The organism is Geodermatophilus sp. CPCC 206100, assembly GCF_048569675.1.
GTDB lineage: Bacteria > Actinomycetota > Actinomycetes > Mycobacteriales > Geodermatophilaceae > Geodermatophilus.
In genome coordinates this window covers 1-45,831 of record NZ_JAQISV010000050.1, presented here as the reverse complement: position 1 = coordinate 45,831, position 45,831 = coordinate 1, and the positions used below count along the sequence as shown (strand labels likewise).

Below are 45,831 nucleotides of genomic sequence, written 5' to 3'. Positions count from 1 at the left end.
CGCCCGCTCCGGCCGCGTCCCCCCGGCCGGGGTCGGCCGGTGGCCGGCGGCCCGTCGCGGCTTCGGGGCCGCGGCCCGGGGGGCGACCGTCGTCCACCCGTCCGGTCACCCGTCCGGTCCGCGGTGGGTGCAGCGACGCGGACCGGACCCCGCCGGGGCTGCGGCTGACCCGTCGGGCCCGTCGGCTCGGTGCCGTCCTCGTGCTCGGCGCCGGGATCGCCGTGGGGTCCTGGATCGGGTCCCTCCTGGGCGGGGACTCGGGTCAGCTCCAGCTGGTGGGGGAGCAGGCCGTCGTCGTCCAGGCCGGGGACACCGTGTGGTCGATCGCCGCGGAGGTCGCCGGTCCCGACCGTGACGTGCGCGCGGTGGTGGACGCGATCGAGGAGCTCAACGCCCTCGACGGTGCCGCCGTGATCCCCGGCCAGTTGCTCCGGCTGCCCTGACCGACCTCGTGGCGGCGGGCGCGAGGACGACTGGCGACAAGGCTGACCCGCCAGGTTCGTCAACTGTCCGTGCCGAGTTGTTGACGGAGTGTGCCCACGGGACGACATACGGTCGTCCCGTGTCAGTCACCTCGGAACGCCGCTCGGCCGCCTTCACCCAGCACTCGCCGGACGTCGAGGTCCACGCGGACGGCTCCTGGTGGCCCGGCGCGATCCTCGGCTGGCGGCACGACCAGGACGGCTCCTGCGAGGTGTCGGTCCGGGTCGCCGTCGCGGGGGTGGAGCGCGAGACGTGGGTCGACCTGGGCGACCTCCGGCTGACTCGGCCGCCGCTCGCCGAGCCGACCGGGACCGGGGAGCCAGGTGCCGGTGCGCCGGCCGGGGTCGAGCCGACCGTCGTCCTCGACCGTGCGGCCGCCCGCAGGCAGCTGGTGGCCGACGTGCTCACCTCTCCCGAGCTCCCCGCGGTCAGTGCGGGCGCCACGCTCCGGGGTGGCCGGTCGCGCCGCCGCCATGGTGGCGACGTCACCGCCGAGCTCCCGGCCGTCGGGCGGGAGTCCTCCGCCGGCCGGCACCGGGCGCCGGCGGCGGTGGCCGGCCGCCACCGTGCCACCGACCAGGCGCCCGTGGGCCCCCCGGTGGCCGCCGCCGCGGCGCGGCCCGAGCTGGACTGCCTGACCCGCCCCCTCCGGCTCACCGACCGCGTCACCCGTCCGCGCCTCCCGCGACCGGACGGCGCCACCCCTCGCTGACGACGCCGGCCGAGCCGCCCTCCTCCGGTCGCCGGTGCTCCGCGCCGCCCCTCGTGTCGGGCGGCCCGTCGGGTGCGCGCGTCCCGGCGCCCTCCGGCGACGGGGCGGACGACGACACGCGTTACACCCGCCGAGCGGGGTTGACGAGCCTGTAGCGGCGTGTCGCCGTGACGGGTGGGGGAGTTGAGCGAAGCTGGTCACGGCCGTGTCTCGACGGAACAGAGTGCGCGTGTCTCGGCTTGCACATCTAGTAGAGGCGCGCCTAGGGTTCCCCTACATCTAGTAGTTGCACCGCTGTAAGTCCGTCCACAGGCCAGCCACAGGTCATCCCCGGGACGTCCACCGGATGTCCCCAGGGGGGTCCACAGCCGGCCGCTGGAATCGGGTACCACCGGGCCGCCGCAGCGGCCCGGCGCCCGTGTCGGACAGGTACCACCGGAGGAGGGGAGAGAGCGTGCGCTGCCCCTTCTGCCACAACGCCGACAGTCGGGTCATCGACTCGCGCGAGGCCGACGAGGGGGCCACCACGCGCCGCCGGCGGTCGTGTCCCGCGTGTGGCCGGCGGTTCACCACGGTCGAGGAGGCCGTGCTCGCCGTGGTGAAGCGCAGCGGGGTGAGCGAGCCGTTCAACCGCACCAAGGTCGTCGCGGGGGTTCGGCGCGCCTGCCAGGGGCGACCGGTCGACGAGGACCAGTTGCAGAAGCTCGCCCAGCAGGTGGAGGACGCCATCCGGGCCTCCGGGGCGGCCGAGGTGCCCAGCCACGAGGTCGGGCTGGCCATCCTCCGGCCGCTGCGGGAGCTGGACGAGGTGGCCTACCTGCGCTTCGCCAGCGTCTACCGCGCGTTCACCTCGCTCGAGGACTTCGAGAAGGAGATCACCGAGTTGCGGGCCCGGTACCTCGCGGCCGGGACCCTGCCGCTCCCTGGCATGCAGAACGACCCGCCGGTCGTCCGCCGGCGAGGTGGGGGGCGGGGCCAGGCCGCCTCCGACGGCAGCGCCGCCGGCACCTGAGAACTGTCAGCACCACCCGATACAACCGTGTGCGGCTCTCTTCCCCAGCCGCCGCAGCCCACAACAGAGGGAGAGCTCCGTGACCGAGACCGAGGATCGCTTGTCGGGCCGCACGCGTCGCGCCGCCAAGGCGCCGACCAGGGGGAAGGGCCTGAAGATCAAGCGCGTCTTCACCACCGCCGGGGTGCACCCGTACGACGAGGTGACCTGGGAGCGTCGTGACGTCGTCATGACCAACTGGCGGGACGGCTCGATCAACTTCGAGCAGCGCGGCGTGGAGTTCCCCGCCGAGTGGAGCATCAACGCCACCAACATCGTCACGACGAAGTACTTCCGCGGCGCCGTCGGCACCCCGCAGCGCGAGAACAGCCTGCGCCAGCTGATCGACCGGGTGGTGCTCACCTACGGTCAGGCCGGCCGCGACCACGGCTACTTCGCCTCCGAGGGCGACGCCGAGATCTTCGAGCACGAGCTGACCTGGATGCTGATGCACCAGTACTTCAGCTTCAACAGCCCCGTGTGGTTCAACGTCGGCACGAGCGCGCCCCAGCAGGTCAGCGCCTGCTTCATCCTCGCCGTCGACGACGAGATGGACTCGATCCTCAACTGGTACCGGGAGGAGGGGCTGATCTTCAAGGGCGGCTCCGGAGCCGGCCTGAACCTCTCCCGCATCCGCTCCTCCAAGGAGCTGCTCTCCTCCGGTGGCACCGCCTCCGGGCCGGTCTCCTTCATGCGCGGCGCGGACGCCTCCGCCGGCACCATCAAGTCCGGTGGCGCGACCCGTCGCGCGGCGAAGATGGTCGTCCTCGACATCGACCACCCCGACATCGAGGAGTTCATCGAGACCAAGGCGCGCGAGGAGGACAAGATCCGCGCGCTGCGGGACGCCGGCTACGACATGGACCTGGGCGGCAAGGACATCACCAGCGTCCAGTACCAGAACGCCAACAACTCCGTCCGCGTCTCCGACGAGTTCATGCGCGCGGTGGAGGACGGCGACGAGTTCGGCCTGCGCGCCCGCCTCGACGGCTCGGTGATCGAGACCGTCGACGCCAAGACCCTGTTCCGCAAGGTCACCCAGGCCGCCTGGGAGTGCGCCGACCCCGGCATCCAGTACGACGACACGATCAACGACTGGCACACCAACCCCGAGACCGGGCGGATCAACGCGTCCAACCCGTGCTCGGAGTACATGAGCCTGGACAACAGCTCGTGCAACCTGGCGTCGCTGAACCTCATGAAGTTCCTCAAGGACGACGGCACGTTCGACTCGAAGAACTTCGTCAAGGCCGTCGAGCTGGTCATCACGGCGATGGACATCTCCATCTGCTTCGCCGACTTCCCGACCGAGCCGATCGGTGAGACGACCCGCGCCTACCGGCAGCTGGGCATCGGCTACGCCAACCTCGGCGCGCTGCTCATGGCCACCGGTCACGCCTACGACTCCCGCGGCGGCCAGACGCTCGCGGCGGCGATCACCTCGCTGATGACCGGCACCGCCTACCGCCGCTCGGCCGAGCTGGCCGGCATCGTCGGGGCGTACGAGGGCTACGCCCGCAACGCCGACGCCCACGCCCGGGTCATGCGCAAGCACGCCGCGGCCAACGACGCCATCCGCCCGGTCGGTGCCGACGACGCCGACGTGCTCCGGGCCGCCACCGCCCAGTGGCAGGAGTGCCTGGACATCGGCGGGGACTTCGGCTGGCGCAACGCCCAGGCCTCGGTGCTCGCGCCCACCGGCACCATCGGCTTCATGATGGACTGCGACACGACCGGCATCGAGCCGGACTTCTCGCTGGTCAAGTTCAAGAAGCTGGTCGGCGGCGGCTCCATGCAGATCGTCAACCAGACGGTTCCGCGGGCGCTGAAGAGCCTGGGCTACCAGGACGAGCAGATCGAGGCGATCGTCGAGTACATCGCCGAGCACGGCCACGTCGTCGACGCGCCGAGCCTGCGCCCGGAGCACTACGAGGTCTTCGACTGCGCGATGGGCGAGCGGGCCATCTCGCCGATGGGCCACGTCCGGATGATGGCGGCGGTCCAGCCGTTCATCTCCGGCGCCATCAGCAAGACGGTCAACATGCCGGAGACGGCGACCATCGAGGACGTCGAGAACATCTACTTCCAGGGCTGGAAGCTCGGCCTCAAGGCGCTGGCGATCTACCGCGACAACTGCAAGGTCGGCCAGCCGCTGTCCGGTGGCAAGGGCAAGAACGACGGCACCAAGGCCGAGGCGAAGGTCGAGGCCGCGGAGCCCGCCGTGCTCGCGCACCCGGTCCGCAAGCGGCTGCCGAAGAAGCGGACGAGCGTCACCACCTCGTTCAGCGTCGCCGGTGCCGAGGGCTACATGACCGCCGGCATGTACGAGGACGGCAGCCTCGGGGAGGTCTTCCTCAAGCTGGGCAAGCAGGGCTCGACCCTCGCCGGTGTGATGGACGCCTTCTCCATCTCGCTGTCGATCGCGCTGCAGCACGGTGTGCCGCTGGAGACCTACATCCAGAAGTTCACCAACATGCGGTTCGAGCCGGCCGGCATGACCGACGACCCGGACATCCGGATCGCCCAGTCGGTGATGGACTACATCTTCCGGCGCCTGGCCCTCGACCACCTGCCGGTCGAGGCGCGGGCGAGCCTGGGCATCTTCAGCGCCGAGGAGCGCGCCGCCCAGGTCTCGGGCTACGGCACCTCGGCCTCGGCCGGCACCGTGGTCGAGGAGGAGGAGGTCGACCTCGAGGCGCTGCGAGGCTCGGCGCCGACCGAGGCCCCGACCAAGCCGGAGCCCAAGGCCGAGCAGTCGGTCAAGGAGGCCCACTCCTCGGCCGAGCTGCTCGAGCTGGTCACCGGCACCGCGACCGACGCGCCGCTGTGCATGACCTGCGGCACGAAGATGCGGCCGGCCGGCAGCTGCTACGTGTGCGAGGGCTGCGGCTCCACCAGCGGCTGCAGCTGACTCCGACGCTCGCCGGGACGTCCCGCGGATCCTCGCGGGAGGTCCTGGCGGGCTGGCCGAGATGTCAGCGGGATTGCCACTGACATCTCGTGCCAAGGTCGGCAGCGATGGCGAACTCGGCAAACAGCCTGAGCCGCCCCGGCCCTCTCCGGAGGGCCGGGGCGGTTCTGCTTGCACCGGCGAGAACAGGTGCGTGTGTTGCAGACCTCGTCAGTGCCGTGATGTCCCGGCCGGTCGCCGGAGCGAGCGCCGCCGCCGACGACCGGGCTCACACCGGCGGTTCTCCTCCGCCACGGGCCAGGGCGACCGGGGCGGGGACGGCCGTGAGGGCCGGGTCGACGACGCCCGCCGGCTCGTCCGCACCGGCGAGGTCCTCATCCCTGGCCGCCGCGTACGCCGCGCTCAGCCGCCGGTAGGCGGGACTGGCGAACGCCGCCAGGACGGCGACGACCCCGATCAGCCCGGTGACGACGAAGACCAGCGCGATGCCGCGGTCGGGGCCCGTCCCGAACCAGCCGCCGATCGCCCGCGCGCCCGCCCCGTCGGTCATGAACGGGATGACGAGGAACTCCGTGAGCGGGGCCATGAGGAAGGCGGTCAGCGGGGACGCGGCCTGCTCGACGCTCTGCGCGAAGCCGAACACCCGGCCTTGCCGCTCGTAGGGCACCACCCGCTGCAGCACCGTCTGCTCGGCGGCCTCGGCGAAGGGCGTCACGGTCATGAACACGGCCATCGCCACGGTCAGCGTGAGCACCGAGGAGGCCAGCGGGAACAGCATCGTCCCGGTCCACATGGCCACGTTGACCAGCAGCAACACCCGGATGGGGCGGCTGCCGAGACCGATCCGGGCCACCAGCAGCCCGCCGATGATCAGTAACGCCGACAGCCCGCCCCACAGCAGCCCCCACGCCTGCACCGACATCAGCGACAGGCCGTAGGGGTCCATGAGCGCCATGAAGGCGCCACCGAGGAAGTTGTTGAAGCAGCTGAACAGGATCAGCGGCAGCAGCCCGGGCACGCTGCGGACCAGGCGGAGCGTTCCGCGCAGGTCGACGCCGGAGCCGGCCGCCGCGCCGTCCTCGTCCTCGGCGAGGGACGCCACCCCGTCCCCGGGCACGTGGACGCGGGTCAGGTGGACCACCGACAGCACCAGGACGGTCAGGGCCAGCGCGAGGACGGCGGTCATGCCGCCGAAGGCGATCAGCAGCCCGCTGATCACCGAGGTGACCAGCATGGACAGGCCGGTCGCCGATCCGACGAGCCCGTTGGCCCGGTCCCGCCGGTCCGCCGGGACCAGGAGCGTGACCAGCGTCGGCAGCGCGATCATGCGCGGGTTGCCCGCGATCACGCCGAGCATGAGCAGCACGACGAAGCACCACAGCGGCAGGCTGGCCGCCGTCCGGAACGACTCCTCCGGGGTCAGCGAGTACACCGCCAGCGCCAGCGCGTACAGGATGGTCGACACACCCGCCGAGGCCTGGAGGACGGCGTGCTTGCGGTGGTGGTCGACCAGGCTGCCGAACCAGATGCCGGTCCCGGCCGTCGCGACCAGGAAGATGCCGGCGATCATCCCGGTGGCGAACACCGAGCCCGTCTCGAGGAACACCCAGAATGTGACCGCGAACCAGACGGTGTAGTTGACGACCGACACCAGCAGGTTGTTGACCAGCAGGTGCGCGAAGACCCGCTCGGGCCCCGAGCGCAGGTCCAGTGCGGGAGCCCGGTCGGCCACGGTGTCCTCCTCCGTCGGCACCGGGTCCGCGGGCGGGTGCCCGGCGCCGGTGCGGTCGATGAGGAGACCGCGCGGCGGGGGCGCGCTCATCGGTGCGCGCCGATCCTGCCTGCCGTGCGCCGTCCGGTCAGCCGGGTTTCCCGGGCAGGACCGGAGGAGATCCACGTCCGGTATCCGGTGACTCGTCGACGTCCTGCGGTGGATCCGGGTGCCCGGAGTCGTCGTGCAGCGACGCGGGCGGGAGCGCCTGGCACCGTCCACGTTCCGCGCCCGGCGGGGCCGGGTTCAGGCGGAGAGCGCGGTCCCGTCGCCCGGGCCGGCGAGCTCGGCGGCCAGTTCGTCGAGCGGCAGGTCGAGGGCCTGGGCGAGGGCGGCCACCGTGAAGAACGCTGGAGTCGGCACCCGGCCGGACTCGATCTTGCGCAGCGCCTCCAGACTCACCCCGGAGGCCGCGGCGACCTCCGCGGGCGGGCGTCCACCGCGTGCGGCGCGGAGCAGCGCGCCCAGCCGACGGCCGCGTTCGCGCTCCTCGGGGCTCAGCGGGGGGCGCACCATGGCCGTGATACTAATACCGGGATAGCTGTACCGGCCCGAGGAGGGATCGTCGTGATCGAGCTGCGCACCCCCGGGGAGCTGGACGCCATGCGCGCCGCGGGAGCGGTCGTGGCCGACATGCTCGCCGCCGTCCGGGCCGCGGCGGCACCCGGCGTCCGGCTCAGCCAGCTCGACCAGGTGGCCCGCGACGTCCTCGCCGACGCCGGCGCGACCTCGCCGTTCCTCGGGTACGCGCCGCTGGCCACCACGCCGCCGTTCCCCGGGGTGGTCTGCCTGTCGGTCAACGACGTCGCGCTGCACGGCATCCCGACGCCGCAGGAGCTCGAGGACGGCGACCTGCTCAGCGTGGACGCCGGCGCGACGCTCGACGGCTGGGTCGGGGACTCGGCGATCACCTTCCCGGTCGGCACCCCGCACCGCGAGGACCTCGCCCTCGTCGCCACCGCCGAGCGGGCGCTGGCCGCGGGGATCGCCGCGGCCGTGGTCGGCAACCGGGTCGGCGACGTCTCGGCGGCGATCGGCGCGGTCGGCCGGGCGGGTGGCTGCGGCATCAACACCGACCAGGGCGGCCACGGGGTGGGCCGCACGATGCACGAGGCGCCGCACGTCCCCAACGAGGGCCGGGCCGGCCGGGGGGTGCCGCTGCGGGCGGGGCTGGTCATCGCGATCGAGCCGTGGTTCCTCGCCGGCGGCACCGACGACTACCGGGTGGACGCCGACGGCTGGACACTCCGCAGCGCCGACGGCAGCCGGGCCGCACACGTCGAGCACACCGTCGCGGTCACCGAGGACGGCCCGCGCATCCTCACCGCCCCGCGCTGACCGAGGGCTCGCTCCGCAGCGCGAGCCCGCGGGTCGGCGGCGGCCGGCCGGGGCTGCGCACGGTCGGACCCGCGCTGCGTGCGTCACAGTCGGCTGCCGCCCACGGACCTGACCAGCGGACCCGGACGGAGAGCGGCCGGTGTGACGGGCGTCATGGCGACAGTGCACATAACGAAACGTAATGTTTTGGCTGCGCTCAGCGAATCGGAGCGCGGCGCCGGTCCGCCAAACCCTGCCCACCGGTCGTCCACCAGAGCACTCAGGGCAGGGGTGGGGGACCCACGTACACGGCGCGCAGCTGCGCGCCTCGGGGTGAAGCCGCGAACCGCGGCCGGGCACCGATCGCCCGAACCCGACAGCTGACCTCGCCGGCGGTGATCGGAGATCACCCATGTCCAAGCACCGCGCGCCCCGTTACGTCCGCACCAAGAAGGCACTCGCCCGTGTCCCCGTCGCGACGGGCGCCACCGTCGTCGGGCTGGGCGTCCTCACCTCTCCCGCACAGGCCTCCACCACGCACGACTGGACCGGCGTCGCCGCCTGCGAGTCCGGCGGGGACTGGAGCATCAACACCGGCAACGGCTACTTCGGTGGCCTGCAGTTCAGTCAGTCGACCTGGGCCGCGTTCGGCGGTACCGCCTTCGCGCCCCGCGCCGACCTGGCCACCCCCGCCCAGCAGGTCGAGACGGCGGAGAAGGTGCTCGCCGGTCAGGGCGTCGGCGCCTGGCCGACCTGCGGCAAGCGCCTGACCGACGGCACCACCCCGGCCGCGCTGGCGTCGACCCCCGCGCCGGCGCCGGAGCAGCCGGCTGCCGAGCAGCCGGCTCCGGCGCAGCCCGCCGCCGAGACCGCCGAGACCGCCGAGACCTACGGTCGCCACGCCGCGGGGGGCGGCGACTACACCGTCCGCCGCGGCGACACGGTGGCCAAGATCGCGGCCGCGCACGGTGAGCGGTGGCGCGAGCTGTACCAGCGCAACCTCGACGTCATCGGGAGCAACCCCAACCGGATCCTCCCGGGCCAGGTGCTCGAGGTCGCCGGCGACGAGCAGGTCGCCCCGGCCCCCGCCCCGGCCTCCGCTCCGGCTCCGGCTCCCGAGTCGGGCACGGTCGGCAACTCGGCGCCGGCTCCGCAGGCGGCGACCGCCCCCGCTCCCGAGGCCGCCCCCGCTCCGGTGGCCGCCGCGGCTCCCGTGGCCGCCCCGGCTACGGCAGTCGCCAAGATCACCAACAGCGCCGGCGCGGTCAAGCCGCAGGCTCAGGCCGCCGCCGACGCGGTCGTCAGCAACGTCCCCGGTGCCGCCGGCATCACCATCGGCGGCACCCGCGCCAGCGCCGTCGACCCGCACGGTCACCCGTCGGGCCTGGCGCTGGACTACATGGTCGCCGACGCCGGCCTCGGCGACGCGATCGCGCAGTACCAGATCGAGCACTGGGACGAGCTCGGCGTGGAGTACGTCATCTGGCAGCAGCGGATCCTGACCTCGCCGACCGGTTCGTGGAAGGCGATGGAGGACCGCGGCAGCGCCACGGCCAACCACTTCGACCACGTCCACGTGAACTACCGGGCGGCCTGAGCACGCCGCACGGCTGGTCCGCAGCGCCGACGGCCCCGTCCCTCCGCGAGGAGGGGCGGGGCCGTCGTGCTGCCCGGGCCGCGCCGCCTCGCGGAGGAGCCCGGGTCAGACCCGGGTGCCCCGCTTGTGCCACCCGAGCGCGGCGGTGACCAGGAAGAACAGCAGCCCGACGACGGCCAGCCAGAACAGGCCCTTCACGACGGCCCCGATGACGGTGATCGCGAGCCAGACGACCAGCAGGAGTCCGAGGAGGCGGAGCACGGTGATCTCCCGTCGACGAGCCCGACATCCAACGGCTCGACCCTAGGGGGTGCCCTCGTCCCTGACGACACCCCGCGGGCCGGCCGCAGCCGTTCCCGAGGCCGCGAGGCGAGGGCGCTGGTTGGATCGGGCGCATGGGCTTCCGAGCGTCCGACGACCGCTACGACTCCATGACCTACCGGCGCACCGGCCGCAGCGGCCTGGACCTGCCGGCGGTCAGCCTCGGGCTGTGGCACAACTTCGGGGACGACGTCCCGTTCGAGCGGCAGCGCGCGATCCTGCGCCGGGCCTTCGACCTGGGCATCACCCACTTCGACCTGGCCAACAACTACGGACCGCCCTACGGGTCGGCGGAGACCAACTTCGGCCGGCACCTCGCCGACGACTTCCGGCCGTACCGCGACGAGCTGGTGATCTCCACCAAGGCCGGCTACGACATGTGGCCCGGCCCCTACGGCCAGGGCGGCGGCTCCCGCAAGTACGTGACCGCGAGCCTGGACCAGTCGCTGCGCCGCATGGGCCTGGAGTACGTCGACATCTTCTACTCGCACCGGCCGGACCCGACCACGCCGCTCGAGGAGACGATGGGCGCGCTGCACTCCGCCGTCCGGGCCGGGAAGGCCCTCTACGCCGGCATCTCCAGCTACGGGCCGCAGGACACCGCGCGGGCCGCGGCGATCCTCGCCGACCTCGGGACGCCGCTGCTGATCCACCAGCCCTCCTACTCGATGCTCAACCGCTGGATCGAGACCGAGGGCCTGCTCGACGTGCTGGCCGACGTCGGCGCCGGCTGCATCGCCTTCTCGCCGCTGGCCCAGGGGATGCTCACGACCAAGTACCTCGACGGCATCCCCGAGGGGTCGCGCGCCAGCCAGGGCAAGTCGCTGTCGACCGACCTGCTCACCGAGGAGGCGCTGACCCACGTGCGGGCGCTCGACGGCATCGCCCGGGAGCGCGGGCAGGGCCTGGCACAGATGGCGCTGGCCTGGGCGCTGCGCGACCCGCGGGTGACCACGGTGCTCATCGGCGCGAGCAGCGTCGAGCAGCTCGAGCTGAACGTCGGCGCCCTGGCGCATCCGGCCTTCAGCGACGAGGAGCTGGCCGCCATCGACCAGCACGCCGTCGACGCCGGCATCGACATCTGGCAGGCGCCGCGCACCGGAGGAGCCTGACGACGGATCAGCCGCGGCCCTCCACGAGTGCGGCGAGGCGGTCCAGGGCCGACGTCCAGCCGGCCTCGTTGTCGGCCGCGGAGACCCCGCGGGGCAGCCCCTCGTGCACGGCCACCAGCAGGGTGCCGTCCTCGGTGTCGGCGAGCGTGACCGTCATCGTCATCTCGCCGCGCAGGTCGGGGTCGTCGGTCTCGAACTCGTCGACCTCGACCACCGTCTCGTCGGGGACCAGCCGCACGAAGCGGCCGGTGTAAGTGTCGGTGGAGGCTGTCGTCTTGCCCGTCTGCCCGGTCGTCTCGTAGGTCAGGGAGACCCGCACCGTCCCGCCCTCGCGCGCCTCCCACCGGTGCACCCGGCTGGCCATCCCGTGCGGAACGCGCCAGCGGGCCACCGCCCCGGGGTCCAGGAGGGCGCGGTACACCGCCGACCGCGGTGCCCGCAGACGGCGTTCCAGCCGGGTGGTGTCCATGACCCGGCATGGTGGGGCGCGGACGGGCTGCCTGTCACGCGCCGTCGGGCGGGCGACGCGTGGAGGATGACCGGCGGGTGCGCAGGTCCGGACCGCGAGGAGGGGTGCCGTGGACCTCGAGGAGGTGGCCGAGGAGCTCTACGAGGTGCCGCCCGAGGAGTTCACCGCCCTGCGCAAGCAGCGCGCCGACGAGGCGCGGGCCGACGGCGACCGCGGGCTGGCCAAGGAGATCGGCGGCCTGCCCAAGCCGTCCACCGCCGCGTGGGTGTGCAACCTGCTGGTGCGCGCGCACCGCGCGGAGATCGAGGGGCTGGTGGAGCTCGGTGACCTGCTGCGCCAGGCCCAGGAGGACCTCGCCGGCGACCAGCTCAAGGCGCTCAACCGCCAGCGCTCGCAGCTGCTCACCGCCCTCACCCGGCAGGCGGCGGCGCTCGCCCGCGAGCACGGGCAGCGGGTGAGCAGCTCGGTGCAGGCCCAGGTCGAGGACACGCTGCGGGCAGGGATGACCGACCCGGAGGCGGGGGAGGCGCTGCTGTCCGGGCGCCTGGTCTCGCCGATGTCCTACAGCGGCCTGGGAACGACGGGCACCCGGCCGGCGCTGCACCTGGTGCCGCCGCGCCCGGAGCGCCCGCCGAAGGAGCCGCGGCCACGGGGCGGCGACGCGGCCGAGCGCCGCCGGCAGCGCGAGGAGAAGGCCCGCCGTCGCGAGGAGGAGGCCCGGCGGGCGGAGCAGGAGCGCCGGCGCCGCGCGCTGGAGGAGGCCCGGCAGGCGGCGGAGGAGGCGGAGACCGTCGCCGCGGAGGCCCGGGCCGCGGCCGAGGAGGAGCAGCGACGGGTCGACGACCTCGACGCCCGGCGGGCCGACCTGCAGGCGCGGGTCGCGGAGCTGGCCGATGAGCTGGCCCGCGCCGAGCGCGAGGCCGCGGAGACCGCCGAGGAGCTCAAGCGCGCCGAGCGGCACCGCCGGACGGCGGAGCGGCAGGCCACCGACGCCGCGGGCGCCCGGGACCGGGCGGTGGCCGCTCTGCGGGCGCTCGAGGAGGGCTGACCGGCCTCCGCGCCGCCGCCCGGCGGGGCCGCGGGGGTCAGCCCATCGTCTTCTGGCCGTCGAGGGACTCCCGCAGGATGTCGGCGTGCCCGGCGTGCTGGGCGGTCTCGGCGACGATGTGCACGAACACCCGGCGGGCCGAGCGGACGGCGCCCTTCGGGAACCACGGCGCCTCGGGCAGCGGGTGCGACGCGTCGAGGTCGGGCAGCGTGCGCACCAGGTCGTCGGTGCGCCGGGCCACCTCCTCGTAGCGGGCGAGGATCGCCTCGAGCGTCTCGTCCGGGCCCATCCGGAACTCCTCGGCCCACTTCGCCATCTGCTCGGCGTCGTCCGGGCCGGGCATGGACGACGGGCCCTCCAGGACGAACCGGACCCAGGCCGCCTCCTGCGCGGCGACGTGCTTGAGCAGCCCGCCCAGCGTCAGCTCGCTGACGGTCGTCCGCTGCCGCGCCTGCTCGTCGGTCAGCCCCTGGACGGTGTGGCGCAGGAAGTACCGGTGGGCGGCGAGGGTCTCCAGGAGGTCGGCCCGCTCGCCGGTCAGGGTGGTCGTCGCGTTCGTCATCGTGCTCGCCTTCCGTCGGAGGATCCGTCGAGGACGACGCTAGATCCCATTGGTGCCAGTTCCTGACCGCAATCAGAGAGAATCTGGCGTCATGGCCGACACGAGCAACCGGACGCTGCGACTGCTGTCGCTGATGCAGGGCCGGCGGCACTGGGCCGGCGCCGACCTGGCCGAGCGGCTCGGCGTCTCGCTGCGGACCCTGCGGCGCGACGTCGAGCGCCTGCGCGAGCTGGGCTACCCGGTGGAGGCCCAGCCCGGTGTCGACGGCGGCTACCGGCTGGCCCCCGGTGCGGCGCTGCCGCCGCTGGTCCTCGACGACGAGGAGGCCGTCGCGCTCGTCGTCGGCCTGCAGGCCGCCACGCAGAGCGCGATCGCCGGGACGGCGGAGTCGTCGGTGCGGGCCCTGACCAAGGTCGTGCAGGTGCTGCCCCCGCGGCTGCGTCGCCGGGCGGACGCGCTGCGCGCGGTCACCGAACCGGCCGGGTGGCGCGACGGCGGGACCCCGATCGACCCGGAGGTGCTGACCGCGGTGGCCCAGGCCTGCCGGGACACCGAGCGCCTGGTGTTCGCCTACACCGCCGGCGACGGCGCCGAGACCGAGCGGGAGGTCGAGCCCGCGCGGCTCGTGGCCTCGGGGCGCCGCTGGTACCTGGTCGCCTACGACCTGCTGCGCGGCGACTGGCGCAGCTTCCGGCTGGACCGGCTGACCCGGCCGCGGCCCACCGGCGCCCGCTTCGCCCCGCGCCGGCTGCCCGCCGAGGACGCCGCGGCCTTCGTGCGCGCGGGGATGGGGCCGGGGGCGACCGCGGTCGCCGTCGAGGCGGTGGTCGCGGCGCCGGCCGATCGGGTGCGCGACCGCATCGGCCGCTGGGCGCGGGTGGTCGAGGACGGGCCCGGCCGCACGCGGGTGCACATGGAGACCGACAACCTGGACTGGCCCGCGTTCGCCCTCGGGTCGCTGGGTGCCGAGTTCACCGTCGTCACCCCGCCCGAGCTGCGGGATCTCCTGCGCGAGTGGTCGGACCGGTTCCGGCGCTCCCTGCTCGGTATCGATTCGGTCTCGGCTGGCGCCTCGGTCGGGAGCCGGGCAACCCCGGGCTGACAGGCTCGCGGCTCCGACCCCGAGATCCGAGGATGTGGCGTCCATGCCCCCGGCCCGTGTGTTCCTCCGAACCGCCGCGATGTGCTCCGCGCTGCTGCTCACGGCGACGGCCTGCGGCGGCAGCGACGACGGCGGCGGCGGGGGCGGTGGCACCGGCGGCGGGGACGGGGAGGCGCCCCGCATCGCCGCGGTCTTCTCCGGCACCACCACCGACGCGGACTACACCTTCCTGGGCCTCGAGGCGCTCGAGGCGGCGGAGGCCGAGTACGGCGCCGAGACCACCTTCTCCGAGAGCGTCGCGGTGCCCGACGCCCAGCGGGTCCTGCGGGAGTACGTCGCCGACGGCTACACCGTCATCTGGACCCACGGCAGCCAGTTCTACGACGCGACCGTCGCGGTGGCCGAGGAGGCGCCGGACGTCGTCTTCATCGCCGAGCAGGACACCGAGCCCGAGGACGTCCCGGACAACGTCTGGGTGCTCGACCGGAACTTCCACCTGGCCTTCTACCCGCTGGGCGTCCTGGCCGCGGCGACCACGCAGAGCCAGCAGATCGCCTACCTCGGCGGGGCCACGCTGCCGTTCAGCTACTCCGAGGTGCACGCCGTGGAGCAGGCCCTGGCCGACGTCGGCTCCTCGGCGACCCTCACCCCGGTGTGGACCGGTGACCTCAACGACCCGACCCGCGGCCAGCAGTTCACCAGCCAGCTCGTGGCCGGTGGCGCCGACGTCGTCCTCGGCTCGCTGAACCTGGGCATGGTGGGCGCGTTCGAGGCGGTCAAGGCCGAGCCGGCCGGCTCGGTCCGGATCACCGCCAAGTACACCGACAAGTCCGACCTGGCGCCTGACCACTACCTGACCTCGGTGCTCTACGACTTCTCGGTCATGCTCGACGAGATCCTCGGGCAGGTGCAGGACGGCGAGACCGGCGGCTACCTCGGGATGAGCTTCGAGCAGGGCATCTCGCTGCAGCCCCCGGCCGGGGTCGACCAGGCCGTCGTGGACCAGGTCAACGAGGTGATCGACGGGCTCACCAGCGGCGAAATCGAGGTCGAGCGCGACGTCACCCCGGTCGAGTGACGGCGTCGGGTCACCCGCGGGCGGGGGCGCCGGAGTCCCCGCCCGCGGAGCGCGTGCCGCTGCGGATGAGCGGCGTGACCAAGTCGTTCGGGCCGGTGAAGGCGCTGGTGGACGCCGACTTCGAGCTGGCGGCCGGTGAGGTCCACGGCCTGGTCGGTGGCAACGGCGCGGGCAAGACCACGCTGATGAACGTCCTGTACGGGCTCTACCGGCCCGACTCCGGGACCGTCCTGGTCGACGGCCGCGAGGTCACCGTCCGGTCGCCGCGCGACGCCATCGGGCTGGGCATCGGGATGGTCCACCAGCACCTGCTCCAGGTCCCGGCCTACTCGGTCGTGGAGAACGTCGTCGTCGGCACCAGCGGCCGCTCCGGCGGGCTGCGGAAGGCCGGCCGCCGGATCGCCGAGCTCTCCGACCGGTTCGGCCTCGCGGTCGACCCGCGGGCGCGCACCGACCGGCTGTCGGTCGGTGCCCGCCAGCGGGTGGAGATCCTCAAGGTGCTCTACCGCGGCGCGCGGATCCTGGTGCTCGACGAGCCGACGACCAACCTCACGCCGCAGGAGGTCGACGCGCTGTTCGCCTCGCTGCGGGAGATCGTCGCCGAGGGGACCAGCGTCGTGTTCATCTCGCACAAGGTGCGCGAGGTGCTGGCCATCTGCGACCGGATCTCGGTCATGCGCGACGGCCGCCGGCTCACCACGGTCCGCCGCGCCGAGACCGACGCCGAGCGGGTCGCCGGCCTGATGGTCGGCGAGCTGGCCGACGAGTCCTCCTCCGAGGTGGCCGCCGCGCTCGGCCTGGCGCCGGTCGGCGAGGCGGCGCCCGACACCCCCGAGCACGCGGTCGCCGAGGCGCCCGTGCGGCTCGCGGTCTCCGGGCTCGGCGTCGACAACGACCAGGGCGTGCCGGCCCTGACCGGCCTGGACCTCGCCGTCCGGGCGGGGGAGGTCCTCGGCGTGGCCGGCGTCGCCGGGAACGGGCAGGTCGAGCTGGCCGAGGCCCTGGCCGGCGCCCGGCCGGTGCGCAGCGGCAGCGTGCACGTGGACGGCGCCGAGCTGGCCGGCCGGCCCACCCGGCAGTGGCTGGACGCCGGCATCGCCTACGTCCCGGAGGACCGCCACCGCGACGGCATCCTCGGCGCGGCGACGGTGACGGACAACCTGCTGCTGGGCGCCCAGCGCAGCGGGAGCTACCGGCGGGCCGGGCTGATCGACTGGCGCCGGGTCCGGGAGCACAGCCGCACCACCATCGAGCGCTACTCGATCCGGACGCCGGGCCCCGACGCCCCGGCCGGCAACCTCTCCGGGGGCAACATCCAGCGACTCATCCTGGCCCGCGCCTTCGAGCGTCAGCCGTCGGTCCTCGTGCTGCAGAACCCCACCCGCGGGCTGGACCTGCGCTCCACCCGCTTCGTCTACGACCGCGTCGAGGAGGCCCGCGACCGGGGCTGCGCCGTCGTCCTCATCTCCGAGGACCTCGACGAGCTGAGCCTCCTGGCCGACCGCATGGTGGTGCTCTACTCCGGCGAGGTGGTCGGCGAGCGCGCCCGCGGGGACTTCGACGCCTACGCACTCGGCCGGCTGATGGCCGGCGTCCGGGAGGACGCATGAGCGCCCCGACCGCACCGACGCAGACCGAGGCGCCGGAGGTCCCGCTGCACGGCGGCCTGCGGCTGGTGCGGAACCTGCTGCCCTACGTGCTCGCCCTGGTGCTGGCCTTCCTCGTCTCCGGCGTGGTCATGGCGGTGCTCGGCTACGACGCCGTCGGCGCCTTCACCACGATCCTGTCCACGTCGTTCAAGACGACGTTCGGCTTCACCGAGACCCTCACCAAGTGGGTCACCGTCGTGCTGCTGGCGCTGGCCTTCACCATCCCGCTGGCGGTGAACCGCTTCAACATCGGCGGCGAGGGCCAGCTGCTGGTCGGCGGCACGGCCGCGGCCGGCGTCGGGATCGTCTACGGCGACCTGCCCACGGTGCTGCTGCTGCCGCTGGTGCTGCTGGCCGGCGTGCTCGCCGGCGCGGTCTGGGCCGGCATCGCCGCGCTGCTCATGGGCCGGTTCGGCGTGAACGAGATCCTCAGCACGGTGCTGCTGAACTTCGTCTCGTTCCAGGTGCTCGACTACGCCGCCACGGAGGTGTGGGCCGACCCGGCGGCCGGGGTCGCGGCCACCCAGACGGTCGGCGAGGCGGCCGAGCTGCCCGTCCTCGGCGGCCCGCCGGGGGTGCACGCCGGCATCCTGCTCGCGGTGCTGGTCAGCCTGGCCAGCATCGTGGTCACCCGGCGGACGGCGGCCGGCTTCGAGCTGCGCGCGGCCGGCACCAACCCACGCGCCGCGGCGATCAACGGCATCCGGGTCGGCCGGATCGCCGTCGTCGCCCTCGTCGTCGGCGGCGCGCTGGCCGGGCTGGCCGGGGCGATCGAGGTCTCCGGGGTCCACGGCCGCGCCATCGAGGGCATGCAGGCCAACTACCTGCTGCTCGGCATCATCGTCGGGCTCATCGCCCGCGGGAACGCGCTGTGGGTGCCGGTGGTCGCCTTCGGCATCTCGATCCTCGAGGTGGGGGCGAGTTCCATGCAGCGCACGGTCGGGGTGCCGGCCGAGATGGTCCTCATCATCGAGGCCCTCATCCTCATCTTCCTGCTCCTGTCCGACGTGATCGCCGGGCGCCTCGCGCGGAGGGCCGCGGCATGACGGAGTTCGAGACCCTGGCCCAGCTCACCGTGATCGCGACGGTGCCCTACCTGCTGGCCTCGCTCGGCACGATGCTGGGCGGCCTGGCCGGCGTCTTCAGCGTCTCGCAGGAGGGCGTCATGGTCCTCGGCGCCTCGGTGGGCTTCCTGGTCAGCTACGGCGTCGGCAGCAACACCGTCGGCATCCTCACGGCGGCCGCGGTGGGGGCGCTGTTCGGGCTGGTGCTGGGCTGGGCGACGACGTCCCTGCGGCTGGACCAGTTCGTCATCGGCCTGGCGCTGTTCTTCGCCGCCACCGGGCTGGCCGGGCTGCTGTTCCGCGTGGTCGTGGGGGAGACCGGGTCGCAGCCGCTCATCGAGACGCTGCCCCGGCTGGAGATCCCGCTGCTCAGCGACATCCCGGTGGTGGGCCCCGTGCTGTTCTCGCACAACCTGCTCGTCTACCTGACGGCCCTGGTCGCCGTCGGCCTGTACCTGTTCCTGTACCGCACCCGCGCCGGCCTGGACCTGCGCGCGGTGGGGGAGAACCCGAAGGCCGCCGACAGCCTCGGCATCGCGGTGGCCCGCACCCGCATCTGGACGGCGACCGCCGGGGGGGCGCTCATGGCGGTCGCCGGCGCCTACCTGCCGATGGTCTACACCGGCACGTTCACCGAGGGGATCATCGGCGGCCGCGGCTGGCTGGCGATCGCGCTGACCTTCTTCGGCGGCTGGCGCCCGCAGTTCATCGCGGCCGGGGCGCTGTTCTTCGCGGCGATGGACGTCATCGCGCTGCGGGCGGAGGTCGGGGACGTCGGGATCCCCAGCCAGGTGCTGCTGGTGGTTCCCTACGTGGCCACGCTGCTGGTGATGATCTTCGCGTTCCGCTGGGCGCGGGTGCCGGCGTTCCTCGGCCGCAACTACGACCGGGAGAGCCGGACGGCGTGAGGTCCCGGGGGCCGGTCGGGACACCTGGCCGGCCCCGGGAACTGTCGTACCCCCGGCCTAGCGTGCGGGTCATCGAGAGACAGGACACGCACCCGCGGAGGTCATCGTGACCCGCACCGTCACCAGCATCGACGACCTCGACCTGCAGATCGCGGTCGCCTTCATCGCCCTCGGGGTCGCCCGCAGCGCCGAGGCGCACAGCCCGTCGGCCGCGAACACCCGGCTGGTCGAGGAGGCCCGGGCGTCGGTGGACGCCCTCCTCGACGAGCGCCTCGTCGCCGCCGCGGCCTGACGAAGGACCCCGTCCTCCCCACCCCTCGAAGGCTCGGGGCGGGACCCGGGACGGGGCCGACCTGCGGTTGGTCCGCGCTGTCCATAGCGTCGGGGCATGAGCCAGACAGTGCCCCGAGTCGCGATCATCACCGGCTCGGAGTCGGGCATCGGCCGAGCGACCGCCGTCGCCCTCGCCGAGGCCGGCTGCGACATCGGCATCACCTGGTACCGGGAGCAGGCGGCGGCCGAGGCCACCGCGGAGGAGGTGCAGGCGCGGGGCCGCCGCGCGGAGGTCCGGCACGCCGACCTCACCCGCCTGCCGGACGCGGCCGACGTCATCGACGACCTGGCCGAGGCGCTCGGCGGGGTGGACGTGCTGGTCAACGACGCCGGTACCGGCCACACGAGTTCCGTCCTCGACACCGACCTCGCCACCTGGCGGGAGGTCATCGCCACCGACCTGGACGCCGCGTTCCTCTGCCTGCAGCGCGCGGCCCGGCGCATGGTGGCGGCCGGCCGCGGTGGGCGGATCGTCAACATCACCAGCGTCCACGAGCACCAGCCACGGGTCGGCGCCGCCGCCTACTGCGCGGCCAAGGGGGGCCTCGGGCTGCTCACCCGGGTCGCTGCGCTGGAGCTCGCCGAGCACGGGATCACCGTGAACGCCGTCGCGCCCGGTGAGATCGCCACCGCGATGACCGGCCAGGAGGACGAGGACCCCACCGCACCCGGGCACGAGCGCCCCGGCGTCCCGTTGCGCCGCCCCGGAGACGCGCGGGAGGTCGCGGCGGTGGTCGCCTTCCTCGCCTCGCCGGGGGCGTCCTACGTCACCGGCGCGTCGTGGGCCGTGGACGGCGGGATGCTCCAGATGGGCCCGATGGCCGGCTCGCACCTGAGGACCGACGACTGGCGGCGTCCCTGACTCAGCCCACGAGCAGGTCCAGCAGCTCCCGCCGGTCGGGGCCGGGCGCGACCGGCGGGAGCTGGCCGGCGTGGTCGTCCAGCCGCTCCCGCATCCCGGGCCGGGCGAACACCTCCTCCGGCAGCGCCACGCAGGTGATGATCTCCAGCAGCCCGCGGAACGCGTCGGCGTCGTGCGCCGCGGCGGCCAGCAGCTGCGCCCGCCGCGGGTCCAGTGGCGGGGGCTCGCGGCCCTCCCGCAGTGCGTCCATCTCGGCGATCCGCGCCTGGTCGGCGGAGACCTGGTTGCGGTAGAAGGGCGTCACCGCGCGTTCCGTGGCCTCGTCGTAGGCGCGGGCGAACGTGGCCGGGTCGGCCAGGTGCTCCCGGGCCGTGGCCCGCAGCTGCTGGGCCTGCACCATGCCGACCGACACGCCGCGCCCCGCGGAGGGGTTGGTGCACGCCCACGCGTCGCCGACCGGCGCGTAGCCGGTCACCACGGGGGCGTCGTCGACGACCAGCCGGTGGTAGCAGTCCAGGACGCCGGCCATCGCCAGCACGTCGGAGATGGGCTCGCCGTCCAGCCAGTGCGCCTGGCGCGGGCAGGCCGACACCACGCGGGTGAAGGCCGCGGGGTCGCGCACGGCCTTGAGCGGGGCGTCGCGGGTCGGCCCGAAGACCGTCACCGACCAGGTGGAGTTGTCACCGACCAGCGTGATGATCGAGATGCTGCCGAGCGGGGTCAGTTGGGGGCCGATCCGCTGCGGCATCTCCGGGCCGCGGTAGTAGCGGGTGTAGTACACGAAGCCGCCGGTCTGGCTCTCCACGTGCGGCGGTCGGGCGCCGAGCTCGGCCAGCCAGTCGGCCCCGGTCGTCTTGCGGCCGGTCGCGTCCACCACCAGGTCGGCGGGCAGCTCGGCGCCGTCTCTGGTGCGGACCCCGGCGACGTGCGGCACCCCGCGCAGGGGCGGTGGCCCGGACACCAGACCGGCGGCGCGCGTCCCGCGGCGCACGGTGACCCCCGGGTGCTCCTCGGCCGCGGCGGCGACGGCCGCCTCGGCGACCGGCCGCCGGCCGGTCACGAAGCGCAGCCGGTCGTCCCCGGGCCGCGGGCTCCGGTCGGTGATCGACGGGGGGAGGGGAGAGGTGTAGTCGCCCCAGGTGCAGCCGGCGGCCGTCAGCCGGTCGACGAGGCCGGGCAGCTCCTCCTCCGCGACCTGGCGGAACCGGGGGAAGAGGGAGTGCGGCTGCCGGAACTGGGCGACGCCGGCGCGCTGCCAGTCGTCCCACGCCGCCACCGGGGTGTCGGGCGGGTCGCGGGGATCGGCCTCCAGCACGGTCACCTCGTGCCCGTCGTCGGCCATCATCAGCGCCGCGCACAGCCCGATGACCCCGCCACCGCAGACCACGATGGTCGCCATGCCGGCCTCCTCAGGGGACCGGGCCACCCTGCACCGCAGGGGGCGGTGCGCACAGGGTCGGACGGCCCCCGGGGCAGGACGGGGCGGGGTCCGCGCTCAGGCCGGGCGGCGGCTGCGGCGCTTCTGCCGGTAGAGCTCGGCGTCGGCGCGCAGCAGCAGGCCGCTCACCGAGTCGCCGGGGGCGGCGGTCGCGGTGCCGGCCGACCAGGACGCCGGGTGGCCGGCCCGCAGGCGGCCCAGCAGCTCGGTGGCGGCCGGCGCGTCGGTGGCCGGCAGGCAGAGGACGAACTCGTCGCCCCCGTAGCGGCCGAGCAGGTCGGCGGTGCGCAGCTCGCTGCTCCACGCGCGGGCCAGCGACCGCAGCAGCACGTCCCCGGCGTGGTGGCCGTCCTCGTCGTTGATGGCCTTGAAGCCGTCCAGGTCCAGGACGGCGACGGTCAGCGGCTCACCGCTGCGCAGGGCGTGGGCGAGGCTGCGCTCGGCGCCGGCCTCCCAGGCTCGCCGGTTCGCCAGGCCGGTCAGCGGGTCGGTCGCGGCGGCCTGGTGCAGCCGGCCGGAGAGGCGCGACTGCGCCTCGGCGACGACCACGACGGTGACGGTCATCGTCAGCCACGGCACGGCGAACCCCGACGGCGCGGCGGCGAGGGCGCCGGCGGTCGTCGCGGTGACCAGGAAGGCCAGGTGCAGCCGCGTGGCCGGGGCGGTCAGCTGGTGGCCGCAGAACAGGCCCACGGCCACCATCGCCGGGCCCAGGCCGACGATCCCCACCGCGGTGGCCGAGCGCCAGGCCAGCACCCCGATGAGCACCGACATCAGGGCGACGGCGAGGTGCACCGCACGGTCGCCCAGGCGGTCCCGCCGCCACCACAGCAGCGCGGCGCCGAGCGCGCCGACGGCGGCCAGGCCCCAGGCGAGGCGCACGGGGGTGTCCGGCGACATCGGGAACAGCGCACCCGCGACGCACAGGGCGGCGCTGATCGCGTACAGCAACGCGAGCAGCGCGACGCCTGTCGGCCGGTTCCCGTCCACGTCTGTCCTCCCCTGGGTGGTCGCGGTCAGGATCGACCGGACCGGTGACGCTCTGCAGCGCGGCGCCGGGGGAGGCCCCCGATCGGGGGAGGACGGGTCACCCGCCGGTGAGCTCGGTGGGGACCGTGATCACGTCGACCATCGCACCGCGCCGGGACACCGTCACCGGCAGCGGCCGGCCGATGGCGTCCTCGAACAGCAGGCGCTGCAGGCTCTGCGCCTCGGCGACCGGCTGCCGCGCGGCCTCGAGCACCAGGTCCCCGGCCTTGAGGCCGGCCCGGTCGGCGGGCGACCCGGCGACGACGTCGACGACCCGCAGCCCCCGCCGGCGCCCGGTGCGCTCGGCCAGCGGAGCCGGCAGCGGCGCGGGCGTGCTGACCAGCCCGAGGTAGGCCCGCCGCACGCGGCCGTCGCGGACCAGGGCGGCCACGATCCGCCGGGTCGTGGTGTTCACCGGCACGGCCAGGCCCAGGCCCCAGCCCGCGACGGCGGTGTTGATCCCGACCACCCGGCCGGCGGAGTCGGCCAGCGCGCCGCCGGAGTTGCCCGGGTTGAGCGCGGCGTCGGTCTGGATGACGTCCTCGACCACCCGTGCGGTGCGCCCGTTCCGCGTGGGCAGCGACCGGCCCAGGCCGCTCACCACCCCGGCGGTCACCGAGCCGGCGAGCCCCAGCGGGTTGCCGACCGCGACGACGAGCTGGCCCACCCGCAGCTCGGCGGCGTCGCCCAGCTCGGCCGGCGGCGGGGTCGCCTCGCGGGCGCGGACCACCGCGAGGTCGGAGAGCGGATCGGCGCCCACGACCTCGACGTCGCTCTCGCTGCCGTCGCTGAACACCGCCCGGCCGGCCCGCGCGGCGCCCACCACGTGGGCGTTGGTCACGAGCAGGCCGTCCCCGGGGACGACGACGGCCGACCCGGCGCCGCCCCGGCCGTCGGGCCCGGTCACCTGCAGTGCGGCCACGTGCGGGGTCAGCTCGGCCGCGACCGCGGTCACGATGCGGGAGTACGCGTCCAGCGCGTCGGTCTCCGGTCCCGGTGCCAGGCTCATGGCGCCTCCTGATTACTCGATTACAGGAACCAGTGAACTCCTCCGGGCAGCGGTGTGGCGGCGGTCATGCCGTGGGCGAACAGCCCCCCGATACTGAGCCGGTGACGGTCGCAGCGGCCGCGCGCCGGGAGGCCGCGGAACGGGCGTGGGCGCGGCTGCGTCCCCGCGTGCAGGAGGCCGCGGTCGCGGCGCTCGGGGAGGCCGAGGCCGACGCCTTCGTCGCCCGCGCCGACCTCGCGCTGCACGACGTCCACGAGCCGCTCGCGGTGCTCTACGGCGCGGCCGCCGACGAGCTGTTCGAGCGGGCGCTGTCCGTCGTCCTGTCCGCCGCCGCCGAGCGGCCGGAGCCGCTGCGCCGGCTGGACCGCCGCCGCGAGATCGACCCCGCGTGGTTCCAGGACCCGCGGGTGCAGGGCTACGTCTGCTACGTCGACCGCTTCTGCGGCACCCTCGACCGGCTGCCCGGCCACCTGGACCACCTCGCCGAGCTGGGCACCACCTACCTGCACCTCATGCCGCTGCTGCGGCCGCGCCCCGGCGAGAACGACGGCGGCTACGCGGTGGCCGACTACCGGGCGGTCGATCCGCGGCTGGGCTCGATGGCCGACCTCGAGCGGGTGGCCGCGGCGCTGCACGAGCGCGACATGAGTCTGTGCATCGACCTCGTGCTCAACCACACCGCCCGCGAGCACCCCTGGGCGCAGGGCTGGCTGGCCGGCGACCCCGCCCACGCAGACTTCTACACGGCCTTCCCGGACCGGACGATGCCCGACGCGTACGACGCGACCATCCCGGAGGTCTTCCCCGACCGGGCGCCCGGCTCGTTCAGCTGGGTGCCGGAGGCCTGCGGCGGCGCCGGCGGCTGGGTGTGGACGACGTTCTGGCCCTACCAGTGGGACCTGGACTACACCAACCCCGAGGTCACGCTGGCGATGCTCGGCGAGATCGGGTGGCTGGCCAACCGCGGGGTCGACGTCTTCCGCATGGACGCCGTCCCGTTCATGTGGAAGCGGCTGGGCACCAGCTGCCAGAACCAGCCGGAGGGGCACAGCCTGCTCCAGCTGCTGCACGCGCTGACCCGCCTGGCCGCGCCCGGCGTGGTGTTCAAGGCGGAGGCGATCGTGTCGCCCGACGACCTCGTGCCCTACCTCGGCGGGCACGAGCGCTTCCGCCCCGAGTGCGAGCTGGCCTACCACAACCAGCTCATGGTGCTGCTGTGGAGCAGCCTGGCCACCCAGGACGTCCGGCTGGCCCGTACCGCGCTGCGCCGGATGAAGCCGATCCCGCCCAGCTCCACCTGGGTCACCTACGTCCGCGGGCACGACGACATCGGCTGGGCGGTCGCCGACGAGGACGCCGCGGCGACCGGCGTCGACGGCTCCGGCCACCGGCGCTTCCTCAACGACTTCTACGCCGGCCGCTTCCCGGGGTCGTTCGCCCGCGGCGCGCTGTTCCAGGAGAACGCGGTCACCGGCGACGCGCGGATCTCCGGCTCCGCGGCGTCGCTGTGCGGCATCGAGGCGGCGCTGGCCGAGGGGGACGACGAGGCGCTGGAGCGGGGGATCCGCCGGTTGCTGCTGCTCCACTCGGTCACCTACGCCTTCGGCGGCATCCCGCTGCTCTACATGGGCGACGAGCTGGCCCTGCGCAACGACACCGGGTACCTGGCCGACCCCGAGCGCGCGCCGGACAACCGCTGGATGCACCGCCCGCCGATGGACTGGGCCGCCGCCGCCCGCCGCTCCCACCGCGCCGCACTGGAGGGCCGGGTGTTCGGGCAGCTGCGCCGGCTGGGGGAGGTCCGGCGGTCGCTGCTGGCCCTGCGCGGCGGCGTCGAGTCGGTCGTGCTGGACGCCGGCGACGACGCGGTGCTGGCCTGGTCGCGCCGGCACCCGCGCAGCGGCACCTTCGTCGGCCTGGCGAACGTCGCACCCGAGCCGCGGACGGTGGACGCCGACACGGTCACCGGCTTCGGCACCTTCGAGCAGGTCCACGGCAGCGACGGGCTGCTGCCGGTGACCGGCGGCCGGCTGGTCGTCCCCGGGCTCGGCTTCGCCTGGTTCGCCCAGCCGTGACCGGTCCGCCGGCCGGCGGCACCGTCGGCGTGGAGGAGGAGTTCCACCTGGTCGACCCGGTCACCTTCGCGCTGACCCCGGCGCCGGAGGTGGCGGCCGCCGCGCTGGCGGGCACGGCCGGGGCGCACGTGCTCGCCGAGATCACGACCACCCAGCTGGAGACGGCGACCGCGGTCTGCACCACCCTCGCCGAGCTGCGCGCGCAGTTGGTCACCACGCGCACCGAGGCCGCGGCCGCCGCCGCGCGTGCCGGGCTGGTGCTCCTGGCCGCCTCCACCCACCCGTTCGGCTCCTGGCGCGACCAGCCGATGACCCCCGACGCGCGCTACGACGACATGGTGACCCGGTGGGCGGCCCTCGCCCGTCAGCAGGACATCTGCGGCTGCCACGTGCACGTCGGTGTCCCGGACCTGGCGACAGCGGTCGCGGTGATGGACCGGGCGCGGCCGTACCTGCCCGTGCTGCTGGCCATGACGGGCAGCTCGCCGTTCCACGACGGCGTCGACACCGGCTACGAGAGCTGGCGCACCCAGTGGTGGGGGCGCTGGCCCAACGCCGGGCCACCCGAGCACCTGGGCAGCGTGCAGCGCTACCGGGAGCTGGTCGCCGCACTGGTGCGCGGTGGCGCGATCGGCGACGCCCGGCACCTGTACTGGGACCTGCGCCCGTCGGCCCGCTACCCGACGGTGGAGTTCCGCCTGGCCGACGTCTGCACCGACCTCGACGCCGCCGTCCTGCACGCGGCGCTGGCCCGCTCGCTGGTGCGGATCCTCGCCGGCCGGACCGCGGTCGGCGAGCCGGTCCCCGACCCCCGCCCCGAGCTGCTGCGCGCCGCGCGCTGGCGGGCGGCGAAGGACGGCCTGGACGGGGAGCTGTTCGACCCCGTGCGCGGCGAGCCGGTGCCGGCGCGGGCCGCCGTCGACGCGCTCCTGGCCGAGCTCGCCGACGACCTGCGCGCCGCCGGCGAGGAGGACGAGGTGGCCGCCCTGGTGTCCAGGCTGTGGACCCGGGGCACCTCCGCGGCCCGGCAGCGCCGCACCTGGGCGGCCACCGGGGACGCGCGGGCGGTCGCCGCCCAGGTGGTGCGGGACGGCGCGGTCGAGGCCGGCTGAGGTTGGCCCCGGAGCCGCGGGGTAGGGGGAGCGCCATGACCGAACCCCGCCCCCTCGCCCTCGTCACCGGAGCCTCCAGCGGGATCGGCTTCGAGCTGGCCCGGCAGTTCGCCGAGGCCGGCTTCGACCTGATCGTCAACGCCGAGGACCCGACCATCGACACCGCGGCGGCGAAGCTGCGCAGCTCCGGCACCGCGGTCTCCGGGTTCCAGGCCGACCTGCGCTCGGCCACCGGGGTCGAGGCGCTGTGGGCCGCCGTCGAGGCCACCGGCCGGCCGCTGGCCGCCGCGGCCCTCAACGCCGGCGTCGGGCAGGGGGGCGCGTTCGTCGAGGTCCCCGTCGAGCGGGACCTCGAGATCATCGAGCTCAACGTCACCTCGACCGTCCGGCTGGCCAAGCTGGTGCTGCGGGACATGGCGGCGCGCGACGAGGGACGGCTGCTGATCACCTCGTCGATCGCGTCGACGATGCCGGGGCCCTACCAGGCGATCTACAACGCCTCGAAGTCCTTCGTCCAGTCCTTCGCCGAGGCCCTGGCGGCCGAGCTGCGCGACACCGGGGTGACGGTGACGTCGCTGATGCCCGGGCCCACCGACACCGACTTCTTCGACCGCGCGGAGCTCGAGGACACCAAGCTCGGCGCCGGCCCCAAGGACGACCCGGCCCAGGTGGCGGAGCAGGGCTTCCAGGCGCTCATGGCCGGCAAGGACAAGGTGGTGGCCGGCTCGCTGCTGACGAAGGCGCAGGCGGCGGGCAACGCGGTGCTGCCCGACCGGCTCAAGGCGGCCGGGCACGCCAAGCTGGCCGAGCCCGGGAGCGCGGAGTAGGCCCGTGGCCCAGCGCCTGCGGGAGCTCGCCCGCCCGCTGCGGGACCCCGCCGACCTCGACCCGCTGCTCGAGCGGGTGGGCGACGCACGGGTCGTGGCCATCGGCGAGGCCAGTCACGGCACGCACGAGTACTACGCCTGGCGGGCGGCGCTCACCCGCCGGCTGGTCACCGAACGCGGCTTCCGGTTCGTCGCGGTCGAGGGCGACTGGCCGGACTGCTACCGGGTCAACCGCAGCGTGCGGCTGCGCGAGGGGGCCGACGCCGACCCGTACGACGCGCTGGACGCCTTCTCCCGCTGGCCCACCTGGATGTGGGCCAACGACGAGGTGGTCGAGTTCTGCCGCTGGCTGCGCGAGCTGAACGCCGGGCGGCCCGAGCCCGAGCGGGTCGGCTTCTACGGGCTCGACGTCTACAGCCTCTGGGACTCCATCCACGAGCTCGTCGCCTGGCTGAGGGAGCACGAGCCTGAGCACGTGGACCAGGCGGTCCGGGCGCTGCAGTGCTTCGAGCCCTTCGGGGAGGACGGCGCCGAGTACGCCTTCGCCAGCCGGTTCGCCCCGACCACGTGCGAGCAGGCGGTGGTCGACCTGCTGCACCGCCTGTGCGGGGACCGGGGCCGGGAGGAGGCGCAGACCGACCCGGAGGCCCGGTTCTCCGCCGAGCAGAACGCCGCCGTGGTCGTCGACGCCGAGCGCTACTACCGGGCGATGGTGCAGAGCTCGGCGGAGTCGTGGAACGTCCGGGACGTCCACATGGCCGACGTCCTGGACCGGCTGCTGGCCCACGCCGGGGGCAAGGTCGTGGTCTGGGAGCACAACACGCACATCGGCGACGCCCGCGCCACCGACATGGCCGACGCCGGGATGGTCAACGTGGGGCAGCTGCTGCGCGAGCGCCACGGCGCGTCGGACGTCGTCCTCGTCGGCTTCGGCGGATACCGCGGCGGGGTGGTCGCGGGGGAGGAGTGGGGCGCCCAGATGGAGCGGATGCCGGTGCCCCCGGCTCGGCCGGGCAGCCTCGAGGCGCTGCTGCACGAGCAGGTCGGGGCCGACGCGCTGCTGGTGTGGGAGCCCGGCGCGGCCCGCCCCCCGGAGCTGGACCGGCGGCTGGACCACCGCGCCATCGGGGTCGTCTACCGTCCCTCCCGCGAGCGGTGGGGGAACTACGTGCCGACCGTGCTGGCCGAGCGCTACGACGCCTTCCTGTACCTCGACGACACCCGGCCCCTGCAGCCGCTGCACCTGGAGCGTCCCGGGGAGCACGTGCCGCCCATCGCGCACGCGGTCTGAGCGGGGGACCCGTGCGACCGGCGGCGGAGGGCCGGCTGGACAGCAGACCCTCCGCCGGGCCCGCTGCGCTGCCCTACCCCGAGGGCGTGCACACGCTGGACCTGGGGCCGCACGCGGAGGTGCGACTGGTCGTCCCCGGCGGGGACGCCCGCCCGCGGCCCCTGCTGGTCTTCTTCCACGGCGCCGGCGGCACCGCCGCGCAGAGCCTGGCGACGGTCGGGGAGCCGGCCGCCGCCCGGGGGGCGCTGGTGCTGGCCCCGTCCTCGGTCGCGGCCACCTGGGACCTCATCGCCGGGGGTCCGGGCCGGGACGTCGCGGTGCTCGACGCCGCTCTCGAGCAGGTGTTCGCCCGGCACCCGGTTCCCCGGGTGGCAGTGGGCGGCTTCTCCGACGGCGCCTCCTACGCGCTCTCCCTCGGGGTGGCCAACGGCGACCTCGTCGACGCGGTGCTCGCGTTCTCGCCGGGGTTCGTCGCCGCCCCCGCGTCCCACGGCCGCCCGCGCGTGTGGATCTCCCACGGCGCCGGCGACCGGGTGCTGAACGTCGACCGCTGCGGCCGGCGGGTGTCCCGGGAGCTGGCCGCCGCCGGGTACGACGTCACCTACGAGGAGTTCGACGGCGGCCACGTCGTGCCGCCGGACCTCGTGACCGCCGCTCTCGACAGCTGGCTGGGAAGGCCGGCGGCCGCTAGGCGGAACGGCGCTCGGTGACGTCCTCCGAGGGCGCGCTGTCGTCCTTGGGGCCGCCGCTCTTGGAGACCGAGAAGCCCGGCCCCAGGTGCTCGAGGGCCAGCCGGCCGTACACCTGCTGCTGGGTGGCGACCCGCTGGGAGCGCCCGCGGCCGAGGAAGCTGACCATCCAGTGCAGCACCGTGGTGATCCGGCTCTTGAACCCGACGATGTACATCAGGTGGACGACCAGCCACAGCACCCAGGCGATGAAGCCCTGGAACTTGAACCGGGAGATGTCGGCGACCGCGGAGAACCGGGAGATGGTCGCCATCGAGCCCTTGTCGACGTAGTGGAAGGGCTTCTGCGGGGGCCGGCCGGCCAGCCGCCGCTTGATGGCCTCGGCGGCGTACTTGCCCCCCTGGATGGCCACCTGCGCGACGCCGGGCAGCTTGTCCAGGCTCATCATGTCGCCGACGACGTGGACCTCGGGGTGGCCGGGCAGGGTGAGGTCGGGCTGCACCGACACCCGGCCGGCGCGGTCCACCTCGGCGCCGGACTGCGCGCCGAGCACCCGGCCGAGCCCGGAGGCCTGGACGCCGGCGGCCCAGATCTTGGTGGCGGCCTGGATGCGGCGGGTCTGCCCGTCGGCGTCCTTGACCACCAGGCCGTCGGCGTCGACGTCGGTGACCATCGCCCCCAGCTGCACCTCCACGCCGATCTGGTTGAGCTGGCGGCGGGCGGCGTCGCCGAGCTTCTCGCCGAACGAGGGCAGGACGGCGGGGGCGGCGTCGAGCAGGATGACCCGGGCCTGGGTGGGGTCGATGGTGCGGAAGTCCCGGCGCAGGGTGCGGTGGGCCAGCTCGGCGATCTGCCCGGCCATCTCCACGCCGGTGGGACCGGCGCCCACCACCACGAAGGTCAGCAGCCGGTCGATCTCCGCGGGGTCGGTGGCCAGCTCCGCCAGCTCGAACGCGCCGAAGATCCGCCCGCGCAGCTCCAGGGCGTCGTCGATGCTCTTCATGCCGGGGGCGAACTCGGCGAACCGGTCGTTGCCGAAGTAGGACTGCCCGGCGCCGGCGGCCACGATCAGCTCGTCGTAGGGGTGCACCGTCGTGCGGCCCAGGATGGTCGAGGTGACCGTCTTCGCGGTCAGGTCGATGTCGGTGACCTCGCCGAGGACCACCCGGGTGTTGCGGTTGCGGCGCAGCACCTCGCGGGTGGGCGGGGCGATCTCGCCCTCGCTGAGGATGCCGGTGGCCACCTGGTAGAGCAGCGGTTGGAACAGGTGGTGGCCGGTCTTGGCGATCAGCGTGACGTCGACGGGGGCCTTCTTGAGCGCCTGCGCGGCGAACAGCCCACCGAAGCCCGAGCCGACGACGACGACCCGGGGCCGGCCGGAGGGGGAGGTGCCGGTGGACGCGGTCTCAGGTGATGTCGTCATGATGAATCAGTCTCCCACTCCGGCTTCTCCCGACCGTGCGCGGCTCCGTGTTCCGCAGGCCACAGTCTGGCGCACTCCCCGCCGGGCGGCGCGTTCCCCGGGCGAGCGGTAGACCGTTCCGGTGCCGATCCCCCCGCCGCGCCTGGTGCTGGTCCCCGGCCTCGGCCTCGACGCCCGATCCTCCCGGCGGCTGCGGGACCGGCTGCCCGGCGAGGTCGTCTGCCTGCCCGGCATGGGGGAGCGCGGCGCGGTCCCGCCGCTCGCGGAGCTGGCCGCTCGCCTGCGGGACCGGCTGGGCACGGGGCCGGTGGTCCTGGTGGGGCACTCCCAGAGCTGCCAGGTCGTCGCCGCCGCCGCGGCCGACCCGCGGGTCGTCGCGGTGGTGCTGCTCGGCCCGACCACCGATCCGCGGCTGCGGACGGTCCGGGGGCTGGTGGGGCGCTGGCTGCGGACGGCGGTGCGCGAGCCGTGGTGGCAGGTGCCGCTGGTCCTCGCGCAGTGGCTGCACACCGGTCCGCGGGCGATGGCGGCGCTGTGGCGACGGGCGGCACCCGACCGGATCGACGTCCGGCTGCGGGCGGTCGGCGTCCCGGTGACCGTCGTCCGGGGCACCCGTGACCGGCTCTGCCCGGAGGACTGGGCCGCCGCCGTGGCGGCGGCCGCGCCGCGGGGTCGGCTGGTCCAGATCGCGGGCGCCGCGCACATGACCGTGCAGACCCACCCGGGGGAGGTCGCCGCCGTCCTGGCCGTGGCGGAGGGTCCGGCCGTGTCACGATGAGTGCGTGGCCACCACCTCTGCCTCGGCCGGCGCGCTCCTGCGCCACGTGCGCACCGGGCGTGCGCGCAGCCGGGCGGACCTCGTGGCGCTCACCGGCGCCTCGCGGAACACGGTGAGCGCGCGGGTCGACCAGCTGATCGCGGCCAACCTCCTGGAGGAGGGCGGTCGCGGGGGGAGCACCGGCGGGCGCCCGCCCACGCTGCTGCAGTTCAACAGCCGCGCCGGCTGCGTCCTCGCCGTCGACCTCGGGGTGACCAGCGTCGACGTCGCGGTCACCGACCTGTCCGCGGAGATCCTCGCCTCGGCCGGCCACCCGATCGACATCGCCGAGGGCCCGGAGCCGGTGCTGGCCGAGGTGGACCGGCTGGCGCAGAAGGTGCTGGCCGAGGCCGGCCTGTCGCCCGAGCAGGTGTGCGCGGTCGGGGTCGGGGTGCCCGGCCCGGTCGAGTTCTCCAGCGGGCGGCCCTCCCACCCGCCGATCATGCCGGGCTGGCACGACCACCCGATCCCGGAGGCCTTCGCCCGCTACGGCTGTCCCGTCCTCGTCGACAACGACGTCAACGTCATGGCGATCGGGGAGATGGGCGTCGCCGGGTCGGAGCAGGACGTGCTCGTGGTCAAGGTCGGCACCGGCATCGGCTGCGGCGTCATCGTCGACGGCCGCGTCTACCGCGGCGCGCAGGGCAGCGCCGGCGACATCGGGCACATCCACGTCGCCCAGCCCGACGGGCGGACGGTCATCTGCCGGTGCGGCCAGGAGAACTGCCTCGAGGCGATCGCCGGCGGCGGCGCGCTGGTCCGGGACGCCCGAGCCGCCGGGCTGCCGGTCAGCAGCACCCGGGAGGTCGTCGAGCGGGCGGCGCAGGGCGACGGGGTCGCCCTGGAACTGGTCCGGGACGCCGGCCGCACGATCGGCACGGTGCTGGCCGCGCTGGTCAACTTCTTCAACCCGCACCGGATCGTCATGACCGGTGGGGTCGCGCAGGCCGGGGCCCCGCTGCTGGCCGGCATCCGCGAGGCCGTCTACCGCCGGTCGATGCCGCTGGCCGCGCGGAACCTGGAGATCACCGTCAGCGACGCCCCCGACCTGTCCGGTCGCCTGGGTGCCGCGCTCATGGCGATCGAGGGCTTCCTCGACGAGGACGCCGTCCACCAGGTCCTCGCCCAGTAGGTCCGCCCCGGCGGACCGCGCGGGCGCGGCCGGCCGCCACCCGCGCCCGGTTTCGACCAGCAGGCGGCTGTGTTGCGGTTCGGTAACCCGCCCTTGACCGGATGGTGACCGCGCTCATAGGTTCTGCGCTCAACCGACTAATGGTCAACGGTGAGCAAAAGTCCTGGGGGTGTCCGTGCTGGTCCGTCCGTCGTCCCCCGCCGCCGTTGCCGTTGCCGCAGCACCGAGTGCCGGAGGCCGCTGGTGACCGCACCCCTGCTGGAGATGCACGGCATCGTCAAGACCTTCCCGGGCGTGCGTGCGCTCGACGGCGTCGACCTCGACGTCCGCGCCGGTGAGGTGCACTGCCTGCTGGGCCAGAACGGGGCCGGCAAGTCGACGCTGATCAAGGTGCTGGCCGGGGCCCACCAGCCCGACGCCGGGCAGATCACCTGGCGCGGCCAGCCGGTCTCCCTGACCACACCGCAGGCGGCGATGTCGCTCGGCATCGCGACGATCTACCAGGAGCTCGATCTGGTCGCCGGCCTCACCGTCGCCGACAACATCTTCCTCGGCCGGGAGTTCTCGCGGCTGGGCATCACCCGGCCCGCGGAGGGCAACCGGCGGGCCACCGCGCTGCTCACCCGGCTCGGTCACCCGGAGATCCGGCCCACCGCCGAGGTCGGGTCGCTGTCGGCCGCCTCGCAGCAGATGGTCAGCATGGCCCGGGCGCTGTCCCAGGACGCGCAGCTGATCGTGATGGACGAGCCGTCGGCCGTCCTGGACAACGAGGAGGTCGAGCGGCTGTTCGCGGTCATCCGCGACCTCACCGCGCACGACGTCGCGGTCGTCTACATCTCCCACCGGCTGGAGGAGATCCGCGCGATCGGTGACCGGATCACGGTCCTCAAGGACGGCCGCACGGTGGCCACCGGCCTGCCGGCGCGGGACACCCCGACCCGCGACGTCATCACGCTCATGACCGGCCGGACCATCGAGTACGTCTTCCCGGAGCGCCGCACCCAGCCGCACCTCGACGAGGCCCCGGTCCTCGAGGTGGAGGGGCTGGGTCTGGCCGGCAGCTTCGCCGACGTCTCCTTCGCCGTCCGGCCGGGGGAGGTCGTCGGGCTCGCCGGCCTCGTCGGCTCCGGGCGGTCGGAGATCCTCGAGACCGTCTTCGGCGCCCGGCACGCGACCGCCGGGACCGTCCGCGTCCGCGGCCGCCGGCTGCGGTCGGGGGACGTCGGCGGCGCGGTCGCCGCGGGCGTGGGCCTCGCGCCCGAGGAGCGCAAGAGCCAGGCGCTGCTGCTGGGTGAGTCGGTCTACCGGAACATCAGCATCTCGAGCCTGGCCCGCTTCGCCCGGGGCGGCTTCCTCGCCGGCACCGCGGAGAAGGCGGCCGCGCAGGAGCAGGTCCAGGCGCTGGACGTGCGCCCCGCCGACGTCGACCGCGAGGTCCGCACGCTGTCCGGCGGGAACCAGCAGAAGGTCGTCCTGGCCCGCTGGCTGCTGCGTGACTGCCGGGTGCTGCTGCTCGACGAGCCCACCCGCGGCGTCGACGTCGGGGCCCGGGCGGAGATCTACGCGCTGATCCGGGAGCTGGCCGACCGCGGGGTCGCCGTCGTCGTGGTGTCCAGCGAGATCCCCGAGGTCCTGGGCCTGGCCGACCGCGTGCTGGTGATCGCCGACGGCGCGGTCGTCACCGAGCAGCCGGCCGACGCACTCGACGAGCACCGGGTGCTCGACCTGATCATGGAGGGCACGGGCCACACCGGCCTGCCCGTGCCCGCTGGAGCGCAGTCCGAAGGGGACGTGGCATGAGCGGAAGCACGACCGCGACGACCGGTGGAGTGGACAGCACGGCCCCCGGGCCCGCTGGCGCGGCACCGGGTGGCCAGGCCGGGAAGGGCCCGGGCTTCATGTCCGGGCCGGTCGGCCGCAACCTCGGCCTGGTGGTCGCCCTGGCGATCCTCTGCATCGTCGGGGTGGTCACCGCCGGCGACCGCTTCGCCGACGTCGACAACGTGCTGACCATCCTGCGGCTGGCCGCCGTCATCGGCGTGGTCAGCATCGGGATGACGTTCGTGATCATCGGCGGCGGCATCGACCTGTCGGTCGGCGCGCTGGCGGCGCTGGCCTCGGTCTGGGCCACCACCCTGGCCACCCAGCAGATGGCCGAGGACACCCACTGGATCGTCATGGTGTTCACGGCGATCGTCGTCGGCACCGTCGCCGGGCTGGTCAACGGCGTGGTCATCGCCTACGGCAAGCTCGCCGCCTTCATCGCCACCCTGGCCATGCTGGCCGCGGCCCGCGGGCTGGCCGAGATCATCGCCAACCGGCGCACGCAGATCATCCAGGACCGCGACTTCCTCGCGTTCTTCTCCGGCGACGTCCTCGGCATCCCGACGCTGGTGATCATCTTCGCGCTCGTCGCCGTGGCCGGCTGGGTGCTGCTCAACCGGACGACCTTCGGCCGCCGCACCTTCGCCGTCGGCGGCAACGCCGAGGCCGCCCGACTGGCCGGCATCCGCGTGCAGCGGCACACCGTCAAGCTGTACGTCCTGTCCGGCATCACCTGCGGCATCGCCGCGGTCATGATCATGGCCCGGACGACGACGGGCAGCTCCACCCACGGCACCCTCTGGGAGCTGGACGCGATCGCCGCCGTCGTCATCGGCGGAACGCTGCTGATCGGGGGCCGCGGCACCATCGTCGGCACCGTCCTCGGCGTCCTGATCTTCACGACGCTCGGCAACGTCTTCACCCTCAACAACCTGTCGAGCTCGGCGCAGGCGGTGGCTCGCGGCGTGATCATCGTCGCCGCCGTCCTGCTGCAGCAGCGCCTGGCCACCGGCGGCTTCAGCTTCCGCCGGCCGACGGCGGGCAGGTCCCCGGGCGCACCCGTCGCCGCCGGGTCCCCGGCCGGCGCCGTGTCGGGCGGGACCACCGCGGACGGCGGGCCGGGCGGAGCACGCCCCGGGGACCCCGGCACGCACCCGTGAGACCCCCGGCGCGCGCCGCGCGCCGGCCCGCACCACCTGCACCACAGCCCCCGAGACCACCTGGCACTCCGAGCCAGGGAGGCGATACCCGAGGAGAGAACATGTCTGCAGCGAGGCAGCGCCCCTACCGGCGCCTGACGTCCACCGCGGTGGCCCTCGTGGGTGCCGGCGCCCTGATCGCCGGCTGCACGAGCAACACGCCGGAGGAGGAGTCGAGCGGTGGCGGCGGCACCAACGTCGCCAGCTCGAACGACGAGACCGGTGACACCGTGACCATCGGCTTCTCGGCCCCGGCCGCCGACCACGGCTGGATGGCCGGCATCACCGAGGCCGCCCGCGCGGCCGCCGAGGAGTACGAGGACGTCGAGCTCAACGTCGCCGAGGGCACCAACGACGTCGGCGCCCAGATCTCCCAGGTGGAGACCTTCATCAACCAGGGCGTCGACGCCATCGTGCTGCTGCCCTTCGACGGCGCCGCGCTGACCCCGGTCGCGCTGCAGGCGATGGAGGCCGGGATCCCGGTCATCAACGTCGACCGCGAGTTCAACAGCCCGTTCGCCGCCCGCGCCACGATCCTCGGCGACAACTACGGCATGGGCGTCTCGGCCGGCACCTACGTCTGCGAGCAGGTGGGGGACAACCCCAACGCCGTCGTCGCCGAGATCGCCGGCATCGACTCGCTGCCGCTGACCCAGGACCGCAGCCAGGGCTTCGCCGACGCGCTCGGCGAGTGCGGGCTGTCCGTCGCCAACCGCGTCGCGGCCGACTTCACGGTCGAGGGCGGCGAGGAGGCGGCGGCCAACCTGCTGCAGGCCGCGCCGCAGATCGACGCCCTCTGGAACCACGACGACGACCAGGGCGTCGGCGTCCTGGCCGCCATCACCAACGCCGGCCGCGACGAGTTCGTCATGGTCGGTGGCGCTGGTTCGGCCAACGCCATGCGGGAGATCCAATCCGGGGACTCCGTCCTGCAGGCGACCGTCATCTACCCGCACACCCAGGCCGCCGACGGCATCCGCCTCGCCCGGCTGATCGCGCAGGACAAGTCGTTCTCCGACCTGATCTCGCCGGAGGTCCCGCGCGAGATCGTGCTGAACGCCCCCGTCGTCACGGCGGACAACGTCGACCAGTACATCGACCGCGCCTTCGAGTCCTGACCGACGGGGAGCCGCCGGGTGGGATCCCCTCCCACCCGGCGGCTCCGCCACCCCGAGGAGCCCACCGCATGACCTCCACCCTCGGCGTCGGCCTCATCGGCTACGCCTTCATGGGCGCCGCCCACTCCCAGGCCTGGCGCACCGCCCCCCACTTCTTCGATCTCCCCCTGCGGCCGGAGCTGACCGTGCTGGCCGGCCGGGACGCCGCCCGGGTGGCGGACGCCGCCGAGCGGCTGGGCTGGTCCGGCACCGAGACCGACTGGCGCCGGGTGGTCGAGCGGCCCGACGTCGACCTCGTCGACGTCTGCACGCCCGGCGACACGCACGCCGAGATCGCCATCGCCGCGCTGGACGCCGGCAAGCACGTGCTGTGCGAGAAGCCGCTGGCCAACACCGTGGCCGAGGCCGAGGCGATGGCCGAGGCCGCCGCCCGCGCCGCGCGCCGCGGCGTGCGCTCGATGGTCGGCTTCACCTACCGCCGGGTGCCGGCCATCGGGCTGGCCCGGCAGCTGGTCGCCGAGGGCCGGGTCGGGCAGATCCGCCACGTGCGCGCGCAGTACCTGCAGGACTGGATCGCCGACCCCGCCGCGCCGATGTCGTGGCGGCTGGAGAAGGACAAGGCCGGCTCCGGCGCCCTCGGTGACATCGGGGCGCACGTCGTCGACCTGACCCAGTACATCACCGGGGAGCGGCTGACCGGCGTCAGCGCGCTGCTGGAGACCTTCGTCAAGGAGCGGCCGCTGCCGGCGGAGACCGGCAGACTGTCCGGCGTGGGGAGTTCGGAGACCGGCACCGTCACCGTCGACGACGCGGCCCTGTTCACCGGCCGGTTCAGCGGTGGCGCACTGGCCAGCTTCGAGGCCACCCGCTTCGCGCTGGGCCGCAAGAACGCCATCCGGATCGAGGTCAACGGCTCGGCCGGGAGCCTGGCGTTCGACTTCGAGGACATGAACGTCCTGGAGTTCTACGACGGCAGCGAGCCGGCCGCGATCGCCGGGTTCCGCCGGATCCTGGTCACCGAGCCCGAGCACCCCTACGTGGGCGCGTGGTGGCCGGCCGGTCACGGTCTCGGGTACGAGCACGGCTTCACCCACCAGGTCGTCGACCTGGTGACCGCGATCGCCAAGGGCGAGGACCCGGCGCCGTCGTTCGCCGACGGGCTGCAGGTCCAGCGCGTGCTCCACGCCGTCGAGCGCAGCGCCGCCGCCAACAGCACCTGGACGGAGATCCCCGCGTGAACCTCACCCCCACCAAGGACGACAAGTTCAGCTTCGGCCTCTGGACGGTCGGCTGGCAGGGCGTCGACGTCTTCGGCGGCCCCGTCCGGCCGCGGCTGGACCCGGTGGAGGCGGTGCACCGGCTGGCCGAGCTGGGTGCGGCCGCGATCACCTTCCACGACGACGACCTCGTGCCGGACGAAGCGACCCGGGAGAAGGAGCTCGCCCGTTTCCGCGACGCGCTGACCGAGACCGGGCTGGTCGTGGAGATGGCCACGACCAACCTGTTCTCCCACGCCGTGTTCAAGGACGGCGGGCTGACCGCCAACGACCGCGACGTCCGCCGGTACGCGCTGGCCAAGGTGCTGCGCAACCTCGACCTGGCCGCCGAGCTGGGCGCCCGGACCTACGTGCTGTGGGGCGGCCGGGAGGGTGCCGAGTCCGGCGGGAGCAAGGACGTGCACGCCGCGCTGGACCGCTACAAGGAGTCGATGGACCTGCTCTGCGGCTACGTCCGCGAGCGCGGCTACGACATCCGGTTCGCGCTCGAGCCCAAGCCCAACGAGCCGCGCGGGGACATCCTGCTGCCGACGATCGGCCACGCCCTCGCGTTCATCAACGACCTCGAGGAGCCCGACCGGGTCGGCCTCAACCCGGAGATCGGGCACGAGGAGATGGCCGGCCTCAACTACGCGCAGGGCATCGCCCAGGCGCTGTGGCACGGCAAGCTGTTCCACATCGACCTCAACGGGCAGCACGGCCCGCGCTTCGACCAGGACCTGCGCTTCGGCGCCGGCAACCTGCGCGGGGCGTTCTGGACCGTCGACGTCCTGCAGGGCGCCGGCACCGGGCCGGCCTACGACGGCTACGTCCACTTCGACTACAAGCCGCCGCGCAGCGAGGACATCGACGGCGTGTGGGAGACCGCCCGCGCGTGCATGCGCAACTACCTGGTCCTGCGGGAGAAGGCGCGCGCCTTCCGCGCCGACCCCGAGGTGGCGGAGGCGCTCGCGGCCGCCCGCGTCGACCAGCTCGCCGTCCCGACCCTGGCGCCGGGGGAGTCGCTGGCCGACCTGCGCGCCGAGGCCCACGACCCCGAGGCGATGGCGCAGCGCGGCATGCACTTCGAGCGGCTCGACCAGCTGGCCATGGACCACCTGCTCGGCGTCCGCTGAGCGACCGACACCCCGGGGCTCCCCACCGAGGGAGTCCGGCGACGACCTGAGGAGGACCCCGCATGCCCCGTCCCGTCACCCTGTTCACCGGCCAGTGGGCCGACCTGCCGTTCGAGGAGGTGTGCCGGCTGGCCTCCGACTGGGGCTACGACGGTCTGGAGATCGCCTGCTGGGGCGACCACCTCGACGTCGAGCGCGCCGCGAACGACGACTCCTACGTCGCCGACCGCCAGGCGCTGCTGGAGAAGTACGGCCTGCAGGTCTTCGCCATCTCCAACCACCTCAACGGCCAGGCCGTCTGCGACGACCCGATCGACGAGCGGCACCGCGGCATGGTGCACCCGCGCGTCTGGGGCGACGGCGACCCCGAGGGCGTCCGGCAGCGGGCCGCGGAGGAGATGAAGACGACCGCCCGGGCCGCGGCCAAGCTGGGCGTGACGACGGTCGTCGGCTTCACCGGGTCCAAGATCTGGAAGACCGTGGCGATGTTCCCGCCGGTCCCCGAGTCGATGATCGAGGACGGCTACCGCGACTTCGCCGACCGCTGGAACCCGATCCTCGACGTCTTCGACGAGGTGGGGGTGCGCTTCGCCCACGAGGTGCACCCGTCGGAGATCGCCTACGACTACTGGACGACGGTTCGCACGATGGAGGCGATCGGGCACCGCGAGGCCTTCGGGCTCAACTGGGACCCGAGCCACTTCGTGTGGCAGGACCTCGACCCAGTGTCGTTCATCTGGGACTTCAAGGACCGGATCTACCACGTCGACTGCAAGGACGCGAAGAAGCAGGTCGGCAACGGGCGCAACGGCCGGATGGGCTCGCACCTGCCCTGGGCCGACCCGCGCCGCGGCTGGGACTTCGTCTCCACCGGGCACGGCGACGTCCCGTGGGAGGCCTGCTTCCGGATGCTCAACACCATCGGCTACGACGGGCCGATCTCGGTGGAGTGGGAGGACGCCGGTATGGACCGCCTGATCGGCGCGCCCGAGGCGCTGGCCTTCGTCCGCCGGCTGGCGTTCGACCCGCCGGCGGCGGCGTTCGACGCCGCCTTCGCCAGCGGCAACTGAGAGAGGACCCCGTCCTCCTCACCGCTCGCAGGCTCGCGGCGAGCCTCGGGACGGGGCCAGGAGCCGAGGCGGGACCCCGTCCTCCTCACCGCTCGCAGGCTCGCGGCGAGCCTCGGGACGGGGCCAGGAGCCGAGGCGGGACCCCGTCCTCCTCACCGCTCGCAGGCTCGCGGCGAGCCTCGGGACGGGGCCAGGAGCCGAGGCGGGACCCCGTCCTCCCCGCCCCTCGCGAGCTCGGGGCGGTGCCCGGGACGGGGCCAGCGGCGGGACCCTGCCAGGCCTCGGCCGGGGGAGGGTCCGGAGGATGGGCGGCGAGCGGGGGGTCCCGCCGCCCACCCTCCGGGGTCGGGAGCCGGTCCGGAGCGGACCGGCGTGGTGCCAGGGGGTGTCAGGCGGACACCGTGACCGGGACCTCCATGCCGTTGGCCCGGTGCGCCCCGACGCTGCAGTAGAAGAAGTAGTCGCCCTCTTCCAGGGTCACCTCGAGCGTGGCGGAGCTGCCCGGCTGGAGGACCTCCGTGCCGGCGACCTCGGCGCCGTCCCGCTCGACGATGAAGTCGTGCGGCATGTTGCCGGTGTTGGTCACCTCGAAGGTGTACGTGCCGGCGGAGTACGAGTCCTCCGACAGCTCGAAGTCGAAGTCGACCGCGTTCACCGTCACCGCCTCGGCCGCGGCCTCGGTCGCGCTCGAGGGCGCGGGGGCCGCCGGCGCGGACGACTCCGTCGCGCTGGTCTCGGCCGCGCTGCTCGTGGTGCTCCCGGACGCGGCGTCGGTGCCCCCGTCGTCGCCGCCGCAGGCGCTGAGGCCGAGGCCGAGAGCGAGGACGAGCGCAGCGGTGCGGCGGGCGGAGTTGATCTGCAGGGGCACGGGATCTCCTCGGGGCCTGCGGTCAGTCCCGCCGGGTCGGCAGGCACCGCTTCGTCCGAGATACTGCAACTTTGTAGGACTTGACGGAAGCCCCCTTCACAGGGGGTTCTCAGCCGGCGCGTCGGCGTGGCACGCGCGCCGGCACCAGGTGACCACCGTGTCGAGCACCTCCGGGTCCACCGGCCGGCGCAGCTCCGCGCGGTAGCCGCGCAGGGAGGCCTGCCCCGGCTGGCGGCGGAGTGTGTGCGTCAGGTCGGGCACGAGGTGGGTCTGCACGGGGCTCCGCACGGTCGCCGCGACGACCTCGAGGTCCCGCGGGGGCGCCTGGACGTCCTTGCTCCCCGTCAGTGCCAGCACGGGGACGCGCACGCCGGCGAGGTCGGTCCGCGGGTCGTGGTCCAGGAACTCGCGGGTCCAGCGCGCGTTGACGCGGACCCCGCCGAGCCGGGCCACGTCGGTGGTCGTCGCCCGGACCCGGGCGTGCTGGGTGGCGACCTTCGCCTCCAGGTCGGTGCGCAGGAGGCGCAGCAGCAGGCGCACGGGTGCGGGCAGTGTGGGGCCGAGCTCCCGGGCCTGCCAGCGCAGCAGCTCGTCGCCCGGGGTGGCGCTGGTCGACAGCAGGACGACGCCCCGGACCGGTGCCCCGCGCGCGGCGAGCGCGGCACTGAGCAGGGCGCCTTCGCTGTGGCCGGCCAGCAGGAGGCGGGCCGGGTCGACCTCGGGCCGGGCGGCCAGGGCGTCGAGCGCCCGGCCGAGGTCGTCGACGTTGTCGGTGAACCCCGCGGCCCGCCAGTCGCCGGGGCTGGCGCCCACGCCGCGCTTGTCGTAGCGCAGGCTGGCCAGCCCGCCGGCGGCGAGAGCGGCGGCCAGCTGGCGGGCGACGTCGAAGCGGGCCCGCCGGTGGTTGGAGTCGCGGTCGAGCGGACCCGAGCCGCTGGTCAGCACCACTGCCGGCACCGGGCCGGGCGAGTCGGGGAGGGTCAGCGTGCCGGCGAGGGGCGGCGCGCCGGGCACCTCCACCGCGAGCTCGCGCACGGTCAGCGCCCCGCGGCGAGGGTGCCGGCGACCGCCGTCGCGTCGTCCGCCCCGACCAGGAGCGTGTCGAAGCGCTGGCCGGTCAGTCGCACCCGCACGGCCGGCTGGCCGCGGCGCACGGACACCAGCGTCTTCTCGCCCTGGCCACGCCAGGTGCCGATCTTGCGGACGCCCGGCAGACCCAGCCCGGGGGCGCGCACCCCGCGGGGCGCCGACAGGCCGTCGGGCACGGAGTCCACCGACGTGACCGCCGAGCGCGGGACCTCGAGGTCGCGGAGCAGGCCGAGGAGCTTCTCGGCGCGGGACAGGGTGACGCGGACGGTCTGCGAGGTGGTCGTGATCGTCGCCATGGGATTATCGTTCTCGATCGAGCGACCATTGTCAATCGTGAGAAAGGTGAGCCGTGGCGACCGCCGACCTGCTGCTCCACCCCGTGCGCTTCCGCGTCGTGCAGGCGTTCCTCGGTGACCGGACGCTGACCACGACCGACCTCCGCGGGCTGCTGCCGGATGTCCCGGTGGCGACGCTGTACCGGCACGTGGGGGTGCTCGCCGACGCGGGCCTGCTGACCGTGGTGGGCGAACGGAGGGTGCGCGGCGCGGCCGAGCGCAGCTACCGGCTGGTGACCGCGGCGGCCTCGGTGGACGCCGCGGCGGCCGCGACGATGACGCCGGAGGAGCACCGGCGCGCCTTCGCCACCTTCGTGGCCGCGCTGCTGGCCGACTTCGACCGGTACGCGGGGGCGGACGACGACGCCCGGCTCGACCTCGCGCGCGACGGTGTGGGGTACCGGCAGATCGGGGTGTGGGCCACCGACGAGGAGCTGGGCCGGCTGGTCACCGACCTGCGCGCCGTCCTCGCCGCCGCGGCCGAGCGACCGCCCGACGGGGCGCGCCGGCGACGCCTCGTCACGCAGGTGTTCCTGCCGGGCTGAGCCGCGGGGCCGGGACGGTGTCCCGGCCCCGCGGCGAGCTCACTCGGCCCGGCGGGCGGCGCGGGCCGCCTTCTTGTTGGCCTTGACCAGCGTCTTGGCGGCCTTGCGCACCCGGCGCGGCTCCCGGTCGATGGTGCCGCGGGTGAGCAGGCCGACGCCGATGCCGAGCAGCCAGACGTCCTTGGCGACGGTCAGGCCCTCCTGGGTCGGGGCGAGACTGCCGGGCTTCCGCATGCCGGGCGTGTTGAGGTAGAGGCCCAGCAGGCCGCCGGAGAACGCGGTCAGGGCGGCCCCGGCGACCGCCGTCGGCACGAACGGCGTCAGCAGCAGGCCGCCGACGGCGATCTCGCCGTAGGCCAGCGCCTTGGCGAACTGCTGGGGCGGCACGTCCTTGAGGAACGGGTAGGTGCCCGCGGCGAAGCCGTGCAGGCCGGCCGCGGTGCCCTCGTCGGCGCCGCGCTTGCCCAAGCCGCTGTTGAGGATGAACGCGCCGGCCGAGAGGCGCGGGCCGATCTCGGACAGGGTGATGGGCAGTCGCATGGTGCACCTCTTCGTCGGGTTCTGGTCCAGGGCTCAACGACACTCTGGACGACCCGTGCCGTGCCCACCACCTCGGGGGTCAACCGTTCCCGGTCGACCCCCGAGGCGTCGGGTCAGCGCCCGCCGCGGCGGGAGCGGCCGCTGAACCCCGCGGCCGAGTGCGTGCCGGCACGGGCAGCGAGCTCGGCCCGGGTGCGCGCGGGGCCGGCCGGGCGGCCGGAGGAGCCACCGCGAGCCGACGTGCCCGCGGCCGGGGTGTGCCCGCCGGTGGTGCCGCCGCCGGTGCCTCCGCCGGAGCGGCGGCGACGGCCGCCGCCGCCGCCCTGACCCTGCGGCTGCGCAGCCGGCGCGGGGGCGGGCTCGACGTGCGGCGCGGCCGGTCCGGTCAGCGCGGCGATCTCGCGGGCGCCGGGCTTGACCGCCGACACCTCGGGGGTGATGCCGGCCTGGCGGGCCAGGGTGCGCACCTCGCCGGCCTGGTCGGGCGTCGCGATGGTGACGACGGTGCCCCCGGCCCCGGCCCGCGCGGTGCGGCCGGAGCGGTGCAGGTAGGCCTTGTGCTCGGCCGGCGGGTCGACGTGGACGACCAGCGAGACGTCGTCGACGTGGATGCCGCGCGCGGCGATGTCGGTCGCGCACAGCACGCGGATCTCCCCGCTGCTGAACGCCTCGAGGTTGCGCTCGCGGGCGTTCTGGCTGAGGTTGCCGTGCAGGTCGACGGCGGGGACGCCCGCGCCGGTCAGCTGCTTGGCCAGCTTCTTGGCCTGGTGCTTGGTCCGGGTGAACAGCACGCTGCGGCCGAGGCCCGAGGCCAGCTCCTTGACGATCTGCCCCTTGTCGGCGGCGTCGACCCGGAACACGTGGTGGGTCATCGTCGACACGGGCGCGACGGCGGGGTCCACCGAGTGCGTCGTGGGGTTCGACAGGTACCGCTTGACCAGGACGTCGACGCCGTTGTCCAGCGTCGCGGAGAACAGCAGCCGCTGGCCCACCTTCGGCGTCCGGTCCAGGAGGCGCTTCACCCCGGGCAGGAAGCCCAGGTCGGCCATGTGGTCGGCCTCGTCGAGGATGGTGACCTCGACGGCGCCCAGGTCGGCGTGGCCCTGGCCGATGAGGTCCTCGAGCCGGCCGGGGCAGGCGATCAGCACGTCGACGCCGTCGGCGAGGGCGCGCACCTGCGGGTTCTGGCCGACCCCGCCGAAGACGGTCGTCGTCCGCATGCCGAGCGCGCGGGCCAGCGGGTCGACGACCGCGGCGACCTGGTTGGCCAGCTCGCGGGTCGGCACGAGGACCAGCGCGCGGGGCCGCTTGGGCGACCGCCGGGTGGTGGAGGCGGCGAGCCGGGCGACCAGCGGGAGGCTGAAGGCCAGGGTCTTGCCGGAGCCGGTGCGGCCCCGGCCGAGGACGTCGCGCCCGGCGAGCGTGTCGGGCAGCGTCGCGACCTGGATGGGGAACGGCGCGGTGATGCCGCTGGCGGTGAGCACCTCGACCAGCGGGGCGGGCACGCCGAGCTCGGCGAAGGTGGTGTCGGTGGGCAGCACGGTGGCGACGTCCCCGGCGGGGACGACGGGGGCGGGCACCGGGTCGGCCTGCGGGCGGGCGGGCGCGCCGGCGTGCTGCGCGCCGGCCGGCTGGCTGCCGGCGGGGCGGCCGCGGCCG

At 74.5% G+C, this 45,831-nt stretch carries 43 protein-coding genes and 1 riboswitch; of the genes, 29 read left to right on the top strand and 14 right to left on the bottom strand.

What is annotated here, in order from left to right; genetic code table 11:
* The first annotated feature begins 200 nt into the window (after positions 1-200).
* The 4 genes from PGN05_RS21115 (at position 201) to PGN05_RS21100 (ending at position 5,157) form a co-directional block, all read left to right on the top strand.
* Complete coding sequence (locus PGN05_RS21115) at positions 201-443, top strand: LysM peptidoglycan-binding domain-containing protein (RefSeq protein WP_419754543.1); 243 nt, start codon at positions 201-203, stop codon at positions 441-443.
* Between the two features lie 119 nt (positions 444-562).
* A complete protein-coding gene (locus tag PGN05_RS21110) occupies positions 563-1,195 on the top strand; it encodes a hypothetical protein (RefSeq protein ID WP_419754542.1) in 633 nt (210 codons plus the stop codon).
* Positions 1,196-1,649: 454 nt separating this feature from the next.
* Positions 1,650-2,207, top strand: a complete 558-nt coding sequence (nrdR, locus tag PGN05_RS21105) for a transcriptional regulator NrdR (protein WP_419754541.1) — start codon at positions 1,650-1,652, stop codon at positions 2,205-2,207.
* Between the two features lie 79 nt (positions 2,208-2,286).
* Complete coding sequence (locus tag PGN05_RS21100) at positions 2,287-5,157, top strand: vitamin B12-dependent ribonucleotide reductase (protein ID WP_419754540.1); 2,871 nt, start codon at positions 2,287-2,289, stop codon at positions 5,155-5,157.
* 268 nt (positions 5,158-5,425) lie between these two features.
* On the opposite strand, the gene PGN05_RS21095 is transcribed toward PGN05_RS21100, so the two are convergent.
* A complete protein-coding gene (locus tag PGN05_RS21095) occupies positions 5,426-6,979 on the bottom strand; it encodes an MFS transporter (protein WP_419754539.1) in 1,554 nt (517 codons plus the stop codon).
* A 195-nt stretch (positions 6,980-7,174) separates the two neighbouring features.
* Positions 7,175-7,444, bottom strand: a complete 270-nt coding sequence (locus tag PGN05_RS21090; RefSeq protein WP_419754538.1) for a helix-turn-helix domain-containing protein — start codon at positions 7,442-7,444, stop codon at positions 7,175-7,177.
* Positions 7,445-7,495: 51 nt separating this feature from the next.
* Here PGN05_RS21090 and map point away from each other — a divergent pair, with 51 nt between their 5' ends.
* Positions 7,496-8,266 carry a type I methionyl aminopeptidase gene (gene map / locus PGN05_RS21085; protein WP_419754537.1) on the top strand — a complete coding sequence of 257 codons (771 nt, stop codon included), beginning with the start codon at positions 7,496-7,498 and terminating at the stop codon, positions 8,264-8,266.
* 238 nt (positions 8,267-8,504) lie between these two features.
* Positions 8,505-8,655, top strand: a riboswitch (cyclic di-AMP (ydaO/yuaA leader).
* 2 nt (positions 8,656-8,657) lie between these two features.
* Positions 8,658-9,842 carry a transglycosylase family protein gene (locus PGN05_RS21080; RefSeq protein ID WP_419754536.1) on the top strand — a complete coding sequence of 395 codons (1,185 nt, stop codon included), beginning with the start codon at positions 8,658-8,660 and terminating at the stop codon, positions 9,840-9,842.
* A gap of 105 nt (positions 9,843-9,947) precedes the next feature.
* Here the strand turns inward: PGN05_RS21080 and PGN05_RS21075 are convergent, their stop codons facing one another.
* A complete protein-coding gene (locus tag PGN05_RS21075; protein WP_419754535.1) occupies positions 9,948-10,103 on the bottom strand; it encodes a hypothetical protein in 156 nt (51 codons plus the stop codon).
* Between the two features lie 134 nt (positions 10,104-10,237).
* On the opposite strand from PGN05_RS21075, the gene mgrA reads away from it, so the two are divergent.
* The gene (gene mgrA, locus PGN05_RS21070; protein ID WP_419754534.1) at positions 10,238-11,275 is read left to right on the top strand and encodes an L-glyceraldehyde 3-phosphate reductase; all 1,038 of its coding nucleotides are present in this window, start codon (positions 10,238-10,240) and stop codon (positions 11,273-11,275) included.
* Positions 11,276-11,282: 7 nt separating this feature from the next.
* Here the strand turns inward: mgrA and PGN05_RS21065 are convergent, their stop codons facing one another.
* Positions 11,283-11,744 carry an SRPBCC family protein gene (locus PGN05_RS21065; protein ID WP_419754533.1) on the bottom strand — a complete coding sequence of 154 codons (462 nt, stop codon included), beginning with the start codon at positions 11,742-11,744 and terminating at the stop codon, positions 11,283-11,285.
* A gap of 109 nt (positions 11,745-11,853) precedes the next feature.
* Here PGN05_RS21065 and PGN05_RS21060 point away from each other — a divergent pair, with 109 nt between their 5' ends.
* Complete coding sequence (locus PGN05_RS21060) at positions 11,854-12,792, top strand: hypothetical protein (RefSeq protein WP_419754532.1); 939 nt, start codon at positions 11,854-11,856, stop codon at positions 12,790-12,792.
* Between the two features lie 37 nt (positions 12,793-12,829).
* Here PGN05_RS21060 and PGN05_RS21055 read toward each other — a convergent pair whose 3' ends face one another.
* Positions 12,830-13,354 (bottom strand): DinB family protein, encoded by a 525-nt coding sequence (locus tag PGN05_RS21055; RefSeq protein ID WP_419754531.1) that lies wholly within the window; start codon positions 13,352-13,354, stop codon positions 12,830-12,832.
* A 91-nt stretch (positions 13,355-13,445) separates the two neighbouring features.
* On the opposite strand from PGN05_RS21055, the gene PGN05_RS21050 reads away from it, so the two are divergent.
* The 7 genes from PGN05_RS21050 to PGN05_RS21020 all read left to right on the top strand — a co-directional run bounded on the left by PGN05_RS21050 (position 13,446) and on the right by PGN05_RS21020 (position 20,350).
* On the top strand, positions 13,446-14,456 hold the full coding sequence (locus PGN05_RS21050; RefSeq protein WP_419754530.1) for a helix-turn-helix transcriptional regulator: 1,011 nt from the start codon (positions 13,446-13,448) through the stop codon (positions 14,454-14,456).
* A 43-nt stretch (positions 14,457-14,499) separates the two neighbouring features.
* Positions 14,500-15,534, top strand: a complete 1,035-nt coding sequence (locus PGN05_RS21045; protein WP_419754529.1) for a BMP family ABC transporter substrate-binding protein — start codon at positions 14,500-14,502, stop codon at positions 15,532-15,534.
* A gap of 74 nt (positions 15,535-15,608) precedes the next feature.
* Positions 15,609-17,144: an ABC transporter ATP-binding protein gene (locus PGN05_RS21040; protein WP_419754528.1), complete on the top strand. Its 1,536-nt coding sequence runs from the start codon at positions 15,609-15,611 to the stop codon at positions 17,142-17,144.
* The gene (locus PGN05_RS21035) at positions 17,141-18,229 is read left to right on the top strand and encodes an ABC transporter permease (RefSeq protein WP_419754527.1); all 1,089 of its coding nucleotides are present in this window, start codon (positions 17,141-17,143) and stop codon (positions 18,227-18,229) included. Before PGN05_RS21040 ends, PGN05_RS21035 begins: the two co-directional genes overlap by 4 nt.
* Positions 18,226-19,155: an ABC transporter permease gene (locus PGN05_RS21030; RefSeq protein ID WP_419754526.1), complete on the top strand. Its 930-nt coding sequence runs from the start codon at positions 18,226-18,228 to the stop codon at positions 19,153-19,155. The genes PGN05_RS21035 and PGN05_RS21030 overlap by 4 nt, the downstream gene beginning before the upstream one ends.
* A 106-nt stretch (positions 19,156-19,261) precedes the next feature.
* On the top strand, positions 19,262-19,447 hold the full coding sequence (locus tag PGN05_RS21025; protein ID WP_419754525.1) for a hypothetical protein: 186 nt from the start codon (positions 19,262-19,264) through the stop codon (positions 19,445-19,447).
* 96 nt (positions 19,448-19,543) lie between these two features.
* On the top strand, positions 19,544-20,350 hold the full coding sequence (locus PGN05_RS21020; protein WP_419754524.1) for an SDR family oxidoreductase: 807 nt from the start codon (positions 19,544-19,546) through the stop codon (positions 20,348-20,350).
* Between the two features lies 1 nt (position 20,351).
* Here the strand turns inward: PGN05_RS21020 and PGN05_RS21015 are convergent, their stop codons facing one another.
* The 3 genes from PGN05_RS21015 to PGN05_RS21005 all read right to left on the bottom strand — a co-directional run bounded on the left by PGN05_RS21015 (position 20,352) and on the right by PGN05_RS21005 (position 23,826).
* On the bottom strand, positions 20,352-21,749 hold the full coding sequence (locus PGN05_RS21015; RefSeq protein WP_419754523.1) for an FAD-dependent oxidoreductase: 1,398 nt from the start codon (positions 21,747-21,749) through the stop codon (positions 20,352-20,354).
* A 96-nt stretch (positions 21,750-21,845) separates the two neighbouring features.
* A complete protein-coding gene (locus PGN05_RS21010) occupies positions 21,846-22,778 on the bottom strand; it encodes a GGDEF domain-containing protein (protein ID WP_419754522.1) in 933 nt (310 codons plus the stop codon).
* 97 nt (positions 22,779-22,875) lie between these two features.
* On the bottom strand, positions 22,876-23,826 hold the full coding sequence (locus PGN05_RS21005) for a S1C family serine protease (RefSeq protein WP_419754521.1): 951 nt from the start codon (positions 23,824-23,826) through the stop codon (positions 22,876-22,878).
* Between the two features lie 101 nt (positions 23,827-23,927).
* Here PGN05_RS21005 and PGN05_RS21000 point away from each other — a divergent pair, with 101 nt between their 5' ends.
* The 5 genes from PGN05_RS21000 to PGN05_RS20980 all read left to right on the top strand — a co-directional run bounded on the left by PGN05_RS21000 (position 23,928) and on the right by PGN05_RS20980 (position 29,841).
* Positions 23,928-25,901 (top strand): alpha-amylase family protein, encoded by a 1,974-nt coding sequence (locus tag PGN05_RS21000; protein ID WP_419754520.1) that lies wholly within the window; start codon positions 23,928-23,930, stop codon positions 25,899-25,901.
* Entirely contained in the window at positions 25,898-27,013 is a 1,116-nt protein-coding gene (locus PGN05_RS20995) for a carboxylate-amine ligase (RefSeq protein WP_419754519.1), read from the top strand. The genes PGN05_RS21000 and PGN05_RS20995 overlap by 4 nt, the downstream gene beginning before the upstream one ends.
* 35 nt (positions 27,014-27,048) lie before the next feature.
* Positions 27,049-27,840, top strand: a complete 792-nt coding sequence (locus tag PGN05_RS20990; RefSeq protein WP_419754518.1) for an SDR family NAD(P)-dependent oxidoreductase — start codon at positions 27,049-27,051, stop codon at positions 27,838-27,840.
* A 4-nt stretch (positions 27,841-27,844) separates the two neighbouring features.
* Positions 27,845-29,131 (top strand): erythromycin esterase family protein, encoded by a 1,287-nt coding sequence (locus PGN05_RS20985; protein ID WP_419754517.1) that lies wholly within the window; start codon positions 27,845-27,847, stop codon positions 29,129-29,131.
* An 86-nt stretch (positions 29,132-29,217) separates the two neighbouring features.
* Positions 29,218-29,841, top strand: coding sequence for an alpha/beta hydrolase (locus PGN05_RS20980; RefSeq protein WP_419754516.1), 624 nt, complete (start codon positions 29,218-29,220; stop codon positions 29,839-29,841).
* On the opposite strand, the gene PGN05_RS20975 is transcribed toward PGN05_RS20980, so the two are convergent.
* Entirely contained in the window at positions 29,819-31,243 is a 1,425-nt protein-coding gene (locus tag PGN05_RS20975) for an NAD(P)/FAD-dependent oxidoreductase (protein WP_419754515.1), read from the bottom strand. The genes PGN05_RS20980 and PGN05_RS20975 overlap by 23 nt on opposite strands.
* Before the next feature lie 121 nt (positions 31,244-31,364).
* Here PGN05_RS20975 and PGN05_RS20970 point away from each other — a divergent pair, with 121 nt between their 5' ends.
* The 8 genes from PGN05_RS20970 to PGN05_RS20935 all read left to right on the top strand — a co-directional run bounded on the left by PGN05_RS20970 (position 31,365) and on the right by PGN05_RS20935 (position 40,795).
* Positions 31,365-32,021: an alpha/beta fold hydrolase gene (locus PGN05_RS20970; protein WP_419754514.1), complete on the top strand. Its 657-nt coding sequence runs from the start codon at positions 31,365-31,367 to the stop codon at positions 32,019-32,021.
* Between the two features lie 4 nt (positions 32,022-32,025).
* Positions 32,026-33,192 carry an ROK family protein gene (locus PGN05_RS20965; protein WP_419754513.1) on the top strand — a complete coding sequence of 389 codons (1,167 nt, stop codon included), beginning with the start codon at positions 32,026-32,028 and terminating at the stop codon, positions 33,190-33,192.
* 243 nt (positions 33,193-33,435) lie between these two features.
* On the top strand, positions 33,436-34,992 hold the full coding sequence (locus PGN05_RS20960) for a sugar ABC transporter ATP-binding protein (RefSeq protein ID WP_419754512.1): 1,557 nt from the start codon (positions 33,436-33,438) through the stop codon (positions 34,990-34,992).
* Complete coding sequence (locus tag PGN05_RS20955) at positions 34,989-36,176, top strand: ABC transporter permease (RefSeq protein ID WP_419754511.1); 1,188 nt, start codon at positions 34,989-34,991, stop codon at positions 36,174-36,176. The genes PGN05_RS20960 and PGN05_RS20955 overlap by 4 nt, the downstream gene beginning before the upstream one ends.
* Before the next feature lie 101 nt (positions 36,177-36,277).
* Entirely contained in the window at positions 36,278-37,333 is a 1,056-nt protein-coding gene (locus PGN05_RS20950) for a substrate-binding domain-containing protein (protein ID WP_419754510.1), read from the top strand.
* A 68-nt stretch (positions 37,334-37,401) separates the two neighbouring features.
* Positions 37,402-38,571: a Gfo/Idh/MocA family protein gene (locus PGN05_RS20945; RefSeq protein WP_419754509.1), complete on the top strand. Its 1,170-nt coding sequence runs from the start codon at positions 37,402-37,404 to the stop codon at positions 38,569-38,571.
* Complete coding sequence (gene xylA, locus PGN05_RS20940) at positions 38,568-39,725, top strand: xylose isomerase (protein ID WP_419754508.1); 1,158 nt, start codon at positions 38,568-38,570, stop codon at positions 39,723-39,725. Before PGN05_RS20945 ends, xylA begins: the two co-directional genes overlap by 4 nt.
* A 62-nt stretch (positions 39,726-39,787) precedes the next feature.
* Complete coding sequence (locus PGN05_RS20935; protein WP_419754507.1) at positions 39,788-40,795, top strand: sugar phosphate isomerase/epimerase family protein; 1,008 nt, start codon at positions 39,788-39,790, stop codon at positions 40,793-40,795.
* 388 nt (positions 40,796-41,183) lie between these two features.
* On the opposite strand, the gene PGN05_RS20930 is transcribed toward PGN05_RS20935, so the two are convergent.
* The 3 genes from PGN05_RS20930 to PGN05_RS20920 all read right to left on the bottom strand — a co-directional run bounded on the left by PGN05_RS20930 (position 41,184) and on the right by PGN05_RS20920 (position 43,048).
* The gene (locus PGN05_RS20930) at positions 41,184-41,663 is read right to left on the bottom strand and encodes a cupredoxin domain-containing protein (protein ID WP_419754506.1); all 480 of its coding nucleotides are present in this window, start codon (positions 41,661-41,663) and stop codon (positions 41,184-41,186) included.
* Positions 41,664-41,759: 96 nt separating this feature from the next.
* Positions 41,760-42,698: an alpha/beta hydrolase family protein gene (locus PGN05_RS20925; protein WP_419754505.1), complete on the bottom strand. Its 939-nt coding sequence runs from the start codon at positions 42,696-42,698 to the stop codon at positions 41,760-41,762.
* Between the two features lie 2 nt (positions 42,699-42,700).
* Positions 42,701-43,048: a hypothetical protein gene (locus PGN05_RS20920; protein ID WP_419754504.1), complete on the bottom strand. Its 348-nt coding sequence runs from the start codon at positions 43,046-43,048 to the stop codon at positions 42,701-42,703.
* 53 nt (positions 43,049-43,101) lie between these two features.
* Here PGN05_RS20920 and PGN05_RS20915 point away from each other — a divergent pair, with 53 nt between their 5' ends.
* Positions 43,102-43,632 carry a helix-turn-helix domain-containing protein gene (locus PGN05_RS20915; protein WP_419754503.1) on the top strand — a complete coding sequence of 177 codons (531 nt, stop codon included), beginning with the start codon at positions 43,102-43,104 and terminating at the stop codon, positions 43,630-43,632.
* A 39-nt stretch (positions 43,633-43,671) separates the two neighbouring features.
* On the opposite strand, the gene PGN05_RS20910 is transcribed toward PGN05_RS20915, so the two are convergent.
* Both PGN05_RS20910 and PGN05_RS20905 read right to left on the bottom strand, forming a co-directional pair.
* Positions 43,672-44,172, bottom strand: a complete 501-nt coding sequence (locus PGN05_RS20910; protein WP_419754502.1) for a hypothetical protein — start codon at positions 44,170-44,172, stop codon at positions 43,672-43,674.
* A gap of 113 nt (positions 44,173-44,285) precedes the next feature.
* Positions 44,286-45,831: DEAD/DEAH box helicase (locus PGN05_RS20905; RefSeq protein ID WP_419754501.1), on the bottom strand; the 1,546-nt coding region annotated here is incomplete at its 5' end.

Excerpts from the sequence above, each read along its gene's own strand:
- PGN05_RS21095 (WP_419754539.1), bottom strand. The coding sequence starts at position 6,979 with ATGAGCGCGCCCCCGCCGCGCGGTCTCCTCATCGACCGCACCGGCGCC.
- PGN05_RS21090 (WP_419754538.1), bottom strand. The coding sequence starts at position 7,444 with ATGGTGCGCCCCCCGCTGAGCCCCGAGGAGCGCGAACGCGGCCGTCGG.
- PGN05_RS21080 (WP_419754536.1), top strand. The coding sequence starts at position 8,658 with ATGTCCAAGCACCGCGCGCCCCGTTACGTCCGCACCAAGAAGGCACTC.
- mgrA (WP_419754534.1), top strand. The coding sequence starts at position 10,238 with ATGGGCTTCCGAGCGTCCGACGACCGCTACGACTCCATGACCTACCGG.
- PGN05_RS21065 (WP_419754533.1), bottom strand. The coding sequence starts at position 11,744 with ATGGACACCACCCGGCTGGAACGCCGTCTGCGGGCACCGCGGTCGGCG.
- PGN05_RS21055 (WP_419754531.1), bottom strand. The coding sequence starts at position 13,354 with ATGACGAACGCGACGACCACCCTGACCGGCGAGCGGGCCGACCTCCTG.
- PGN05_RS21050 (WP_419754530.1), top strand. The coding sequence starts at position 13,446 with ATGGCCGACACGAGCAACCGGACGCTGCGACTGCTGTCGCTGATGCAG.
- PGN05_RS21045 (WP_419754529.1), top strand. The coding sequence starts at position 14,500 with ATGCCCCCGGCCCGTGTGTTCCTCCGAACCGCCGCGATGTGCTCCGCG.
- PGN05_RS21035 (WP_419754527.1), top strand. The coding sequence starts at position 17,141 with ATGAGCGCCCCGACCGCACCGACGCAGACCGAGGCGCCGGAGGTCCCG.
- PGN05_RS21030 (WP_419754526.1), top strand. The coding sequence starts at position 18,226 with ATGACGGAGTTCGAGACCCTGGCCCAGCTCACCGTGATCGCGACGGTG.
- PGN05_RS21020 (WP_419754524.1), top strand. The coding sequence starts at position 19,544 with ATGAGCCAGACAGTGCCCCGAGTCGCGATCATCACCGGCTCGGAGTCG.
- PGN05_RS21015 (WP_419754523.1), bottom strand. The coding sequence starts at position 21,749 with ATGGCGACCATCGTGGTCTGCGGTGGCGGGGTCATCGGGCTGTGCGCG.
- PGN05_RS21005 (WP_419754521.1), bottom strand. The coding sequence starts at position 23,826 with ATGAGCCTGGCACCGGGACCGGAGACCGACGCGCTGGACGCGTACTCC.
- PGN05_RS20990 (WP_419754518.1), top strand. The coding sequence starts at position 27,049 with ATGACCGAACCCCGCCCCCTCGCCCTCGTCACCGGAGCCTCCAGCGGG.
- PGN05_RS20975 (WP_419754515.1), bottom strand. The coding sequence starts at position 31,243 with ATGACGACATCACCTGAGACCGCGTCCACCGGCACCTCCCCCTCCGGC.
- PGN05_RS20955 (WP_419754511.1), top strand. The coding sequence starts at position 34,989 with ATGAGCGGAAGCACGACCGCGACGACCGGTGGAGTGGACAGCACGGCC.
- PGN05_RS20950 (WP_419754510.1), top strand. The coding sequence starts at position 36,278 with ATGTCTGCAGCGAGGCAGCGCCCCTACCGGCGCCTGACGTCCACCGCG.
- PGN05_RS20945 (WP_419754509.1), top strand. The coding sequence starts at position 37,402 with ATGACCTCCACCCTCGGCGTCGGCCTCATCGGCTACGCCTTCATGGGC.
- PGN05_RS20935 (WP_419754507.1), top strand. The coding sequence starts at position 39,788 with ATGCCCCGTCCCGTCACCCTGTTCACCGGCCAGTGGGCCGACCTGCCG.
- PGN05_RS20920 (WP_419754504.1), bottom strand. The coding sequence starts at position 43,048 with ATGGCGACGATCACGACCACCTCGCAGACCGTCCGCGTCACCCTGTCC.
- PGN05_RS20910 (WP_419754502.1), bottom strand. The coding sequence starts at position 44,172 with ATGCGACTGCCCATCACCCTGTCCGAGATCGGCCCGCGCCTCTCGGCC.